46 protein-coding genes, 3 tRNA genes and 2 pseudogenes (2 of these 51 cut by a window edge) are annotated in these 57,671 nt (G+C 42.2%); 20 read left to right on the top strand and 31 right to left on the bottom strand.

Annotated elements, in window-relative coordinates; translation table 11 throughout:
- The 4 genes from ACT3QR_RS06585 to ACT3QR_RS06570 all read left to right on the top strand — a co-directional run.
- Nucleotides 1-28 carry the final stretch of an efflux RND transporter periplasmic adaptor subunit gene (locus ACT3QR_RS06585; RefSeq protein WP_444520583.1) on the top strand. It extends 1,070 nt beyond the left edge of the window, so only the last 28 of its 1,098 coding nucleotides appear in the window; its start codon lies off the left edge, out of view; the stop codon is at nucleotides 26-28.
- Entirely contained in the window at nucleotides 25-3,117 is a 3,093-nt protein-coding gene (locus ACT3QR_RS06580) for an efflux RND transporter permease subunit (RefSeq protein ID WP_444520582.1), read from the top strand. Before ACT3QR_RS06585 ends, ACT3QR_RS06580 begins: the two co-directional genes overlap by 4 nt.
- A gap of 137 nt (nucleotides 3,118-3,254) precedes the next feature.
- The gene (locus tag ACT3QR_RS06575) at nucleotides 3,255-4,028 is read left to right on the top strand and encodes an STAS/SEC14 domain-containing protein (RefSeq protein ID WP_444520581.1); all 774 of its coding nucleotides are present in this window, start codon (nucleotides 3,255-3,257) and stop codon (nucleotides 4,026-4,028) included.
- 381 nt (nucleotides 4,029-4,409) lie between these two features.
- Nucleotides 4,410-4,787 (top strand): MerR family transcriptional regulator, encoded by a 378-nt coding sequence (locus ACT3QR_RS06570; protein ID WP_444520580.1) that lies wholly within the window; start codon nucleotides 4,410-4,412, stop codon nucleotides 4,785-4,787.
- Nucleotides 4,788-4,902: 115 nt separating this feature from the next.
- Here the strand turns inward: ACT3QR_RS06570 and ACT3QR_RS06565 are convergent, their stop codons facing one another.
- From ACT3QR_RS06565 to ACT3QR_RS06555, 3 genes are all read right to left on the bottom strand, one after another.
- The gene (locus tag ACT3QR_RS06565; protein WP_444520579.1) at nucleotides 4,903-5,712 is read right to left on the bottom strand and encodes a hypothetical protein; all 810 of its coding nucleotides are present in this window, start codon (nucleotides 5,710-5,712) and stop codon (nucleotides 4,903-4,905) included.
- Nucleotides 5,713-5,812: 100 nt separating this feature from the next.
- The gene (locus ACT3QR_RS06560) at nucleotides 5,813-6,361 is read right to left on the bottom strand and encodes an IS630 family transposase (RefSeq protein WP_444520578.1); all 549 of its coding nucleotides are present in this window, start codon (nucleotides 6,359-6,361) and stop codon (nucleotides 5,813-5,815) included.
- A complete protein-coding gene (locus tag ACT3QR_RS06555) occupies nucleotides 6,312-6,608 on the bottom strand; it encodes an IS630 transposase-related protein (RefSeq protein ID WP_444520577.1) in 297 nt (98 codons plus the stop codon). The genes ACT3QR_RS06560 and ACT3QR_RS06555 overlap by 50 nt, the downstream gene beginning before the upstream one ends.
- Nucleotides 6,609-6,790: 182 nt before the next feature.
- Here ACT3QR_RS06555 and ACT3QR_RS06550 point away from each other — a divergent pair.
- Nucleotides 6,791-6,882: transfer RNA gene (locus ACT3QR_RS06550), tRNA-Ser, on the top strand.
- A gap of 668 nt (nucleotides 6,883-7,550) precedes the next feature.
- On the opposite strand, the gene ACT3QR_RS06545 is transcribed toward ACT3QR_RS06550, so the two are convergent.
- A complete protein-coding gene (locus ACT3QR_RS06545) occupies nucleotides 7,551-7,979 on the bottom strand; it encodes an Rrf2 family transcriptional regulator (RefSeq protein WP_444520576.1) in 429 nt (142 codons plus the stop codon).
- Nucleotides 7,980-8,237: 258 nt separating this feature from the next.
- Here ACT3QR_RS06545 and ACT3QR_RS06540 point away from each other — a divergent pair, with 258 nt between their 5' ends.
- Nucleotides 8,238-8,879: an NAD(P)-dependent oxidoreductase gene (locus ACT3QR_RS06540; protein ID WP_444520575.1), complete on the top strand. Its 642-nt coding sequence runs from the start codon at nucleotides 8,238-8,240 to the stop codon at nucleotides 8,877-8,879.
- 930 nt (nucleotides 8,880-9,809) lie between these two features.
- Nucleotides 9,810-11,201: a GntP family permease gene (locus ACT3QR_RS06535; protein ID WP_444520638.1), complete on the top strand. Its 1,392-nt coding sequence runs from the start codon at nucleotides 9,810-9,812 to the stop codon at nucleotides 11,199-11,201.
- A 218-nt stretch (nucleotides 11,202-11,419) separates the two neighbouring features.
- On the opposite strand, the pseudogene ACT3QR_RS06530 reads toward ACT3QR_RS06535, so the two are convergent.
- Nucleotides 11,420-11,691, bottom strand: a pseudogene (locus tag ACT3QR_RS06530) (transposase); the annotation flags it as partial.
- A 330-nt stretch (nucleotides 11,692-12,021) separates the two neighbouring features.
- On the opposite strand from ACT3QR_RS06530, the gene ACT3QR_RS06525 reads away from it, so the two are divergent.
- Nucleotides 12,022-12,450: an MgtC/SapB family protein gene (locus ACT3QR_RS06525; RefSeq protein WP_444520574.1), complete on the top strand. Its 429-nt coding sequence runs from the start codon at nucleotides 12,022-12,024 to the stop codon at nucleotides 12,448-12,450.
- 62 nt (nucleotides 12,451-12,512) lie between these two features.
- Here ACT3QR_RS06525 and ACT3QR_RS06520 read toward each other — a convergent pair whose 3' ends face one another.
- Nucleotides 12,513-14,705 carry a heavy metal translocating P-type ATPase gene (locus tag ACT3QR_RS06520; protein ID WP_444520573.1) on the bottom strand — a complete coding sequence of 731 codons (2,193 nt, stop codon included), beginning with the start codon at nucleotides 14,703-14,705 and terminating at the stop codon, nucleotides 12,513-12,515.
- 165 nt (nucleotides 14,706-14,870) lie between these two features.
- Between ACT3QR_RS06520 and cadR the strand changes: the two genes are divergently transcribed.
- The 5 genes from cadR (at nucleotide 14,871) to map (ending at nucleotide 21,048) form a co-directional block, all read left to right on the top strand.
- Nucleotides 14,871-15,299, top strand: a complete 429-nt coding sequence (cadR, locus tag ACT3QR_RS06515) for a Cd(II)/Pb(II)-responsive transcriptional regulator (RefSeq protein WP_444520572.1) — start codon at nucleotides 14,871-14,873, stop codon at nucleotides 15,297-15,299.
- 700 nt (nucleotides 15,300-15,999) lie between these two features.
- Nucleotides 16,000-18,375: a TonB-dependent receptor gene (locus ACT3QR_RS06510; protein ID WP_444520571.1), complete on the top strand. Its 2,376-nt coding sequence runs from the start codon at nucleotides 16,000-16,002 to the stop codon at nucleotides 18,373-18,375.
- Between the two features lie 66 nt (nucleotides 18,376-18,441).
- The gene (locus ACT3QR_RS06505) at nucleotides 18,442-19,824 is read left to right on the top strand and encodes a YncE family protein (protein WP_444520570.1); all 1,383 of its coding nucleotides are present in this window, start codon (nucleotides 18,442-18,444) and stop codon (nucleotides 19,822-19,824) included.
- A gap of 251 nt (nucleotides 19,825-20,075) precedes the next feature.
- A complete protein-coding gene (locus ACT3QR_RS06500; RefSeq protein WP_444520569.1) occupies nucleotides 20,076-20,282 on the top strand; it encodes a ParD-like family protein in 207 nt (68 codons plus the stop codon).
- Entirely contained in the window at nucleotides 20,275-21,048 is a 774-nt protein-coding gene (gene map / locus ACT3QR_RS06495; protein WP_444520568.1) for a type I methionyl aminopeptidase, read from the top strand. Before ACT3QR_RS06500 ends, map begins: the two co-directional genes overlap by 8 nt.
- Nucleotides 21,049-21,462: 414 nt before the next feature.
- Here the strand turns inward: map and ACT3QR_RS06490 are convergent, their stop codons facing one another.
- From ACT3QR_RS06490 to rutA, 9 genes and pseudogenes are all read right to left on the bottom strand, one after another.
- Nucleotides 21,463-22,059: a malonic semialdehyde reductase gene (locus ACT3QR_RS06490; protein WP_444520567.1), complete on the bottom strand. Its 597-nt coding sequence runs from the start codon at nucleotides 22,057-22,059 to the stop codon at nucleotides 21,463-21,465.
- An 18-nt stretch (nucleotides 22,060-22,077) separates the two neighbouring features.
- Nucleotides 22,078-22,854 (bottom strand): pyrimidine utilization protein D, encoded by a 777-nt coding sequence (gene rutD / locus ACT3QR_RS06485; protein WP_444520566.1) that lies wholly within the window; start codon nucleotides 22,852-22,854, stop codon nucleotides 22,078-22,080.
- A 186-nt stretch (nucleotides 22,855-23,040) separates the two neighbouring features.
- Nucleotides 23,041-23,634 (bottom strand): annotated as a pseudogene (ribB, locus tag ACT3QR_RS06480) (3,4-dihydroxy-2-butanone-4-phosphate synthase); the annotation flags it as partial.
- A 176-nt stretch (nucleotides 23,635-23,810) separates the two neighbouring features.
- Nucleotides 23,811-25,310 (bottom strand): CoA-acylating methylmalonate-semialdehyde dehydrogenase, encoded by a 1,500-nt coding sequence (locus tag ACT3QR_RS06475; RefSeq protein ID WP_444520565.1) that lies wholly within the window; start codon nucleotides 25,308-25,310, stop codon nucleotides 23,811-23,813.
- Nucleotides 25,311-25,350: 40 nt separating this feature from the next.
- Nucleotides 25,351-26,718 carry a solute carrier family 23 protein gene (locus ACT3QR_RS06470; RefSeq protein ID WP_444520637.1) on the bottom strand — a complete coding sequence of 456 codons (1,368 nt, stop codon included), beginning with the start codon at nucleotides 26,716-26,718 and terminating at the stop codon, nucleotides 25,351-25,353.
- A gap of 23 nt (nucleotides 26,719-26,741) precedes the next feature.
- Nucleotides 26,742-27,323 (bottom strand): NADH-dependent FMN reductase RutF, encoded by a 582-nt coding sequence (rutF, locus tag ACT3QR_RS06465; protein ID WP_444520564.1) that lies wholly within the window; start codon nucleotides 27,321-27,323, stop codon nucleotides 26,742-26,744.
- 119 nt (nucleotides 27,324-27,442) lie between these two features.
- A complete protein-coding gene (gene rutC / locus ACT3QR_RS06460) occupies nucleotides 27,443-27,826 on the bottom strand; it encodes a pyrimidine utilization protein C (protein WP_444520563.1) in 384 nt (127 codons plus the stop codon).
- 73 nt (nucleotides 27,827-27,899) lie between these two features.
- On the bottom strand, nucleotides 27,900-28,619 hold the full coding sequence (gene rutB / locus ACT3QR_RS06455; RefSeq protein WP_444520562.1) for a pyrimidine utilization protein B: 720 nt from the start codon (nucleotides 28,617-28,619) through the stop codon (nucleotides 27,900-27,902).
- 14 nt (nucleotides 28,620-28,633) lie between these two features.
- Entirely contained in the window at nucleotides 28,634-29,737 is a 1,104-nt protein-coding gene (gene rutA, locus ACT3QR_RS06450) for a pyrimidine utilization protein A (RefSeq protein ID WP_444520561.1), read from the bottom strand.
- A gap of 480 nt (nucleotides 29,738-30,217) precedes the next feature.
- Here rutA and ACT3QR_RS06445 point away from each other — a divergent pair, with 480 nt between their 5' ends.
- The 3 genes from ACT3QR_RS06445 (at nucleotide 30,218) to truC (ending at nucleotide 32,650) form a co-directional block, all read left to right on the top strand.
- Complete coding sequence (locus ACT3QR_RS06445; protein ID WP_444520560.1) at nucleotides 30,218-30,853, top strand: TetR family transcriptional regulator C-terminal domain-containing protein; 636 nt, start codon at nucleotides 30,218-30,220, stop codon at nucleotides 30,851-30,853.
- A gap of 161 nt (nucleotides 30,854-31,014) precedes the next feature.
- A complete protein-coding gene (locus ACT3QR_RS06440) occupies nucleotides 31,015-31,293 on the top strand; it encodes a peptidylprolyl isomerase (protein WP_102078430.1) in 279 nt (92 codons plus the stop codon).
- Nucleotides 31,294-31,876: 583 nt separating this feature from the next.
- On the top strand, nucleotides 31,877-32,650 hold the full coding sequence (gene truC / locus ACT3QR_RS06435) for a tRNA pseudouridine(65) synthase TruC (RefSeq protein WP_444520559.1): 774 nt from the start codon (nucleotides 31,877-31,879) through the stop codon (nucleotides 32,648-32,650).
- 248 nt (nucleotides 32,651-32,898) lie between these two features.
- On the opposite strand, the gene ACT3QR_RS06430 is transcribed toward truC, so the two are convergent.
- The 4 genes from ACT3QR_RS06430 to ACT3QR_RS06415 all read right to left on the bottom strand — a co-directional run bounded on the left by ACT3QR_RS06430 (nucleotide 32,899) and on the right by ACT3QR_RS06415 (nucleotide 42,744).
- A complete protein-coding gene (locus ACT3QR_RS06430; protein ID WP_444520558.1) occupies nucleotides 32,899-33,357 on the bottom strand; it encodes an outer membrane protein assembly factor BamE in 459 nt (152 codons plus the stop codon).
- An 87-nt stretch (nucleotides 33,358-33,444) separates the two neighbouring features.
- Complete coding sequence (locus ACT3QR_RS06425) at nucleotides 33,445-40,359, bottom strand: YadA-like family protein (RefSeq protein ID WP_444520557.1); 6,915 nt, start codon at nucleotides 40,357-40,359, stop codon at nucleotides 33,445-33,447.
- 713 nt (nucleotides 40,360-41,072) lie between these two features.
- Entirely contained in the window at nucleotides 41,073-41,945 is an 873-nt protein-coding gene (locus ACT3QR_RS06420) for an alpha/beta fold hydrolase (protein WP_444520556.1), read from the bottom strand.
- A 7-nt stretch (nucleotides 41,946-41,952) separates the two neighbouring features.
- Nucleotides 41,953-42,744: a class II aldolase/adducin family protein gene (locus ACT3QR_RS06415; RefSeq protein ID WP_227511153.1), complete on the bottom strand. Its 792-nt coding sequence runs from the start codon at nucleotides 42,742-42,744 to the stop codon at nucleotides 41,953-41,955.
- 85 nt (nucleotides 42,745-42,829) lie between these two features.
- Between ACT3QR_RS06415 and ACT3QR_RS06410 the strand changes: the two genes are divergently transcribed.
- On the top strand, nucleotides 42,830-43,519 hold the full coding sequence (locus ACT3QR_RS06410) for a Crp/Fnr family transcriptional regulator (RefSeq protein WP_444520555.1): 690 nt from the start codon (nucleotides 42,830-42,832) through the stop codon (nucleotides 43,517-43,519).
- Between the two features lie 199 nt (nucleotides 43,520-43,718).
- Here ACT3QR_RS06410 and ACT3QR_RS06405 read toward each other — a convergent pair whose 3' ends face one another.
- The 10 genes from ACT3QR_RS06405 to ACT3QR_RS06360 all read right to left on the bottom strand — a co-directional run bounded on the left by ACT3QR_RS06405 (nucleotide 43,719) and on the right by ACT3QR_RS06360 (nucleotide 54,448).
- Nucleotides 43,719-44,132, bottom strand: a complete 414-nt coding sequence (locus ACT3QR_RS06405) for a PaaI family thioesterase (RefSeq protein ID WP_444520554.1) — start codon at nucleotides 44,130-44,132, stop codon at nucleotides 43,719-43,721.
- 122 nt (nucleotides 44,133-44,254) lie between these two features.
- A complete protein-coding gene (locus tag ACT3QR_RS06400) occupies nucleotides 44,255-45,193 on the bottom strand; it encodes a DMT family transporter (RefSeq protein ID WP_444520553.1) in 939 nt (312 codons plus the stop codon).
- Nucleotides 45,194-45,275: 82 nt separating this feature from the next.
- On the bottom strand, nucleotides 45,276-46,418 hold the full coding sequence (locus ACT3QR_RS06395; RefSeq protein WP_444520552.1) for a flavin monoamine oxidase family protein: 1,143 nt from the start codon (nucleotides 46,416-46,418) through the stop codon (nucleotides 45,276-45,278).
- Nucleotides 46,419-46,459: 41 nt separating this feature from the next.
- Nucleotides 46,460-46,882 (bottom strand): tetratricopeptide repeat protein, encoded by a 423-nt coding sequence (locus ACT3QR_RS06390; protein WP_444520551.1) that lies wholly within the window; start codon nucleotides 46,880-46,882, stop codon nucleotides 46,460-46,462.
- Nucleotides 46,883-47,006: 124 nt separating this feature from the next.
- Nucleotides 47,007-47,495 carry a YgjP-like metallopeptidase domain-containing protein gene (locus ACT3QR_RS06385; protein ID WP_444520550.1) on the bottom strand — a complete coding sequence of 163 codons (489 nt, stop codon included), beginning with the start codon at nucleotides 47,493-47,495 and terminating at the stop codon, nucleotides 47,007-47,009.
- A 222-nt stretch (nucleotides 47,496-47,717) separates the two neighbouring features.
- The gene (gene betT, locus ACT3QR_RS06380; RefSeq protein WP_444520549.1) at nucleotides 47,718-49,763 is read right to left on the bottom strand and encodes a choline BCCT transporter BetT; all 2,046 of its coding nucleotides are present in this window, start codon (nucleotides 49,761-49,763) and stop codon (nucleotides 47,718-47,720) included.
- Nucleotides 49,764-50,064: 301 nt separating this feature from the next.
- On the bottom strand, nucleotides 50,065-51,765 hold the full coding sequence (gene betA, locus ACT3QR_RS06375) for a choline dehydrogenase (RefSeq protein WP_444520548.1): 1,701 nt from the start codon (nucleotides 51,763-51,765) through the stop codon (nucleotides 50,065-50,067).
- 131 nt (nucleotides 51,766-51,896) lie between these two features.
- Nucleotides 51,897-53,399, bottom strand: a complete 1,503-nt coding sequence (betB, locus tag ACT3QR_RS06370; protein WP_444520547.1) for a betaine-aldehyde dehydrogenase — start codon at nucleotides 53,397-53,399, stop codon at nucleotides 51,897-51,899.
- 133 nt (nucleotides 53,400-53,532) lie between these two features.
- Complete coding sequence (locus tag ACT3QR_RS06365) at nucleotides 53,533-54,102, bottom strand: TetR/AcrR family transcriptional regulator (RefSeq protein ID WP_444520546.1); 570 nt, start codon at nucleotides 54,100-54,102, stop codon at nucleotides 53,533-53,535.
- Between the two features lies 1 nt (nucleotide 54,103).
- Entirely contained in the window at nucleotides 54,104-54,448 is a 345-nt protein-coding gene (locus ACT3QR_RS06360) for a DMT family transporter (RefSeq protein WP_444520545.1), read from the bottom strand.
- A gap of 487 nt (nucleotides 54,449-54,935) precedes the next feature.
- Here ACT3QR_RS06360 and ACT3QR_RS06355 point away from each other — a divergent pair.
- From ACT3QR_RS06355 to ACT3QR_RS06345, 3 genes are all read left to right on the top strand, one after another.
- A tRNA-Asn gene (locus ACT3QR_RS06355) sits at nucleotides 54,936-55,011 on the top strand.
- 190 nt (nucleotides 55,012-55,201) lie between these two features.
- Nucleotides 55,202-55,531, top strand: a complete 330-nt coding sequence (locus ACT3QR_RS06350; RefSeq protein WP_444520544.1) for a CopG family transcriptional regulator — start codon at nucleotides 55,202-55,204, stop codon at nucleotides 55,529-55,531.
- Nucleotides 55,532-55,867: 336 nt separating this feature from the next.
- A complete protein-coding gene (locus ACT3QR_RS06345; RefSeq protein ID WP_444520543.1) occupies nucleotides 55,868-56,599 on the top strand; it encodes a hypothetical protein in 732 nt (243 codons plus the stop codon).
- Nucleotides 56,600-56,702: 103 nt separating this feature from the next.
- Here the strand turns inward: ACT3QR_RS06345 and ACT3QR_RS06340 are convergent.
- Together ACT3QR_RS06340 and ACT3QR_RS06335 are read right to left on the bottom strand one after the other, a co-directional pair.
- Nucleotides 56,703-56,793: transfer RNA gene (locus ACT3QR_RS06340), tRNA-Ser, on the bottom strand.
- 92 nt (nucleotides 56,794-56,885) lie between these two features.
- Nucleotides 56,886-57,671 carry the 3' portion of a type I glyceraldehyde-3-phosphate dehydrogenase gene (locus tag ACT3QR_RS06335; protein ID WP_444520636.1) on the bottom strand. Its footprint extends 363 nt past the window's final position, so 786 of the gene's 1,149 nt are visible here — the last part of the coding sequence; its start codon lies beyond the right edge, outside the window; it ends in the stop codon at nucleotides 56,886-56,888.

Genomic DNA, 57,671 nt, shown 5'->3' with positions numbered 1-57,671 from the left:
TGACTCAGACACAAAGGTGAATTCATGAACTTGCGCATTTCAGCATGGGCAATTCGTAACCCGATCCCAGTCGCCCTTTTGTTTATTGTACTCATCATTGCAGGGCTGAGTGGTTACCGTGCGCTACCTATTAAACTTTATCCAGACGTCTCATTTCCAATTGTGCAGGTAAACGTGACACTGTCAGGCGCAGCAGCAAGCGAAGTTGAAACTCAGATTACCCGAACCGTTGAAGCCGCAGTGTCTAATGTTTCTGGCGTCAAACATGTGCAGTCCGTTGTCACACAGGGTGTTTCATCAAGTACTATCGAGTTTGAAATTGGCGAAGATCCACAAGAAGCAACAGATGAAGTCCGTTCAGCCATTGATCGTATCAGAAGCAGCCTTCCTAACAGTATTGAAGAACCTATTGTACAACGCTTTGATGTTGACTCAGCACCTATCGTTACCTATGCCGTATCTACTGAAACCATGACCGATGTCGAGCTAAGCTGGTTTGTGGAAGATACAGTTGCACGCGATTTGATTACCCAAGAAGGGGTGGCACAAGTTGATCTGGTAGGTGGTGTTAACCGAGAGATTAACGTCACCCTCGATCCCAGTCGCCTTCAAGCATTAGGTTTGACAGCGCCCAATATCAACGATGCATTACGTACGTCAAGTACTGACGTACCTGGTGGACGCTCTGAAATCGGTGAACGAGAACAAACAGTACGCGTATTGGGTGCTGCTGAGTCTGTACAAGCATTAAACGACTTGGTTATTCCTAGTGTCAGTGGTAACACCATTCAGCTATCTGATGTTGCTACCGTTTCTAGTGGCGCAGCCGAAAGACGCGGTTTTGCCTCACTAAACGGTCAATCAGTTGTCGGTTTCCAAGTTAAAAAAACCAAAGCCGCTTCTGATGTGGCGGTTGCAGAAGCAATTGCTAATGCGACCAAACAATTAGCAGAAGACTATCCTGATGTGACGTTTGAACGCATTGTGTCGACGGCAACCAGTACTCAAAATAGCTTTACTGCTACTTTAAGTGCCTTAATAGAAGGCATGTTGCTTGCTGCTATCGTGGTGTTTTTGTTTTTACGCAATTGGCGTGCAACCTTAATTGCCGCTGCAGCAATGCCCATTTCTCTCATCCCTACTTTTGCAGTAATGAGCTGGATGGGTTTTAGCTTAAACATGATCACCCTACTTGCTTTGACATTGGTCATCGGTATTTTGGTTGATGATGCTATCGTTGAAGTCGAGAATATTCAAAAACGTATTGAAACAGGTCAAAGTCCATATGAAGCATCGTTAGTAGGTGCTGATGAAATTGGACTTGCGGTCGTGGCGACGACAGCAACGATTGTTGTCGTATTTTTGCCAGTATCCTTGATGGGTGGTTTCGCTGGGCAGTTTTTTAAAGAGTTTGGTTTTACCGTCGCTATTTCAGTATTGTTCTCGCTATTAGTGGCACGCCTATTGACTCCATTGATGGCGGCATATTTGTTAAAACCATCGACAAAGCCGCACAAACCAAAACCTTTTAAAGGTCTCTATCGTAGAGTTCTTGATCTTGCACTTGTATACCGCTGGACATCACTTGGACTAGCAGGACTATTACTTGGCGGCTCTGTCTTTTTAGCTACATTACTACCAACTGGCGTGACGCCACCACAAGACAACGGTATCGTGCAACTCTCAATAGAAGGCGCACCTGGTGCCACTTTAGAAGACATGCGCCGTAGTAATGACGTCCTAACAGACAAACTACTGGATCTAGGTGATGTCAAAGCAGTATTTACCTCTATCGGCTCAAGTTCGAGTAATGGGGATGTAGGCTCTGGACAAGCAACTGTACTGCTTAACGAAGATAGATCTCAATCGACCCAGTCTTTCCAGAGTTCATTAGATGCTTTATTACTAAGTGTCCCTGACGTACGTATTGGGTTTGGTCAGGCAGGTGGCGGTGGTAGTACGACGCTACAAATTGTCTTAGCCAGTGAGAATGCCTATGCACTGTCTGAGTCGGCTCTCAAGCTTGAACGCGAAATGCGAGGTCTTAATGAGCTTAGCAACGTGCACCAAGTCACACCAAGACCGAGCTCTGAGCTGATCATAACACCTAAGCCCTCTGAAGCAGCTCGTCTCGGTATAACTTCTAGTACGCTTGGTTCAATTATTCGTGTCGCCACTCTCGGCGATGTAGATTCTAATACTGCGAAATTCAATACTGGTGATCAGCGCCTACCTATTCGAGTGCGTTTGCCTGATAGTGCCCGTACAGACTTAACAACAATCGGAAATCTAGAGATACCAACATCCAATGGTACCTCGGTACCCTTGTCGGCAGTTGCTGATATCAGTTTTCAGCCTGGAGCGTCACGCATTGACCGCTATGATCGTAAACGCCGTGCAACGATTGAGGCACAGCTCAATGGTGTCACCTTAGGAGAGGCGACGGCTGCCGTTAACGAGTTAGAAGCTCTTAAGAATTTGCCATCTGACGTGACTCAACCAGCTTTTGGTGAGAGTGAGACCATGAATGAGCTTTTTGCTAGCTTTGGCTTTGCAATCCTTGCTGGTATTGGTTTGATTTACGGAGTAATGGTGTTGTTATTCAAAAGTTTCTTTAAGCCAATTACAATCTTGGCGGCATTACCTTTATCACTAGCAGGTGCATTTTTGGGTCTATTGATAGCGGGTAGTTCGCTTGATTTATCGGCCTTGATTGGCTTATTAATGCTTATGGGTCTAGCAGCCAAAAACTCTATCTTATTGGTCGAATTTACCATCGAAGCTGAAAACAAAGGCGCTTCACAAAGAGAAGCATTACTCTCGGCTTGCCGTGAACGTGCACGTCCAATTGTGATGACAACGATAGCAATGGCCGCAGGGATGGTTCCTACTGCCCTAGCACTGGGCGAAGGGTCAGAATTCCGTGCGCCTATGGCCATTGCGGTTATAGGCGGACTCATCAGCTCGACATTGCTATCGCTCGTATTAGTACCAGTGGTATATGAGTTGATTGAAGATTTTGAAATATGGATGAAGCCAAAATTGGCTAAATTGGTTGTGCTGCCAGAAAAGACTGACCTGGAAGCAGCCGCCGCAAAAAAAGCAAACAATGAGTAGGAGTAATATTCTACTTAGTAAAAGCATTCGCTCACCTGAGCGTTTATAGACAAAACCTTTAGCAGACAGCTATTGAGAAGCGTCCGCGAGGTTTTGCAAAACTTGAAAGTTGATAAATATAATATAAGGATGAAATTATGTTAAAACAAATAACTGCTCCAGACCATGTGATCGCGCTATCTCTTGATGGCACACTAACGGGTGAAGGTCTACAAGAGTATCGCAAGGTTCTTGAAAAGAAACTAGAAGCCTATGACCACATTGGCCTCTACGTCGATATTACAAACCTCACCGACATGACTGCAAATTCGATAGTAGAAGGCACTAAAGCGGATATGGAGCTTTTTAGTCATATCAAGCAGCTTAATAAATGTGCTTTTATATCTGACAAAGAATGGCCAGAAGCCGTCATTTCAGTAACAGATCGGTTTTTTCCTACCATAGAGATGAAAGTATTTCCTTCGAGTAAAAAAGAAGAAGCTTTGAGCTGGGCAGCAGAAAAGATTGAGCAGCCTGTAAGTAAAGAAGGGGCTATCCGCTTCTTGCCTACCAACAAAGATGACGTGCTTGCTTTTGAGATTGATGGCGTGTTGTCTGCAAATGAGATGCCGAGCATTACGAAAAAACTTGAGAAATTTCTTAGCGGTCATGACAAAGTAAGATTGATGGCTCGAATGAAAAATTTCGATGGTTTCGATCCCTCTATTCTTATACAAAGTAGCGGTTTACTGTCAATGAAAATTGATGCGATGAATAAAGTCGAGCGTTACGCTATCGTTGGCGCACCTAACTGGATAAACAAAATCGTTGAAACGGCAAATCCAGTATTTCCACAAGTGGACATCAAAACCTTTACTGCCGATCAGGAAAATGAGGCGCTTGCTTGGCTTGATGCTGAGCTGGTGAAATAGCCTTTATAGAACGATAACTGACATATTTGCTTTTACTGGACAGCTCTTCAAAAGAAGAGCTGCTCTATTTGTAAGTCGAACTAATAATATTGGCTCAACGAGACACTTACATACTTACGTTAAAAACGTTTTGATATGCTCTCATATGTTAAAAATTAATGCTCTTATATTCTATTGATATGACTTGGAACACGATTAAATGATGAGGAAACACGCTAAAACTACGTGTGCTTTTGTGATTATAACCAGTATTTTGACGGCGTTCATTATATTATGGGCTATAAGGATACTGTTTGGTATTGGTTGATTGTCTGCTTAATATAACCAACATTTTTACATCTAGTTTAAAGAGCATCACCTCTACTTTCTATAGGTAATTCCATGATAGCTGACACGTCATATTTACTAATAGGTCGTTTAGCCTTACAAGCCAATACTACCAAAGACACTGTGCGCCATTATCATGATATGGGCTTACTAAGATCCCAAAAGCGCCAAGCAGGTTCACGTCTATACACTGAGTTTCATCCGGAATGTGTCGAGCGTATCGACCTGATCAAAAATGCACAAGCTGTCGGTTTTAATCTTAACGAACTCAAAGTCTGGTTGAATGATTATTACGATGGCACTCTCGATATTGATAAGCAAATGGATGTAATTTCCAAAAAGATTGCTCAAGCAAAACAGCAACAAGCTAACTTGTTAAGCATTATCGATCAGCTCAGTGCTTATCAAAAGAGTTTCAAACAAATGAAATAAGACACTAGTAGACCTGCTCCGAAAAAGGCTACTAATAAAATAACCAGCTAACAATTTCCATTATTGTTTTATAGGGTGATGGAGCTTTGTCACACATAATAGCAGCAAAAAATTATTATGCTTTAGTAGGTGGAAAGATAGAATAGCTGTTTTTAACAAAGGTATAGCACGATAAAGCGATAAGTACCGCAATTCCAAAAAGTAAAACTAGCTGAATTATCCATGCCATCGAGGGCGCAATTAAACCGTTAGCGTAGGAGCTATGGATACCAAAATATGCCCAAGCCACTGCAATAGGAAAGACTGCATTGCGATAGCGCATTACGTATCTTACAACGACAGCGACTATAAATATCAATACTACAATCGTCCAAACTGAGCTGGAAATACCAAAGCCATCTACTCCTTGCTGAACTAAAAATATAGCATTGTTTAAAATAGTTGCTACAAACACCCAAGAAGCATAAAGGGTAAAAGCTGTTCCTGCTAAAGTAGATACCATACCAACTCGCGCGTTATAGGTTCTATGCACAATAGTCATTAGAGACACTAATATACCTACTATAAAAATAGTCGATAGCCCTACTCTCTCATAAGAAAAAGCGACGATCCATGCCATGTTAAATAAACTACTGATAACGAACAACCCAGATATTCGTGCAATAATCTTAGTGACTGCTGGATCTTTTCTCTTTAAAAAAAGAGTCACAAGTGTTGCAAATATAAGAGTATAAATGACGCCCCAAATTGAAAAAGCGAAACCATTCGGGGTAAGAAGCGTTTTATATTTCTCTGAGACAGCCGCGTGCCCCATGCCATTGAAAAATCCAGACGATCCTAGATAATTGACTGCTAAAGTGGCAAAAAGAACGAGTAAATTGACAACTGTCCACACGGTAACTTTTTTATAGTTTGACTCAATCATTATTTATGCGTCCCTTTATATTATGATACTGACAACAGTATCTAGAAAACCTGAAATATGACAATATTTTTTTAAATTATTATAATCATTACAAATATAGTCAGTTCAAAATAGAACTGTTATGGCCAGGACAAATATCATAAAATAATTTAGATAAGTCATTTTGCATCCAGCCTTGGCGTAGAAACTTCACCTGTGCCCATTTCTTTTCGATCGGATTCAGGTCAGGACTGTAAGGCGGCAGCCAAAGAATACGATGGCCATGCCTATTCAGGAGTTTTTGAATGCATTTGTTCTTATGAAATCTAGCATTGTCCATCACGATCATGCATTTTGTTTTAAGACTTGGGATCAATGTGTGTTTGCACCAATGATAAAATATGCTGCTATTAATGTTGGTCTCAAAGTAATCAAGCGCAAATAGCATTTTTTCATAAAGAGCACCAATGACATTAATGTGCTTTCTTGCCTGCCAGTTGTAACTATCAATACAAGGTTTGCCTATCAGTGCATATCCGTAAGGGCGAATGGTTTCCGCCTCAAAGCCACTTTCGTCCATATACACAATGGGATAGCCTTGCTGCAGAAAGCTATCAAGCTTACTCTGATATATCGCTCTTTTTATCGGACAGGCTTTTGGATGTTCCAAGATCTTTTTTTTGACTGATTCCAAGGCGCTTTAAGGCGTGATAAACTGCTGTTTTACTACATTTTAAGCGACGAGCTCGCTCATACTGGTAATCATCAGGATGTTCTTTGACATCATTAAGTAGCAGGTCATCAGGTATTTCATAGGGTTTGGTTTGCCTTGTCGTTTTGCTATGAACACGTTTCTTCCAGTTTTGTATGGTGGTTGGGCTGAGATTATAGAAAATAGCAGCTTCAGCAAAGGTCACTACAATAGTAGATGCAATAAGAATAGATTCTCAACGAACACACATATTTTTTGTTCTAAGAGAGGCTTGAGTAGAGGTAAAAATACTATAAAAATACAGTGACCAAATACGAGTTAAATTTTATCCTATTATAATTTACATCATGATTATTTAATCTTATAATTACTACAGGCTATATATATAAGTGTATGTAGGATAATGTCATAAAATATACTTTGGTCGACCTACCTTGACATGGTAGAGGTCGTTGGTTCGAATCCGATTACGCCTACCAGATTCGAAAAGCCCCAATCTTAAGATTGGGGCTTTTTTTTCCGTAAAATATGGGCTGTAGAGTGAAAATGCTTGCTTGCATCGAATCATAGTCATAATTATGCAATCAGCGCTACATCATCTAAAAAAGTGACGGTGACCAAATGGTGACAACCCCTTAAAAACTATTAAAATTAAAGGCCTTTTTTTGACCTCTACTTCAAATTCTAAGACAGCGCCTATTTCTTATTGTTTTTCTCTTTATCCTTTTTGAGCAGTAATCTGATGAATCCATAAATGCTATTCATATCGGTATTGCTAGTTAAGATCATAGAGATCAAACGAACAAGTCGCAGCACTCACCGCTACTATGTTTTTTTGTGCATATAATGCTGATTACAGATGAGAAACTTTCTATTACGAATTAAGTTTTCTGTCTCAAAACCCTTTACCACAACCACCGTTATGGGAACATATTCCAATGTAATGGTAAACGCTGACCTAACTAAATAAGTCTCCGACAATCCCGAGGCGGTTCATTATTATCGTATTAATGATTCCTGTTGTGATTTTAAGCTTAAAAAAATTCTATAAGTCCTAACCTATAGTTGCCTTTTATAAGATTTATTCAGCACAATTCTTCCTATAAATCTTTCTTATGAAAAATCATAAATCATGTCCCAAAAACCTTTATTCTTGACTGCGTATTTGCTCAATCACATCCGCAAGCGTTGAACCTTTTAGCTCTTCTCTTAAAGCATCTTCTACCCGATGCAAGATCGGATTAATTGCTGATTGAATATGCATTCCTACCAAACAGCGCTCACTGGTATCTTGATGCACATCAAACAACGCTTGCGATTTATTGTCTGCATATACCGCATCATATACCGCTAATAGTGGAATCTGCTCTGGTGATTTCGTTAAACGCGCACCAGCAACCCCAGCTTGTGTATGAATCAGTCCTGCTGCTTTTAATAGACTCATGATCTTACGAATCACCGCTGGATTGGTATTAACACTGGAGGCAATAAAGCTTGATGACGTTACCTCATCTTGATAGATATCTAATACCGCCAAGATATGAATCCCGACTGAAAAACGTGTCGTAATAGACATAGCCTCTCTTTCCTACTTGTTTGTTTAATAATCTACAGAGTAACATTTTGAGCAACTCACTAGTTTTAACATTTTACGGTCTAAACACATTTATAAAAAGACAATAATTGTCCAATGAAGATTACTAGTTGACTTTAATGAGTCTTCATTTTATCATACCTGTAACTTAAATGGTTACAGGTTAAGTTATTATTGAATATTGGTTTCAATACTAACCTCAACATTTCAATACTCATTACTAATAAATAGGAATATATTATGAAAATTGCAATTATCGGTGCTACAGGTCAGGCTGGACGTTTGGTTATGAAAGAAGCTTTAGATCGCGGCCACAGTGTTACCGCTATTGTTCGTAGTCCAGAAAAACTGGCACAAGAAAGACCGATCGCCGTGGTCGAAAAAGATATATTTGCATTGACCACTACAGATTTGACGCCATACGATGTGGTGGTTAATGCGTTTAATGCGACTTTTGGTACGGAAGAGCAACACGCAAGCGCAGGTCATGTATTGATTGAGGCGCTAAAAGGCCAACCCAATACTCGCCTTGTTGTTGTCGGTAGCGGTGGTAGCTTGTTCACTGATGAGAGTCGCAGCGAGCGTGTTCATGAATCGGCTGGCTTCCCTGCTCAGTTCTTAGATACGGCATTACAGATGCGCAAAAATTTGGAAGAGCTTCAAAGTACATCAGATTTGAATTGGGTCTATCTCAGCCCTTGCGGTCTATTCGATGCAGAAGGTAAGCGTACAGGCCGTTATGATACGGGTACCGATGTGGCCTTAGTAAATAGCAAAGGTGAGGCTTATACCAGCTATGCTGATTTTGCTATTGCTATGCTTGACGAGATTGAGCAGCCTGAACACCGTAACGAACGTTATGCTGTGGTTTCTGAGTCTTAAGTAGTCGATTACGCCTACCAGATTCGAAAAGCCCCAATCTTAAGATTGGGGTTTTTTTGTCCGTGAAATATGTGCTGTAGAGAAAAATACCTGCTTACATCGAATCATAGTCATGATTATGCAATCAGCTTTTAATTATTAGACTTTATTAAAGTGGTTTAATATTTATAATGTTATCTCTAATCATCAAGTAACGACTCTGAAAATACCAAGCTATTGCGTCGCTTGCCCCTACTCATGGCACACTTGTCATCGCATCATCTGTTTATCAAAATCGTCTCTACGATCGCTGCACTATAGTACGTCTTATTTTTAACAGTAAACCACTGAGACTATCTAATGACTGCTAAGGTTTAATAGTTGATATTTATTTATATCTCTGTTAGATTTTAAATCGATACATAATGTATCGTTTTATATGAAACTATATTCAAACAATGGCTAACCATTTAGTGTTTGCACATCACGTTGCTATAGCAGTTGCATTAGTCATATTTCGTTCATGCTAAGGATAGCTACTATGAACAATAATTCAGTTAATTATCTCTTACAAGTTAAAACTCTTCAAGTACCGCTCAAACAGTATTGACTTGCATGATAAAGCCCCAGTTATATATTTTTGATGCTATGAGTGCTCTTTTATATCGAGAATAAGTCGAGTCGTATATATCGCTGTAAACATTATAGGCACTAGCCCTAATGCTATGTCTGAGGAATAGTTAGCTATCAGAGAGCCTTTACGCTATGACATGAAGTACTTTCATTTTTTTCGTCATTCGCTACGATATTTTCCAATCTAAATAGCAACTTCTGAGAAAATTATAAAAAAATTTATCAAATAATAACTAGACTAAATTCTGTTTACCAGAAGCATTATCTTACTCACAGAGTTTAATTTTACAGCGTATTTTTCCATGGAAGGAAATTGAAATTATGAGCATTTTTGCTATTTTTTTGTCTTTGTCACTCTTAATATATTTTGCCTATAGAGGTGTCAGCGTATTAGTCTTGGCGCCCTTACTCGCTATTTTAGCTGTTGTTTTAAGTGGCGATAGTAGTCAAACTATGGGTATTTATACTGAAGTATTTATGCAGGGGCTTGGTGGCTTTGCTGTGAAATATTTCCCGCTATTTATCTTAGGTGCTATTTTTGGCAAGTTGATGGAAGATTCTGGTTACGCCTATAGCATCGCACGTAACATAGTGGATAAACTGGGAGACAAACATGCTTTGTTGGCCGTAGTCTTAGCCTGTTCAATCTTGACGTATGGAGGTGTATCAGCTTTTGTCGTTACTTTCGCAATATATCCCATTGCTGCCGCCCTATTTAAGCAAACAAACATACCTAAAAGACTGATACCCGGAGCGATCTGTATTGGCGCGCTAACCTTGACCATGACCGCATTGCCAGGTTCACCTGCCATTCATAATGTTATACCGATGCCTTATTTTGAGACCGATGCATTTGCAGCTCCTGGTTTAGGAATTATTGCCTCGATAGTTATGCTAGGCGGAGGTATGCTGTGGATGAATCGCCAAACACGTATTGCAAGTGCGAATAATGAAGGGTATGGAAATCATACGCTAAATGAAAAAGAACCTCACTCAGGTATCGATATACCCAATTTTTGGCTCGCATTATCTCCTATTCTCATTGTGATAGTAGGTAACTATGCTTTTTCAAAAATTATAATACCGTTATGGAACAATAGTTATTTAGCTGACGAAAAGTTTGGTGGTGTAACGTTAAGTTCAGTTATTGGTATTTGGGCCATTATTTTATCGTTATTCTTAGCTTGTGTGTTTGTTATTGCTTCGAGTTTCAAAAGAATAGATAGTGTGGCAGAAAGCCTAAACAAAGGCGCTACCGGATCTTTACTACCTATTTTTAATACAGCTTCAGAAGTAGGCTATGGTTCTGTGATTGCTACTCTTGCAGGTTTCGCTATTATCAAACAATCTCTTATGGGCATTTCACCTGGAAACCCTCTTATATCAGAAGCGATTATGGTTAACGTTTTAGCTGGTATTACTGGATCAGCTTCAGGTGGATTGGGGATAGCGCTAGAAATTATGGGTGCAAGCTATATGCAACTGGCGGAACAATATAATATTGACCCCGAATTAATGCATCGTATTGCTTCTTTGGCCTCTGGCGGTTTGGATTCATTACCACATAATGGGGCAATAATAACAATGCTAACTATCTGTGGTTTGACTCATAGAGAGTCCTACAAAGACATATTTGCTACTGCTGTGATCATTCCTTTAATTGCTCTCATTCTTGTTATCATACTCGGCACTATATTTGGGTCTTTTTAGAAAGACAGACCAGTATCTGAACTATGGAAGGGGTTGTTTAGCCTTGCAATCAATTCCGTAGAGTTAAACTTGGAAATTTTAGTTACGCAGCCCGACAATGAAAGTCAAACCGCATCTGCCTTGGCGATCTATAGCCTAAAATCTTTTGAATGTTCGTTTCACTGCGAGCATAGCTCTCATCTTGTGTCGGGGCGAAGCAGCACTTCGCCCTATCCCTATTCATTCAATATTCCTCGTTCTTCCTCGGTAACTTTTATCTGTCGTTTGAGGCGCTTGCTCTCTTCCATCACGGCCATAAACTATAGACCGTACTACTCAGTCCGTCCAAGCTTGTTTTGATTGGCTTTTTATGCCAGTTCGATAGTATTTACATAGCGATGCCAAGTTGCCTTGCAGTAGCTGAAATATCGCCATTATTATCTGCTATATTTTTGACAACTTCGGTTTCAGCTTTGAATTCTGCACTGTAGGTTTTGATTTCGTTGGTCATGATAAAATGCTGTGAATATGCTTAGCTTACCGAATTTACTTGTACAGTTTTTTCAGCACAGCTCAATAGAAGAAACTCTTGCTTACATCAACTTATACTCATAACTATTTAATCAACTCTAGATTGCTTAAAAAAGTTATGGTAACTAAGTCGCGATCGACCTCTATCAATATCTAACACAATTGTAGATTGCTATAGTGGAACGACTGATATTAGACTATTAAAATCTTGATACTTATTACAGGCTGTTCAAACACCTTCTACGTTGACGCTGTATTACCACATTTTTCTAAAGTAAGTCATGGCATCCATACTTTATGAGTTACCACTATGTTTAACTTCGATATTAGTCTAAATGTTCTGCTATATCATGCCTTCCAATTAGGTATTGCTTTTATATTGTCACTACCAATCGCTCTCAACCGTGAACTTGCAGATAATGGTGCAGGTTTAAGGACTTTTCCTTTGGTGACCATAGCCTCGTGTGCTTTTATGCTAGTTGGCATGGATATTTATCAAGAGGCCGATGCTGAGGCTAGAATTATGTACGGCATAATCACTGGAATGGGTTTTATTGGTGGTGGCGCCATCTTCAAGAATGAAGATGGCGCGAAAGGTACTGCTACTGCGGCTGGATTGTGGAATACAGCTGCCATTGGAATATCAGTGGCTTATGGTCGCTATGAGATTGCTATTATATTGTCAGTTGTTGGTTTTTTAATCCTTCAATTCTCAAAACCTTTTAAACCAAAACCTTAACGGCGAAACGCTTAGTTATAACAACAGAGAATCAAACAGCCTTTTGAACAAGAACTTCATACTTACTTTGTTTTGGACAGAGCGTTTAGTGGTTGAGCTCCTTTGAACCTTAGCAGGCGCAAAGCATTGAGAGTCACTAGCACCGTTGCACCAGTGTCCGCTATCACAGCGATCCAAAGTCCGGTAATACCTAGTAAAGTAGTGATTAGAAATACTGCCTTTAGCCCTAGAGCGAAAACCACATTCTGATGTATGTTGGCCATGGTTGCACGCGATAGTGCAATGAGATGAGCAACGTCTGTGACACGATTTTTTAACAATGCTATGTCAGCTGTTTCGATAGCCACATCCGTACCACCACCCATGGCGATGCCCACGTCTGCTGTTGCTAATGCTGGCGCATCGTTAATACCATCACCAATCATCGCTATCTTACTATTATCTTTCATCTCATTGAGCGAACGTAGTTTGTCTTCAGGTAAAAGTTCAGCTTCCCATTCTATATTTAAGTGATGTGCAAGCGCTTGTGCGGTCAGATGGTTATCACCTGTCAGCATAACCGAACGCACACCCATCGCTTTGAGCTGAGCCACCCCTTCCTTAGCATCATCTCGCAACTCATCTCGTAACGCTATCAACCCAAGCACTTCATCGCTTTGCTCGTCAAACAAAACTGAGACAGTCTTGCCTGCCTTTTGCAATACCTCAATGTCTGCCTGTTGGTCCATTGACAGCAAGCTTTTCTCAGTTGCATAGACTGGTGATCCAATGGCTAAAGGACGCTCGTCTACCGTTGCATGTACTGCTTTTCCCGCAGTAGCATAAGCCTTGGAAGCCACTGGTATAGATATCTGAGCAGCTTTAGCATGATCAATAATAGCTTTGGCAAGCGGATGGCTAGAGGCGGATTCAACACTAGCAAAAATTGCCAGCAGCTTACTCTGATTTTCATATCCTATATATTCTTGGTCTGGGCGCTTCTGTGTAAAAGCAATAACGTCGGTAACTCGAGGCTTACCTTCAGTTAATGTGCCCGTTTTATCAAAAGCGACGACATTCACACGACCCATAGTCTCTAAAGCGCTGCCACCTTTGATCAGTAAACCGCGGCGTGTACCGACAGCCAACCCTGACGCGATGGCTGCTGGAGTGGATAGTACAAGCGCGCAAGGACACGCGATTAGCAATAGTGCAAAACCACGATATAACCACGTCGACCATTCACCTCCCATCGCTAGCGTCGGAACAAGGATAACCAGTGCAGCGATAGCCATCACCGCTGGTGTGTAATAACGACTAAAATTTTCGATGAAACGCGCCGTAGGGGCTTTAGAGGCTTGCGCCTGCTCTACCAGATTGATAATGCGTGCAATGGTGTTGTCAGCAGCTGTCTTTTGTACACGGACTTGCAGCGCTCCATCCACATTGATGGACCCTGCAAATACCGTATTACCTATCGCCTTGGCAACGGGTATTGATTCACCCGTTACTGGAGAATCATCTAGACTAGAGTTACCTTGAACAATAACACCATCAGCAGATACTTTATCGCCAGGACGTATCAATACCAAGTCATCGACCTGCAACGAGCCTACAGGAACGGTATGCTGCCTGCCTTGTGCATCAAGTAGAATCGCAGTTTTGGGAACCAATGATGCCAGTGCTCTGATGCCAGCACGGGCACGATCAGCCGCCACACTTTCTAACAATTCACCGACAGAGAACAAAAAGACAACCGCCGCCGCCTCCTCAGCTTCACCAATGATAAGCGCGCCAATTGCCGCGATAGACATCAACATTTCAATCGAAAAAGGACTACCAGTCATCGCTAGAACTACAGACTTTCGAGCGAAGGGGAAAACACCCACAATGACGGCAATAGCAAATACCCACGTGCCGTAATCAGGAAAGATTAGTGCTAGCGTGTAGGCAACGCTCATCAATACGCCGAGACCAATTACCTGCTTACCTTTTTTAGTTTGCCACCAACGCTGTTGCTGCGTATTCAATTGATTGTCACTATCGTTATCTGCTGCATTTGCTTGATCAGTAGTGGCAGATATACCAAATCCCAGACGCTTGATGGTCTTTTCGATATCGCGGTACTGAGTATCTGAATCAGGGGCAAGCGATAGCTCTAACTTTTCAGTAGCAAAATTAAGCTGTATGTCAGAAACACCCGGCATACGTGCTAGTGCAGTTTCAATCTTTCTGACACAACTGGCACAGTCCATACCCTCAATATGATATTGCATAAACAACTGCCTCACTATAAGAATTCATTTGATAACGCTATTGTGAACCCTCTAGTGGCTTCAGAGTCAAGGCCACTTGTATATGGCTGTATAAACTTGATTTTCGTAATACCAAACCTTATAGTTACTTTAATGTTTTAATTTTAAGATAACGTTGAGAAAGCTATGCTAATAAAAATCGGAGAGCTCGCTAAACGTACAGGTGCGACAGTCGAGACCATTCGCTATTATGAAAAAGAAAGGCTATTACCAGAGCCCTTCCGTAGTGAGGGAAATTATCGCTTATATCGTAAAAGTCATATTGAGCGCCTACAGTTTATTTTGCACTGTCGCACACTCGATATGACATTGGATGAAGTACGAACGTTACTTAAATACTGGGAAGAACCTAACAGAGACTGCGGTGATGTAGATGATCTGTTAGATGAACATATTCAGGCTGTAGAAACACGTATAAAAGAGCTGAAACAGTTAAAAAAACATCTGAGCGTTTTACGGAAAAAATGCGATAGTGAAACTCCAGCGAAGTCATGTGGCATATTAAATGCCCTTGCTGACAATTCCTGTCATGAAAATCTGCATGAAACACATTAAATATTGTCTGTATAAATACAAATAATTAGTGCTTCTTCATCACTATATCTAACGTCTCCACTACCTATTAGCTGTTTTGCTACTATTTAATAGCATATGATTATTCGTGTGTTCAGGGATACTGTATGTGGTTAGTTATATCAATATCACAAACAGATTTCGAGCTACCTCCTATTTCATTTCTATTCAGTTGTGCCAGACGTATAGAGTCACATTCGCAAATAAAAACAAACCGACTCTAAAACCTACCCTTCCATATAACGTTTGCTCTTCGCCACTCTGGCGAGAGCGAGACTCGCTATTTTTTATTCAAACTATCACTCAAAGTTGATTTTAAACTTCCAGAATCTGATCCCTTCAGCTATATGACATATTAAACAGTCATGTCAGATTCTTTCAAATTGTCATTAAACTAGACGTTCCACTGTTAGTTAACTGCCTGTCGTTGTCTGTTCCTAATACATCCATTTTCTAAATCTCGACATGCTCATTAGTACTCCAGCACCAGATCCTTCATAGAATCATTGTCACATTTATCACTCACAAAAAATCAATATTGAGGTTACCTCGTGTAGACGTAGCTAACATGTGAAGCCTTCTGAAATATAATTTTTGTATATTTTTATGTTATAGTATAACATAACAATATAGATCGCTTATGTTCCTACTTATTTTCATATAACTTTCATTTGGTAATCTCATGTCTCCAGTTTTTTATGTCAACAAGTTAAAAGAACCTGATTACAACTCTGTATCTTCAGTCAACTTCAGGCTTCGTCGCGCAACAACTGTATTTTCAGTCACAACAGCTTTAGGTATAGCAAGTTTTTCAGTCAATGCAGAAGATACGACGGTCAATACAGACCCCGCTATATCTTCACCTTCCTACTCAGACTCCTCTGACGTTCGTGACCCATCGGTGACGCTAGATACGATATTTGTCACATCTAACCCTTTATTGCCTCAGACAAACGAAATGGCAACTGCGACTAGCATCGTTACTGGCGATGCGCTCACTACTCAGGTAAACAGCACGCTTGGCGATGCGTTGGCAGGTGAGGTTGGGGTGTCTGCTGATAGTTTTGGACAAGGTGCAAGTCGTCCAATTATTAGAGGGCAAAGCGCACCGCGTGTCCAAGTGATGCAAAATGGTTTAAACGTACAAGACGCTTCACAAATTTCACCAGATCATCAAGTGGCCGTACCTGTACTAGGTGCCAAACAAGTTGAAGTCATCAAAGGTACATCAGCTTTGATGTATGGCGGCGGTGCTATAGGCGGTGTGGTCAATATTGTCAATGACTCCATTCCTCAGGAGAAAGGGCAAAAGAGTATCAGCGGAAAGGTAGCATTGACTGGTCAACAAGCCACAGATGGTTATCTAGGATATGCGGGACTCAATGGCAGTATCGGTGAAAACTGGCTATGGAGTGGGTACTACCAAAAGACAGATAAAGGAAATATCCAAGCACCACACTTAGATACTGATGAAATTACCAACAGCTGGTACATACAAGACAATGGCAGTATTGGTTTGTCTTATGTGACCGATATGGGCTATATCGGAGCATCTTACCAACGTCTATCCTCAGAATATGGACTGCCCTTCCATGTTCATAATTCATGCTCACCTGATAGCACGTCAACTAACCAACTAAGCTGTGAGTCAGGGCACGACCACGACCACGACCACGACCACGACCACGACCACGACCACGAACATGGTGCCGCACCTTATGTCGATATGACTTCAAACATCTATCAGCTCTATGCAGAGCAAAAATTACCCATGATAGGTGTTGATAGCATTAATACTAAAATCAGCTATACCGACTATCGTCACGATGAAATAGATGAAGGCGCTGTTGGCACGACTTTTGAGAACAAAGCCATTAGCGCTAAAACTCAAGCCACACATAGCACATATAAAACAGGTAATTTGGGCTTTATGAAAGGGGTGGTCGGTCTAGACTACACAAACAGTAGGTTTTCTGCTATCGGGCTAGAAGGGTATTTGCCGCAGACCGACCGCACGCAAGTCGGACTGTACTTCATTGAACGACTCACACCAGATTATTTCGGCGCAAAAATACAGAATTCTGATAAGTTTGCAGGTCAGCCGCTATCTAAAAGCGATGAACATGCTGGTCATAATCATGGTGAGGCAGCGGTGACTACCAACACGCCCCTCGATACATCTAGTATTTTAAGAAAACAAGGCAAAAGCCCTTGGTATATTGAGTTTGGTGGCCGACAGGATTTTCAAAACTTGACAGATAATGATAATGACATTGAAAAAACACATGCCGGAACGTCTGTCAGCTTAGAAGGTGGCAAATATCTGACGCCTAATACGCAATTGTCTGCCAGAATCAGTCACTCTGAAAGACTGCCCTCTCCACAAGAGTTGTTTTCTAACGGCGCTCATCTTGCAACCAACACTTGGGAGCGTGGCAACGGGCAATTGGAAAAAGAATCCACTGATGGTGTAGAGCTTACTTTGCGCTACGACGATGGCGATCGTTTTGATAGTAGTATTTCTGTCTTTTATAACGACAGTGCGAATTATATTTACGCCAAGACCCAAGATGTTGTCACTGAAGGAGAATCTGCAGGTTTTCGCTTAGTGGATTATGTTCAAAGCGATGCCAAGCATTATGGTGGTGAAATTCAATCACGCTATTATCTTAATAACAATATCAGTATTGGTGGCTTTGCCGATATCGCACTTATAACACTAGATGATTCAAGTCTTACACGAAAGTACGCGCCAAGACTGGTATCGCCTAGAATTGGTGGTGATATCACCTCTCAATTTGGTCAGTTTGATTTAATTTTCTCTGGATACCATCGTTTTGAGCAAGATAACATTGCTGATTTTGAAACCAATACGCCAAGCTACAACATGGTTGATGCCAAACTTGTCTACCATAGTTCAAGCGCTCATGATTACACCGCTTTTTTCCAAGTCGAAAATATTTTGAACGAGCTTGCCTACAACCATGCGTCTTATTTGGCTGAACAAGTACCCATGCCAGAACGCTCATTAAACGCAGGTATCACATACAATTTTTAGTAGCTAACTCTCTTTTAATTAACCATCAGTGATCATGAGCCAAACAACTCATGACTGGAGTCTTTTATGAATCAAATAACTACGTTGAGCCGTGCAATCGCAATCGCCTTCTCTTCTCTAATCGCTATATCAGCCCTTAGCGGATGCGGGTCATCGGATGATAGAAAAACGTCTGCCACAGAAACAGATGATGGGCACGACCATGACGACCATGGCTCAACAGCTGTTACAGATGAAATAGATCAAGGTCGTTTATTCATGACGGCAAAGGATGATAGTCAGGCTTATGTTTATAGCCTTGCTCAAAATAAAGTGATTCAAACCCTACCCCTAACAGGACCGATCGATGCTATAAAAACCAGTCCAAATGCTAATTACGCAGTCGTCATGGATCGTACCAATAACACAGTCAACTTTTACCATAGTGGGCTTGATATCGAAAACCATGGCGATCATGATCACCCGTATGCTCGTGATGTCACAAAAATGCCATTACAGCTAAACTATACCCGTCCAGTACATTTTCAAACCTTTGGAGAGCAAGCAGGATTATTTTTTGATGGCCTAGGTGCGGAAGGTAACCCCATAGAAAACCCTGTACAAGAAGCTGGATTCGCACTCGTCACAGATACCGATATTGCTGATGGCAAACTGCCTTATCAAAAGCTTAATACCAACATACATGGTACAGCAGAACCTAGAGGAGACTATGTAATTGCCTCACAACGTTATCAGACAACTGGTAGCTCACTAGCCGACACACTCTCTGTCTTTAAACAGCATGGTGATCACTATCATATAAGCCAGACTTTCGATACAAAGTGCATGGGACTACATGGCAGTGGCAGTGTCACAGATTATAGTGTCTTTGCTTGTAGCGATGGTGTTTTAAGTGTTAAGCAGACTGAAGATACATTCAGTGCTGAAAAAATTACCTATCCTATTAGCTTAACCAATATGCAATGTGATGGGGCAAGTAGTCCTGCTCGAATTGGCTCATTTATCACCAACCATCATCATGACTACGTCATTGGTACTGCTTGTGGTCAGCCTTACCATGTTGATCCCATTAGTAAAAATATAACGCCTATTGTCTGGACAACAGATAGCAGTCGCCGTGTCGTCAGCTATGATTTTGATGCACATGGAGAACACCTCATGCTACTTGACGATACTGGCAAGCTATACATACTGGATACTGAACAAAACTATAAGCAAACGGCTGTATTGGATATTTTCCCAAATGGTCTTGCAGAAGATGGCGTACCAGAGTTTATTGCCAATCCAAATACTGAAGTGGTGTATATGATGGACAGCTCAAATAAACAGATTATCGAAATTGATCCTGATGATGGTGAAATTGAGTCAAAAATAACTCTAAACTTCACTCCTTCTCAGTTAGCATGGTTCGGTATAAAAGCGGAACATGATGATGAACATAGCCATTAATCATAAATATTCAAATAGCCTTTAGACTTACAAACAGTCTTTAACGAGACGCTTCTTAAATTAGGAAGCGTTTTTTTTAGCTGATTAAATTGTTCTCATACGTTAAGGAACCAGCTATAAAAAAAAGTCGCTTTTTATATGTAGATTAGTAATCAATAAAAAATTATTTTCCTGCTTTCTCTCGCTACCACTTGCAACCATATAAAAATCAATATACGATTCATATATGTTTCGTATATTAAGGTGTTTTTATGGGTATTGTTAAAATTGACGATGAGCTGCATGAGGATATTCGCAAAGCAAGCTCAGTCATGGTGCGCTCCATTAATGCACAAGCTGAATACTGGATGAAGGTAGGCATGCTTGCTGAAGCCAATCCTAATATGTCTTACAACCAAATTATCAATGAACAAATGAGACAAGCTGATATCAATGTAAGGAACCTTATAGATGGATAAGGTAATACTTAAAAATGCAGCAGAATTGGAGATTATGCGCGAATCTGGACGACTTTTGGCTTCTGTCTTTGACTATCTCGATGAACAAATCACAGTCGGTACTTCCACAATGGACATCAATAACCTAGCTGAACATTATATTGTCAATCAGTTAGGTGCACGTCCAGCCAGTAAAGGTCAGTATGGTTACAAGTATGCATTGAATACATCAGTGAATAACGTGGTGTGTCATGGCGTTCCTTCAGAGCATCAAATACTTAAATCAGGTGATATTGTAAATGTGGATATCACCCTAGAACAAGGTGGCTTTATTGCTGATTCTAGCAAAATGTATTTGATAGGTGAGGTGTTGCCCCTAGCAAAACGCTTGGTTGATCAAACCTACGAGGCCATGTGGAAAGGAATACAAGTGGTAAAACCTGGAGCAACGCTAGGTGATATTGGTCATGCCATTCAAAATCATGCCGAGAAACAGGGCTACTCTGTAGTAAAAGAGTATTGCGGTCATGGTATTGGACGCGAAATGCATGAGGGGCCACAAGTTCTTCATTACGGACATCAAGGGAAAGGTTTAGTTTTACGAGAAGGTATGACATTCACCATTGAACCGATGGTCAACCAAGGTAAGGCAAAAGTTAAAGTCAAAAAAGATGGCTGGACCGTAATTACCAGTGATAAAAAGCTATCTGCTCAGTGGGAGCATACAATTGCTGTTACTTCTAATGGCTATGAGGTTCTTACTCTTCGAAAAGACGAAGTCATTTAAGCCTTCTAAGCTATTTACTATCTGAGCGACTACAAAACCGTTTCGAAATTTCTAATACCATTTTTTGTTAAATATAGCGCAAGAGAAGACTCTCCTTGTTTATTATTTAAAAGATAATACCCAAAGACGTCCAAAGCTTTATTCTATGACAACTCATAACGTAGTCATTCAATTCTGCTTACGCCTACTAGATTAAAAAAGCCCCAGCTAAATAACTGAGGCTTTTTTCATGTTTATACAATATAGGCTTTAGAGACAAATATTTGATTTTAAAGCTATACAAGCAACAATATCTACTGCAAGTTCTCAGGATTTACTTAATAACTTAGCTAAAGACAGCTATCGCCGTATGTGTCATCAATTCACTCTACTATTCATATAATGAGACAGTTGAGTAGATAAATAACTGTGTCCTTACAAGATCTGACAAGCCTCATCAAAATCTAATCTTGGTAGACGGCTATACAATTTATCCTCTTGGCCATAACCTATATTAATCAGTAGGTTTGAGGTCCAATTACTATCTTTAAGAAAGGTGTTATCCACTAACTCATTATTAAAGCCCGACATAGGGCCTGTATCTAAACCCAACCCTCTACAAGCTAAGACGAGATAAGCTGCCTGCATAGAACTGTTTCTAAAAGCTGTTTCCTTTATCAGCTCAGGGCTAGAGTTAAACCATGATCTAGCATCAGTATGTGGAAATAGCTTAGGCAGTTTTTCATAAAACTCATTATCATAAGCGACAATAACCGTAATAGGTGCTGTCATTGTTTTTTCAACATTTCCTGATGATAGTGCTGGCTCTAAGCGCGCTTTCGCTTCATCAGATTTGAGAAATACAAATCTAGCAGGTGAACAGTTGGCCGAGGTAGGCGCCATTTTAACTAAATGATAAATCTCTTCAAGTAGTGCATCTGGCACCTCTTTTTGCTGCCAAGCATTAAAGGATCTAGCCTTGCCAAATAGCTGATCAAAATCTTCGGTAGATAACGATGATGAATTATTCATAACACTTCCTAATTGATATTAAACTTTAGATAAAAATTGAAGAATTTTACTATTGGTTAAGCAGGTTTCTGAGATTGTGCTGGCATGCCCACCCGTTACCATCAACTCAAATTGGGCGTTTTGCATATTTTCAGCCAAGGCCAGACCGCGTTGCCATGGCACCAAAACATCATCAAGGTTGCTTAACACTAACGTTTTGTTTTTGATATGCTTAGCATTTATGAGGGGCTGATAAGCCTGCAAAGCTTTTAATCTCGTTGAGACGTTCTCAACTGGTGCAAAGTTAGCAATGGCTTTATCTTCTTTTTGCGTGAGTGCTTCTATGTTGTCTGAGATCCAGATCGGTGGATATAAGAATATCGCTTGCGCGCGTACAAATGCCTCTATCCCTGTATCTTGTAGCAAACTGGTTCGCATACTAAAACACTTGATAGTATGGGGATCTAAGCTTTCCCAACCATTTAAAACCACGATCTTATCTAATAATTCTGGCGCTTTGTGAGCAACCTCAATACCGATAAAGCCACCAAGTGCGTGACCAACAAAATGACAGTTAGACAGTCCTTCTTCCTTTAAAATGTTGATTAATTGATCTGCTAAATCTTCCATAGAATAGTTATCGGGTAAAAGCTCACTATCAGGTAATACACCCTCTTGTTCATAGCAAACTACATTATAATGCTCTGTAAAACACTCAATTTGAGGCAACCAAAAATCAGCATGCCCACCTAAGCCCGAACTAAAGATAATTGTTTTTGAAGTATCGTTTTTACAAGGATATTTTTTAATTAACATATGTACCTGCCCAATTTCAGTAAAATTTAAATTGCGGTAAAAGCATCTAATGGTTTGTAACGTTCTAACATTAAGTCCAATTTACTAGATCAATTCAACGGTACGCTCATCACTGTCATAGTAGTCATACGTTAGCGCTTCTTCAAAATTGTTAGCAGTATTTCTATAGCTCTCCTGACACTCAATATATTTAATCAGCTCATCGATAGTACCTATCTTTAAATTATGAGTATCGGCAAATTTAACTAAATCGTTTCTACGAGCCATTTCACCATCTTTATTAATGATTTCGACAATAGCCGCCGCGGGCTCCAAACCAGCCAATCTGGCTAAATCGCAACCAGCCTCAGTATGTCCTGCCCGCTCTAAGACACCGCCCTCTTTCGCCATCAGCGGGAAAATATGTCCTGGGGTCACTACGTCCTCAGAGGTAACGTCTTGAGACACAGCGGTTCTAATAGTCTGAGCTCTGTCTGCCGTTGATATTCCAGTACTGACGCCTTTTGCTGCATCAATCGAAACGGTAAAATTCGTACTATAGGGTGCTTGGTTATCTTCACACATCAAAGGTAAGTTCAATTTTTTGCAACGTTCGGAAGTTAGTGTTAAGCAGACCAGACCCCTAGCGTGTGTAATCATGAAGTTGATATCTTCAGGTTTGGCTAAAGAAGCTGCCATCACCAAGTCACCTTCATTCTCCCTATCCTCATCATCCATGAGTATGACCATTTTGCCCGCTTTAATATCTGCAATGATTTCCGGTATTGTATTAAGATTCATAAAACCCACCATGTATTGTTATAAAAACAACGACTAATTTTTATATATTTTATTCAGAACATATTACTAACTACTAAAATGACATCTACAGGCTAAGAATATCTACTCTTTTTAGCCTCGTAGCTTAATTAATAATATGCTCTATTATGATTTCCTGATTTCAATATGCCGTATACCTACTTCATAGAAATAGTAGTATTCACACCTTCACTGGCATCCTCATCAAACCAACGTGATATCACGGTTTTGGTCTGAGTATAAAACTGCACCGCTTGCTTGCCATAAGGACCTAGGTCACCCAGCTTACTGGCTCTAGATCCTGAGAAAGAAAACATAGGTAGCGGTACTGGAATTGGTAAATTAATACCGACTTGTCCGACGTCTATATGTTGCTGGAAGTTATGCGCATGGGCGCCAGACTGGGTGAAGATGGCAGTGCCGTTTCCGTTTGGATTGGTATTAATAATTTCAATGGCTTCTTCAAGCGTGTCGGCATACATAATGCACAGGACAGGACCAAAAATCTCTTCGGTATAACAGCTCATATCTGCTGTCACATTGTCTAAGATAGTTGGACCTACAAAGTTACCGTCTTCGTAACCTGCTACCTGACAACCACGACCATCTAGTCTGAGGGTTGCTCCTTCATCAACACCTGCTTGGATTAAGCGCTCTACACGTGCTTTGGCTTGCTTAGATATCAATGGACCCAAATCTTTGTCATCCTTGCCAGCGGATACCACTAGCTGGGCTGATTTTTCTACAATGTCATCCACCCATTGCTTAGATTCACCAACCAACACGACGACAGACAGAGCCATGCAGCGCTGTCCTGCTGCACCAAATGCTGCCCCTGCTAACTGGTTCAGAGACTGCTCTCTATTCGCATCAGGCATAATGACGGCATGGTTTTTCGCGCCCATCATACATTGCACACGTTTACCAGCCTGACCTGCACGGTCATATACATGCTTGCCCACTGCGGTTGATCCAACAAAAGACATCGCTTTTATATCTGGGTGATCACACAGCGCATCTACTGTATCTTTACCACCATGGACGACATTTAGCACCCCTTTCGGTATACCTGCCTCAAGGGCCAACTCGACCAATCTCATGGTAACGATTGGGTTTTGTTCAGAGGGTTTTAAGATGAATGTGTTACCTGTGGCAATGGCCATTGGAAACATCCATAGCGGTATCATGGCAGGAAAGTTAAAAGGAGTAATACCTGCACAGACACCCAATGGTTGTTGAACGGTATACATATCAACGCTACTAGCGACATTTTCAATGTATCCACCTTGCTGCAAGTTGCCGATACCTGATGCATGTTCTACCACTTCAAGTCCTCTAAACACATCACCTCTAGCATCTGCCAGCGTTTTACCTTGCTCTTCGGTCAATAACGCCGCCAGCTCATCCATATGCTCACGTATCAGCTCTTGATACTTCAAAAAGACACGAGCTCTCTTGCTGATAGGTGTGGTACGCCAGCTTTGAAACGCTTCAGATGCGACCTTAACGGCTTGCTCAATTTCTTCAGGTGTTGATTGCGGCACCTTGGCGATCACTTCTTGAGTGGCGGGATTGGTAATATCAATCCATTCGGTAGTCGTTGATTCCGTAAATTCACCATTGATCAGTTGTTGTACGCTACGTGGTTCTGTATTCATGACTTGATTCCTTAAATAGATATAAAACAGGCGTTTAAATTTATGTATTGAGTTTCATGAGCGGCTCTGGTGTAACGACCTCTTTCTCAGGGGTCACGCTCACCTCTTTTTGTTTGTTTTTAGAATTAAAAACGAGGTTCATCAGAATGGCTAAAAAAGTCGCTGTACCGATACCACCCAAATCAAAACCCGCAATGTTTAGCGAATAGTTACCAGTGCCTAGGATGACTGGAACAGCAGCGACCAACATATTGCCATTCTTACTAAAATCGATGTTTGCATTCATCCAAATACGTGCGCCAGCAATCGTGATTAAACCAAAGACGACGATTGAAGCACCTGTCAAGATAGCCACAGGAATGGTGCTAACCAAGGTGCCGAACTTGGGGGATAAACCCAATAGAATGGCGAAAACACCTGCTATAACAAAGACGACTGTAGAGTAAATTTTGGTCGCAGCCATCACGCCAATGTTTTCTGCATAGGTCGTCATACCAGTACCACCTACCGAGGCCGAGAGTGTGGTACAAAGACCATCAGCGAAGAAGGCTCTGCCCATATAAGGTGAGATGCTTTTGCCAGTCATGGCTTCTACTGCTTTGAAATGTCCAAGGTTTTCGGCGATTAGGATGATAAATACAGGTGCAATAACTAATATGGCACTGGTTTCAAATACAGGAGAATATAGAGTTGGCATACCGAACCAAGCAGCATTTGCAACTGGTGCAAAATCAATCGGTGTACCCATACCCATGACATTGGTTAAGAGGAAGTAAACAAAATATGCAGCTACCAGTCCTATCAACAGTAACAAGCGTCTTACCATACCTCTAGTAAATACGGCGACTGCACAGATACACAACACAGTGACCAACGCCATCCAAGAATCAAAGCTATTACCAATGACACTTTGTATCGTGACAGGCGCTAAGTGCAACCCGATAATCATGACGATGGACCCAGTAACAACAGGGGGCATCAGGTTTTCAATCCACTCTGCACCTGTCTTCATCACCAGCAGACCCATCAGTGCATATAAAACCCCGCAGACCAACGTACCGCCAAGGGCAATGCCAATATTTGGATTGATACCAGTGCCGCTATATCCTGTTACTGCGACGACCGCGCCTATAAATGCAAAGCTCGATCCTAAATAACTGGGGACATGACCGCCAGTAATAAGAAAGAAAAGTATCGTGCCTATACCTGTAATGAGCATAGTTAGGCTGGGATCAAACCCCATCAGCAAAGGGGCTAAGATAGTTGCACCAAACATTGCGAATGAATGCTGCGCACCTAAAACCACACTTTTACCCATTGGCAAATATTCGTTGATACCTACCGGTGTCGTTTCTAGGTCTCCAGTGTATGGACGCCATTTCACAAACCATTTATCCATTTTAAATATCCTTAAAAAGTAAAGTGTGATACTTATTTTTTGCACTTACTCAATTGATGATAGCCTCTATTAAAATATATGAGACTTTCACAATCAGGCTTGTGTTTGATATCCAATACTTCACAAATAAGAATATCGTGAGTTCCTACCGAATTAATGAGTTTGATTTTGCAATCAAAAGAAATACTGGCGTCTTCTAATACAGGTGACCCCGTTGATAGAGTCGACCAACTGCCTTGATCAAACCTTTCTTCTAGAGATTTTTTACCACCGAACACACCGCTTAAATCTTGGTGCTCAAGAGCAAGGGTATTAACGCATAGCACCATGTTTTCTTTAAAAAAGTGATAGACAGAAGCGCTTCTGTTTAAACATACCAATAGGGTTGGCGGTTCGTCAGTGACACTACACACCGCTGAAGCTGTAAATCCTGCACGCCCTGCTGGACCTTCAGTTGTGATGATGTTGACTGCAGCAGCCAACTTGCTCATAGCATCTCTAAAAGTTTGCTGCATGTCGGTTAAGTGATCTGCCGTAGAGGTTAATGATGCTTTAGATTTATGTTTCATTAATGAGGATTGCGTTACTTGGCTTTCTTTCATTGCTGTATTCATCTGTCATTTCCTTTTAAACAATATCCCACCACATATGTAGTCAACTAAAGCGCCCTACTACGATTGAATGTTAGGTAACCTTGAATTCACTAACTGCAGTTATTTTTAAATAATACTTCTTATCCAATGTGTGCTACCGACGCGATTTCGACTAGGGCTTCTGGTTTGACTAACCCACATTGAATACAAAATCTGGCTGGCTTTTCATTGGGGAAAAACTCTGCATAGACCTGATTGACAGCGTCATAATCTGACCAGTCTTTTACAAAAATTGAATTAAACGTCACATCATCCATATCTCCGCCAGCCGTTTGAATCACGTTTTTGATCGTCGTTAAAACATGGCGGGTTTGGGCGGCTGCATCACCCACATGTACGACGTCATTGTTTTCATCAAAAGGCAACGTGCCAGAGACATAAACAATATTGTCGGCTTTGGTAGCAGGTACATAAGGCGCTAATGGTTTGCTGGTACCTTCAGGTATAACGACTTGTTTAGACATATCTATATTCCTATACTGGTTAAATTAAATATTAAGCGTTTGGTTTTGATTGCTTAGCTGACTGTTTAAAACATTAGCTATCTGAAAAACACTGCTGCATACTCGCAACATCAGAGACCCAACCAAAAAAGTTTTTTACGTTGTATAGCGTGGCCTCATGAGCCTCTATAGGTCCTGCCTGATAGCAAGCGTCATCTAATAGAACCCCAAAATACTCAAGAAAAAACCCATCTCGAAGCGTAGATTCAACACAGACGTTGGTCGCGATACCAGTAAGTAATAAATTACGAATACCTCGTGATCGCAGTACACTATCGAAGTTGGTGTTGGCAAAGCCGCTATATCGAGGTTTGTCTATGACAATGTCTTGAGGTGCAGGGCTAAGCTCGTCGACTAACTCGTAATCCCAACCACCTTTTGCCAATAATGTTCCTTCAATTTCAGGGTTTTTGCGCATGGTTTTTAAAGCATTTGATTTGTGGTAATTGGGCGATCCACTACCACCAGCCTCTACGTATTTATTGTCCCAACCATTTCGAAAATAGATGACCTGTATGCCAGCTTGATGGGCAATATCCACAGCTTGCTTTATCTTATCTATGACAGGTTTGGTCTTGGTGACATCAAACCCAGCCAAATCTAGATAACCACCTTGACTGGCATAAGCATTCTGCATATCTACTACGATCAGTGCCGTCTGCGATGGATCTAACTTAATAGACTCAGGTACTGATTCCAAAATAGGAGAGGATTCTTTGGTAAAATCTGCACAAATTGTGTTAACCGAGTTCATATTTGCTCCTTTGATTAGGCTGGACTGACAGCTTGGCTGGCCACTGGAGTATCGACGTTGATACGACTCGTCATAAGGGGTTGAATATGATTACCAAAATCTTCAACGCCTTGTACAAAATCGTCAAAAGTAAGTAGCACACCGTCAGTGCCTTCTACTTCGGCAATTTCATCTAACATGCTGGCCACATTTTCAAAAGAGCCAACCAGCGTACCCATATTGATATTAACTGGTGACACACTTGAAGCCATATGGCGAATATTGGTATCTTTACCCGATGTTTTGTCTTTACCGCCTTGTGACTGTAACCAGTCAATGGCTTCAAAATCTGCACCTTCATTGTATGAGAGCCATTTTGCTTGGGCTTTTTCATCGGTCTCATCTGCAATAACCATAAAGAGAACATAAGTCGGAACATTGCGGCCCGTCTTATCTGTTTGTACTTTTAACCGATCATTAATACCCGCATAGGCAGTTGGTGTGTTTAGACCTTTACCAAAGACAAAGTTGTAATCAGCATATTTTGCAGAAAACGCTAAACCTGTATCTGACTGACCTGCACAGATAATTTTCATGTCCCCTTTTGGAATAGGCTTCACTTGGCAGTCATCCATCTGGAAGAACTCGCCTTTCAAATCAGATTGTCCTGTCGCCCAAAGGTCTCTTAAGATTTGTACATATTCAGATAGGTAGTCATAGCGTTTACCAAAATAATCGTCACCCGGCCACATCCCCATCTGTCCATATTCTGCTTGCTGCCAACCGGTTACTACATTCAATCCAAACCGGCCGTTTGAGATGCTATCAAGCGTCGACGCCATTCTTGCGACAATTGCAGGTGGCATGACTAAGGTCGCCGATGTGGCATAGATTTTTATCTTGGAGGTGACTGCAGCTAACCCCGCCATCAAGGTAAAGCTTTCGAGGTTATAATCCCAAAATTCTGTCTCTCCGCCAAAACCGCGTAGCTTAATCATCGAAAGCGCAAAGTCAAAACCATAGTGTTCAGCACTTTGTACAATTTGCTTATTAAGCTCAAATGTTGGCTTGTATTGCGGCGCATTTTTTGAAATTAACCAGCCATTGTTACCAATCGGACAAAAAATACCTATTTCCATAATTTCACCTATAAGTTTGACGAGAAAAGAAAAAGCTATAAAAGAAATAAAAATCTTTTACGTTTTTTATAAAGCAAAACCTATGCCATATTTTTTTAATGTTAATTATCAAATATTTATCGTTTTTATAGTTGTAATTTTTTAAACCATATGGTCCAAAAAAATGCAGGAAAATAGTGCGAGGTGTTATAAAATGGTGCGAAATGTTATAAAATAGTGCAAAAGTGCACAAAAGCCTAAAAGTCATTTTTAATGATTATTTGAATAGTTTTTGGGCTGAATAAGTAACAAATATGCTACTAGTTGACGGTCAGTTATATACCCAATGAACTTATAAACCCATACGGCATTAACCGCTATTGATACACTTACTTTGGTCATTCAATGAAGTTGATACTTGGTTGTTTTGACCTTTTTTTAAATTGAATCAACTATCATTTAAAGTTAGGTTTATAGAACTTTGTGATGAGGAACCCTACAGTGAGAGAATACGCGCTAAGAGAAGAGACAGAAGTGAGTGCCAAAGTATTGAAGAAGAAAGAACATATCATCAATGCTGCATTGATCGTATTTTCCCAAAAAGGCCTAAACGGGGCTCGAATGGAAGAAATTGCTGAAGAAGCTCATATATCCAAATCCAATATATTTTACTACTTCAAAAGTAAAGAGGTTCTTTATGTTGCTGTTTTAGAAAGGGTGCTTAGCAATTGGTTGTCACCTTTAGACAGGATGAATATCAATCAAGATCCAAGAAATGCTCTTAAAACCTATATTGAAGAAAAGTATAAAATTTCAAAAAAATCGCCTGCTGCCTCAAGGTTATATGCGTTAGAGATTATGCAAGGCGCACCTCACTTGATGCCTATATTAAAAGGACCGTTGAAGTCTTTAGTTAAAGAGAAAGTAGCAGTGATTGATGGGTGGATCGCAGAGAATAAGATTAAACCTGTTTCTGCTATCCATTTAATTTTCCATATTTGGGCAGTCACTCAGCACTATTCTGATTTTTTTACACAAACTGAAGCCGTTTCTAACCATAGTTTGAGAAATAAAAAGTTTGCTAATGATGCATTAAATACCAGTATTCAACTGCTTGTAGACAGTCTGGTTATATGATTTGATATTGAAATTGAATGAGCACGGCTACGACCGAAACCGCAATAGTAGCGATTATATAAAGGACCTATAAGAAAGCAGTGCCTACAAGTTAAGTGAGCAGTCAAGGTAAGTAGTGATATAATGCCCGGATAATCAATATTCTATGAAAGGGTTACATTATGGCTCGTACCGCTAGCGCATTACACATTTTGGTAAAACATAAAGAACAAGCTGAGGACATTATTGCCAAGCTTAAAAAAGGTGCTAAGTTTGATGTACTGGCCAAACGATACTCAACCTGTCCATCAGGCAAAAAAGGTGGCAGCTTAGGAGAGTTTGGAAAAGGCGATATGGTAGGGCCTTTTGATAAAGTTTGCTTTACCGGCGAACTATTTACCCCGCATTTAGTAAAAACCAAATTTGGCTGGCATGTCGTAAAAGTACTTTATAGAACTTAAGAGTCGGCCCTCTGATTGTAAGCCAACTGAGGTATATCTCAAGTATCGTCCTGATCCACACATGATTAACCTCATGACAATCAGGGTTTTACTTTAGCTCACCTAACCCTTACATCAAATTATTCTTGTTTTATTTTACTCAAGCAGCTTTCTATGCGTTGATGTTAACTGTTTGGGTAGCACTTGGTTATTAGCGGCATCGTTCTCATAAAAGCGAAACCACTAGTCTTGCTGAAAGACATTACCTTCAAACTATCTCTCCCATTCTGAAACTAAAACACTGTACTCAACTCTTTCCTCTACATTCAATCTCGCTGCGCTATTAAGCGTAAAAAAGCATTAAGCAATCATTAGTACCTCAATGATTAAGATGCGATCATCTGGTTATTTCACGCCTTGCTATCTACATCGATGCTTCTACTAATGGCAAAGATATAAACGCTCTTACAGAGATTTTTTGGCTGATATAGTCAATTTCATCACCATTCATCTGTACACCGCATATTTGCTCTGCAGCACTATCTAAATTTATTATGCCACTACAGGTACGATAAAAAGGATATATAATTGACGTATCTAAAATATGAGCACTGAAAGCATGGATATAGAAGGCAATACCACTGATCAAATAGAAATCATCTATGAAGATGAGTATATAGTGGCGATCAATAAAGAAGCTGGGCTGTTGGTGCATCGCAGTTGGCTGGATAAAGGTGAAACACGCTTTGCCATGCAGCTTACCCGTGATGCAGTAGGCTGTCATGTGTTTCCCGTACATAGGTTAGACAAGCCTACATCAGGCGTGTTGTTATTTGCCAAGAGCTCAGCCGTAGCACGCAGCCTTACCGAAGCGTTTACTGAGCGTAGAGTGACCAAGCAATATTTAGCAGTAGTGCGCGGATTTATGTCTGAGCAAGGTACTATTGATTATGCTTTGAGCTTTAAGCCTGATGCCATTGCCGATAAATTTGCTAACTTAGATAAACCTGCTCAAGAAGCGGTCACTCACTGGCAAAGCCTGGCACAAATTGAGCTGCCATTTGCAGTATCAAAGAAGCATGCCACTAGCCGCTATAGTTTGGTTCGCTTAACACCTGAAACTGGGCGCAAACACCAGCTGCGTCGACATATGAGACATGTATTCCATCATATCGTGGGTGATACCAGTCACGGTGATATACGTCACACACGATTTTTTCGTACTCAATACGATTGCACGCGTATGCTGCTGCATGCTCAGACTTTGACACTCAGTCACCCGGTCACTGGTGAGCCTTTAGTATTAACAGCAGGATTAGACGATCAATGGAAGCGTATCCTAGAAGCGTTCTCTTGGGTAGATAGGGTTGAGGTTTAAGCTCCTAGTGGGACTTTGAAGCTTTAGCGGTAGTCAAATTATATCTAGACGTATAGGATTTTAGACTGAATCAGTGTATATCTAAATGTAATTAATGATTGAATTGACCAATTAGAATGTGTTTCAGTGCTGGCAGTACAATATTTATTAGACTCAATGCTTTGACTACAAAAATTATGGCACACAATAAAAAAGAGCAAGACATCAAGTGTCTTGCTCTTTTTTATGACTATTAATTAAAGCTGATACTAGAACTGTGAATATTTAGCACAAGACGCTGGCTGCCAATAAAACTCAGTGGCGAAAAACTCATCATCGCGCAGTCTACCTTCATAACTATCATCAAAGATAATTTTATACTGACACGTCTCTACATTGTTATTGGCATCATAAAACCTAAGAATATAATCCCACTCACGAGCGTTAAACCCTTCACTAAAATGAGGCGTACCAATTACTTTGTAAATTTGATCTTTTGTGGTACCCACTTGGATCTTGGCAATCTCATCAGGAGTAACGATAGTACCTCCTTTTTGCCATGCTTTTTCTGGATTTGGAAATACTAAATCATTAGCATCAACAGATCCATGCTGAGCGCCGGGTGTTAAATGCCAAGATGGCATAATATTTTTCTGAGCACAACCAGTGACTGTGAATAGTAAAGCAGACGTAGCCAACAAGCCGTAACGATAAAAAGATTTTTTCATTATTTATCCCTTAATATATTTTATGAGTAATTTGACAGCGCTTGTATACAAGCAAACGCTGTCAAACAGTTTAGAGATGTGGCTATATTAGAAATGGAAGCCTGCACCAATGGCGCCGCCTGCATTCCCTTGGGTATCTGCTGTACCATTGATCTTCATTACCCAACGTCCATTGTCCGAGACTTTAGATACACCAATGGCAACTGCACTTTCACCATTGTAGGTTGCGACACCGCCACCAACCATTGACTTACCAGGAATGTAAGCTTGGGGCAGTGAAGACATTGCCATGGCAGCAGAGATACCAGCGTTAGCATCGTCTTCTACTTCGTTGATTTTGTAGCCTAACTCATTAACACTGTTGCTTAACTTGCCATCTAGAGCACTCAACTGCCCAAAGTTAACAGCATCAGTGGGATTTAGACCATCAGCAACACCTGTGATAGTCTTACCACCTGCGTTAATGCCTTCAGTTGTCATGCTTGGACCGTTAGCTATCGTTACGCCATTTGTATTGACTGTGGTATTGCCAGTCGTGACCGTATCTGCCGTAACACTGTCTACACTAATGTTGCCACTCAAATCAAACTGAATACCACTTTCAGTCGTTGTGGTCGTGATGTTATCACTACCTTCAAACTGAAGTGCGGTGCTATCACCTACCGACTTGTTGACATTATCACCATTGTCAGCACCGAAGCTTAGGCCTGTATCTAGTCTATCAGTGTTGGCCTGAATATCCTCATTGGCCTGTGCATTAGCGTTGTTTACAGTAGCAATAGCATCATTAATGTTATTTGCTCCTGTACCGCCGATATCACTGGCTGTCAGGTTACCGTCAGCATCGATTGCTGCGTTTCCACCAATAATGCCAGCAACATCGTTCCCTAGGTCATATAGCTGGCTACCGTTGATGGCATCCGTACTATCTGCATTGATAGCACCGCCACTGACGTTGGTTATAGTAGTGCCCGCGTCACCACCCAATGTAATGCTGTCTTTGTTGACAGTACCATCTGGATTAGTATCGTATTGAACGGCACCTGCTGTTAAATCTGCCAAACCATCAGATACGGCATCTACTTGACCTTTAGTTGCAGCATCTGTTGCTGCTACACCATCAGCCACATTGGTAATGACAGTTCCACCAGCATTGAAACCAGCTGCAGTAACACTTGGTCCGACTGGAGCGCCGCCGGCACCTAAAAAGGTAACGCCTGCTTGGTTAAAGACGGTACTGGTAGTGCCGTCAGTTGCCGTAAAGCCGTTAGCGCCATAGTTACTGGTGTTAGTGCCATCAGTGACGCTAGTGCCTGCACCTGTGATGCTGGTAACGTTGCCATTGCCATCATCGATAGTATTGCCAGTAGCAGTACTCACGTTGGTGTTGTCGTTACCGTCAGCTAACGTTGAGCCGATAGCTGTGTAGTCAGCGCTGTTGCCAGATGAGTCTACAACGTTAGTGCCGCCTGTGGTGATGGTCGTTGCGTTTCCTGCGCCGTCATCAACCGCAACCCCTGCGTTGTTGACCACGGTGTCACCTGTGGTAACGCTACCAGTAGCTCCTAGGTCAATATTTTCAGCAAGGTCGTAGTTGATACCGTTGTCAGCATCGTTAGTTACGACAAGGTTGCCATCAGTATTAGTGAAGTCAACCGTCTGACCCAATTGAACGTTGTCATCAGCACCACCTGCTGCACTGATGTTAAAGCCCTGATTAGCTTGAGCTTGAATCATTGCAATGTTGCTTGTATTGGTAGTGGTACGACCATCTAGGTTGCCTAATGCATCACCAACATTGTTGAAATTCGCAGTAGTGCCTGCGTTGTTGCCATCATCTAAGGTGTAAGTCGGGGCACTAACACTACCATCAGCTGCGTTGTAAACAGCGCCACCGCCTAGGTTAGTTGCGGTGTTATCACCTAACATATCTACCTTGTCATCAACCGCTTCAACTTGCCCAAAGGTCGCCGCATCGTTTGATACAACACCATCAGCTACATTCGTGATTCTATTACCACCATTGTTAAGCCCTGCTCTACCAAGAGTAACGGTGTCGACTGGACCATTCAAGATAGTTATTCCCGCATTGTTTACGTTAGTATTTCCTACTCTAACGCTACCATCAGCGCCAAGATCAATAGCTTCAGCAAGTTGTACGCTTAGGCCGTCTGCACCATTAGCAACTACGCCGATATTACCTGTAGTTAGATTGCCAGTTGCACCACCTGTAATGTTCAAGGTTTGACCAAGGTTACGCTGAACGTCGTTACCGCTATCACCAGCAAACGTTAAGCCTAACTCTGTGACGCCAGTTATAGCAGCATTCACGTCTCCTGCGTTGGCAGCATTATTAGCATTTGCAATATTGGTGATATCACCAGCACTTGCAACACCGGTAATTTGAGTCATACCTGCATCAATACCTGCTGCAGTCACACTTGGACCTGTCTGTACATCATTTGTGTCAGTGAAGCTAACACCTGCTTGGTTCACAATAGTACTGTTACCAAGACCATCCGTGGCAAACAAGCCTTCTGCGCCGTAGTTGCTGTTGTTACCAGCATCGTCTGTCACGTCTGTGCCAGTTGCTGAAGTTATGGTGGTGTTACCCGAGTTGTCATAAATGGTTGAACCATCTGCGTCATAAATACCAGTCTCACCGTTACCGTTCGTGGCAAATAAGCCTTCTGCGCCGTAGTCTGCGGTATTAGTACCGTCAGTAACGTTAGTACCTGCAGTGGTGATGGTGGTTTTAATAGCTGTATTAGTGCTATCAGTAATGGTTACGCCAGTGTTATTAGTCACGGTGTTACCAGTCGTGACGCTACCATTGACTCCTAGGTCGATGTTTTCAGCCAAGTCATAGTTGATGCCATTGTCTGACACAGTTGCAACTAAGTTGCCATCAGTGTTAGTGAAGTCAACCGTTTCACCCAATTGAACATTGTCTTCAGTTTCATTATTAGCCAGATCACTGTTGTCAGCAGTGATGTTGAATCCTAGCTCCGTGACACCCGTTACTGCTGCATCCACTTGACCTATGTTCGCAGCGTCACTTGCTAAGACGCCATCTGCCACATTACTGACCACTAAATCACCTGCATCAATGCCAGTTGCGGTGATACTTGGACCTGTTGCAATGCCTTGATCATCTAAGAAGCTAACGCCGCTTTGATTAAAGATGGTGCTGGTATTGGTGGTAATGTTTGTTGCTGTAAATCCATCAGCACCATAGTCACTGGTATTGATGCCATCAGTGACGTTGGTACCAGTGGCTGAGGTAGTCGTGATATTGTCTGAATCATCGAATATTACATTGCCTTCTGCACCACTCAAGTTGACGTTACCTGAATCGTCAAATATCGCATTACCGATAGCGGCACTTAAGTTAGCGTTTCCTGAGTCGTCGAGTATCGCATTACCGAAGGCAGCGCTCGCATTGGTATTTCCTGAGTCATCCGTCAAAACTGTGGTAGCAGCACCATAGTTACCAGTGTTGCCATTGTCGTCTGTGACATTAGTGCCTGCAGTGGTGATGGTGGTTTTAATAGCTGTATTAGTGCTATCAGTAATGGTTACGCCAGTGTTATTAGTCACGGTGTTACCAGTCGTGACGCTACCATTAACTCCAAGATCAATGTTCTCAGCCAATTGGACACTTAGGCCCTCTGTGCCATCTGCAACCACGCCAATGTTGCCATCAGTTAGGTTACCAGTCGCATTGCCTGTAACGCTTAAGGTTTGACCTAAGTTACGGTCAATGACAGTGTTATCGTCGCCAACAAAGTTGAGACCGGCTGCGGTGACACCTTCGATTGCTGTATTTACGTCACCTGCAGTCGCAGCATTGTTAGCATTAGAAGCGAGAGTAATATTACCCGCACTGGTAACACCAGTAATTTGACGATTACCATCTATACCTGTAAAGCTTACACTTGTACCATTAGTCTGAGCACCAACAGTAATAGCACCGGTTCCAGTATCTTGACGTACAATGCCTGTTACACCTGTAGTCAGATTATTGAGATTGGTATCGACGCCTTTTAGCTGTGAGACATTGACAGCATCGGTATCAGCACCGCCTGCGGCAACGTTGGTTAATCGGCGCTCATTACCTGCAGTACCAACACTGACAACATTACTACCCGTTGTTGTGCCTACAACAGTTGCACCTGTAGGAGCAAAGCTTGCCACACTAGAGCCAGTGACGGTAGTACCGTTACCGATACCGACTGCACCATCTAGACCTGTTGAAATAGCAATATTATTACCGATGGCGACGGCATTTCTAGCTGCTACTGTATTGCTGCTACCGATTGCTATCGACTCGTTACCATCGACTACACTACGATCGCCTAGAGCAACAGAGCTAACGCCATTTGCTTCTGAGCTAAAGCCTACAGCCGCAGCCCATTGTTTAGTTGCCTTAGAACCAACACCAACTGCGGTACTTTGTACTGCACTAGCGAGCGTACGCGAACCAATAGCAGTACCTGTCAGAGTCGTCGCTTTCGCACCTTCACCTAAAGCTACTGAACGCGCACCTAAAGCCTGAGCATTGACGCCCAGCGCTGTCGCGCTTTGGTTAGTAGCAGAAGCACCATCACCCATAGCTACGGCACTGCTAGCTAAAGCTGAAGTTGAAGCATCTTTGCCTATAGCTACAGAACGATCTCCTACGGCACTAGCCTGTTGTCCAAAAGCAGAACTATATTGCCCTTGAGCGCGAGAGCTCACACCTAGTGCTGTTGCACCATACTGATCTGCTCGTGCGCCAAAACCAACCGCAGTTGCTGAGTCAGCAAATGCCTGTGATGCTGAGCCAAGCGCTGTGGATTCAGAACCTGTCGCAGATGCCGTTTCCCCAATAGCGGTAGAATTACTGTTGATCGCACTAGCATTTGCGCCAACAGCAAGGGCTCCTGTACCTGTCGCTGTTGTAGTAAAAGGTTGAGTGCTACTTGAACGTATCGGGAAATCGATACCAGAAACTGTAGTAGTTAAGTTAGTAATACTTGTATTCGTCGCATTAAGTTGATCACCGTTCACAGCGTCAGTTGAGCCCACTGAGATGTCACCATCAGCAACACCTGACACATTACGAGCATCATCAGTTGAATTAGCAAAGCTTACGCTAGTGCCGGGGGTTTGCGCACCAACAGTAATAGCACCAGTACCTGTATCTTGACGTACGATACCTGTTACACCGGTAGTCAGATTGTTGAGATTGGTAGTATTAGTTATGACATTAGCATTGACGCCTTTTAGCTGTGAGACATTGACAGCGTCTGTATCAGTAGCACCTGCTGCTAGACCTGTTAGACGTCTATTACCTATATTTACTTCAGCAGCGGCTGTAGGCAATGCAACGGAAATAGGACTACCACCTACGTCTAATGGCTGATAAGCAGCTGTGGATAATGTAGTACCATTCGCTTCGCTACCTTGCCCAATTGAAACAGAGTTAGTAGCACGTACTGTTACCGTACCACCAAGCGCAATAGCATTTTCAGCTAAGGCTTGTCCACCAACCGCAATGGCGCTGTCAGCCAATGCTTGTCCACCAACCGCAATAGCGCTGTCAGCCAAGGCTCGTCCGCGGATGGCTGTTGCAAACTCTCCTTCTGCTCTTGCTGCATCTCCTAAAGCTGTAGCACCAGTACCAATTGCGTCTGAGTTGAAACCTAGCGCAGTAGTTCGACTGCCTATAGTTGCTGCATTTGAGCCTAGCGCTGTTGCACGATTTCCACCTGTCGAGCTTGAGTTATCTCCAATAGCAATATTACCATTTCCTAATGCTCTGGAATCTGCACCTAATGCAACCGCTCCAATGTTATCTCTACCGCCTCCCGTTGCAATAGAATTTATCCCTATAGCAACGTCTCCAACTGTGTTAGCAGTACTATTATCACCCACAGCAACCGTACTAAATCCGTCGGCGTTCGCATCTCTACCGACTGCAGTTGCTCCCTCTAAACTAGACTGTGCATTTTTACCAATAGCAATCGCATCTACACCAGTCGCGCCATCGTTATTTTCATTAGTACCACCAGTTGAGTTAATGCTGACATATTTAGGTTTCTGTGCAGTAACTGTGGTAGTTAAATTGGCAATATTATTAGTATTAGTGGTGACATTAGCATCGACGCCTTTTAGTTGTGAGACGTTGACAGCATCGGTATCAGCACCGCCTGCGGCAACATTGGTTAACCGGCGCTCATTCCCTGTACTACCAATACTGACAACATTACTACCTACCGTCTCCCCTGCGACAGTTGCATCTGTAGGCGCGAAGCTTGGGACACTGGAGGCAGTTACAGTAGTATTATTACCGATACCTACTGCGCCATTGAGTCCTGCGGCAATACTAACGTTATTACCGATAGCAACTGCATCGCTAGCTGCTACCGTATTACTGCTACCGATAGCGACGGCATTAGTCGCATTAGTAATAATGTTGCTATTGCCCAATGCGGTTGAGCCGTTTGCATTAGTAACCTTATTTTCTCTACCTATCGCCACTGTATCAGCGGAATCAGTAATCGCTGTACCACACCCAATTGCCGTACTATTTGTAGAGGTTGCGCCATCTATCCTTGCCTCACCTATGTCACATCCAGGAAGCACTACTATCTCCGCCCCTAATATATCTAAACCTAATACAGTTGTTTGAGGAGAAATAACAGTACTAGAGCTTGGAGGTACAGGTAACAAGCCTATTAAAGGGGGGACTGCTACTACAAAATCTCCAGACCCACTACCCCCAAGTATACCCTGCGCTGCGTATACCTGCGTCGATAGCGTTAGCCCAGTCGCTGCTAGCGCTACTGTCATACCGCTTAATCGTAGTAATCGTGCCCCTGCTGATATCGCTGCTGATGCTGTAGCCGTAGAGCTCACAGCGTTGTTTGATGATTTGCCTCGACTCTTTGCATACTCTGCTACAGCCGTGAAGCACCCTAATGATCTATTCCAGATAACTTTATAATTACGGTTCATAATAAATATTCCTTTATTAATTTAGTGAACTGCTATAAAAACGGAAAATATAAACATCTACTGTATATATATAAACATTAGTTCGTAAAAATAATATTTTTTGTTTTCGTCCTAGAAACAATTAAGTAGGTTATTAACAAATTAAATACTTTCATATATTAATATATAATAAATAAAAAAATAATCAACTATTAAAGACACTATATATTTATATTATGTAATAAATAAGTAAAAACTTATAAAACCATCCAAACACCGAATGCAATTAATAATCACTAACACTAAATACCATAAATAACAGATAGTTAAAAATAATTTTCTAAATACGAATATTTATATTAAATTAATTGAATTTATGCTATATTAGTATTTTGGTACAGGAAAAAACCAATGGTTTATAGATTGTAGCAACTTGAAAAAATATTTTTTATCAGATATTTTTTTGATATTTTTACAAAAAAGCAACATTCACATATATTTGTTGCTTGAGATATTGCGGACTAAAGTTTGCTAAAATGTGCTGGGCTGACTACTGATTGACACGCAACTAAAAATTGATCGAACAGCCATATGTAGATAACGTACTATCACGGTAAGAGATTGATGGAATATAACTATTAGATTGCAAATCAAAACAAAGCGACTTACTCAACGCGTATAAAAAAACGCAGAACACCAAATAGTGTTCTGCGTTTTTTTAAATTTAACTGTGTTTAAATAATATCGGCTCTGAATTGTAAATAAGCTGTGATAACGGCCGCTGCATTTTCTACCTGCGGGTAATGGCCTAACATAGGCATAGTGGTTATATCCGCATTAGGTATCAATTGCCGATAACGATCAATCATATGCTGGCCTGAGATAGGATCTTTGGCACCTGCGATCAATTTCACCGGTACAGTACTGTTGATAATCGCATTTACCCATCGCTCGCGATACTGCTGGCGTTGAGGTATATAGTTGATTAGCTTATGCATCGCACCCAACCCATCATTATGATTTAACAGTTGCCATAGCGTATCTATGACCTCAGGCGTGGGCTGCGTATCCGGTCCAAATATCCGTTGTAAACTGCCCGCAAATTTCTGCTTATTAATTAGCTTCGATACCAAAGGGCCTAATGACGATAGTAGTAGCTTCTGCACCAAAATAGGTTTGTGCGTTTCAGGGAACAGACCACCATTTAAGAAGCATACGCTAGCAATGTGTCGCTTAACATTCCCTTCGACTTGTCTTGCCAGCAGCTCCTGAGCCACCGTATCACCATAGTCATGCGCCAAAATATGATAATCACTGACGCCCAGCTTTCGTAGAACAGCTTGATAAATATCGGCCTGCTCACTGATTAGATAGCGCGCATTTTTGGGTTTATCTGATAATCCAAACCCCAGCATATCGAGAGTGATGACATAATAATGCTCGGTTAGCGCATCCCACATGCCCTCCCAGTCCCAACTGGCACTAGGATAACCATGAATCAATAGTAGTATAGGCGCACTCTTATCTCCTGCATACCGAGTAAAGATTTGGTGCCCATGAATAGTTTCATATTGCCCCTGCTGTTGCCACTCATCAAGAGTTATCATTAGAGATTTACTCCTCAAATGATGGGTCAGTGCGGCGCAATTTTCTTAACAGTGCAGGCCATGCAATATCACCATTTGCACCTCTGGTCACTTGCTCTGATGCAGCTTGGATACCTGCCAATATTTGTGCTGGTATTGGCGTCAATGCACCGCCCCCACTCTGTGCTTTGATCTGAATCTCGCAGGCTCTTTGCATGATATACATGTATAAGAACGCATTGGCAACCGTATCGGCACAGGTGAGCAGACCATGGTTACGCAAAATCATAAAGTGAGCATCGCCTAAATCAGCAACCAAGCGTACTTTTTCTTCAGGGTTTAATGCGACACCTTCGTAGTCGTGGTATGCCAAGTTGGATAGCGGAAATAATGATTGTTGCGAGATGGGCAGTAGACCTTTTTCTTGTGCTGAGACGGCCACGCCATCATTTGTGTGCAGATGGATAACGCAATGCGCATCATCACGAGCCTCGTGCACAGCACTATGAATGATGAATCCAGCTGGATTAACCTCAAACTCTGACGGCGCTACTTTTTCGCCCGCTTTATTGACCTTGACCAGGCTAGAGGCGGTAATCTCTTCGAATAACATCCCGTACGGATTGATTAAAAACTCATCCTCAGTACCTGGTACGCGCGCAGAGATATGAGTGAATACCAAATCATCCCAGCCATAAGAGGCAATCATTCGATAACAGGCGGCAAGATTTACGCGCATCTGCCACTCTTGTTCGCTCATATTATGGTGTACACTCGATGTTGAATCCGTCGATGTCGCGGTTTGCATAGTTGTTTGCATGGTGTATTCCTTTACTGTTTTAGATATCCCGAGTTATCACTCTACACCATTTTTTAAACTCAAATCTGTCAAAAACATTACACTTATGAATATCAATCATTATTTAAATAACGACCCATGGTTCAGTCAATTACCAGTCATTGTGCAACCACTACTGGCAGGCGATGCAGTACTCAAGGTATACCCAAAAGGTCAAATGATTCATGCCATCGGTGACAACGATGATGCAGCGCTACACTTTGTCGTGTCGGGTACGATTAGAGTCTGTAATGTGAGCGCTAGTGGCCATGCTATGACGCTGGCACATCTATCTAGTGGCGAGTGGTTCGGTGAGATATCTATCATAGATGATAACCCTCGCACCCATGATGCGTGGACGACTAACAAAGTAACGCTAATCTCAATCCCTAGACATCTAGTCATTCAGACGGCGCAATCGCATCCGATTTTATACAAGCACCTCGCGCTTATTACCTGTGAGCGAATCCGCCGAGCATTTGATTGGATTGATGATGCTACCTCACTCAATACCTCAGCACGACTGGCTAGCATGTTAATTGGACTGATTGACACTTATGGTAAGCAAATAGGAGACAATATCAAGATAGATTTGCGCTTATCACAAGAGGAGCTTGGCTTTATGCTTGGCACTACCAGACAAACCATCAATAAAATCATTCAGTCGTGGCAAAAGAAAAACCTTATCGATATGCACTATGGTTTTATCACCATAAAAAACAAACCTCAGTTAATGGCAATGATGCACCCCGCCTAACCTAAAAACGTGGCTAGTGTTAAACCTACACTGGTTACGCTACTGATTAATAGCTTGCCAAGTTTGTACGCAGTATAAAAAGTGCAGGCTATTATTCACCGCTAGCCAATAAAAGTAAGATGAAATCGAAGTATGTATCATCAGTATCTTAATTAATAAGCTGGCCACCTTGCAAAATACTGAAATTTTAAGCCTAGCTCTAAATTTGTTTAGGCGGAACCGAATACGTGCCAACCACATGAGCCACCATATCATCAGACCCTTCGGAATAAAGAGACACCTCACCTACTATCAACGTGCGTCCTACTTTCAATAAAATACATTCAGCGATAATACGAGCATCCGCTGATGGCTTACGTAAAAAGTTGATGGTCAAACTCGTCGTCACTGTCAGTGGGACGATACCTATCTTTCCAAGTATCGCAACATAAATGGCGACATCAGCGACGGCCATCATGACAGGTCCTGATACCGTACCCCCAGGCCGTAGCTCATCGATACCAATAGCATGCGATAATGTCGCACCACTTTCATTGACTGCCTCAATGACACATTTGGTTTGGGGAAACTCTGATGCCATAAAGGCACTGATCTCTTCTTTAGTTGCAGACATAACTCTTCCTTGAATTTAACGGTCCATGTTGATTGTAACCAATTAGCAAGATAGAAAATACTAAAAGGGGCGTAGCCACTTTAATAATTCTATAGTTTAGTGCTATCGCCTATATACACTTATTAAACCTCTGCTTTTACTTTTGCTATTTTTACGCCGCCCCACGTCACCAGTGCCACGCCAATAGCTATCAACGTAGCGCCTAAGAACAAACCTTCTGGAGGACGCTCCCCTTGTAAAAAAATAGCAACAGGCACGCCTACGATGGCCCCTACCGCACCTAACAAACTTAGCAACACAGGCCCACCTGTCTTTTGCAATAGGAATAACAGTAAAAACTGTCCAGCAAATACGCATGCTTGTATAACTATCAAGCTTAGCGGTAGCCAATTTTCTAAAGGTATAGCAATAGAGAAATCTGACATCATACTAAATAAACCTAGCAGTAGCGCTGCCGCAATCAACATACCTGGAGCAAGTGCACCAGACGATGCATTGTCAGGCCAGCGTAACGTCCGATATATATTGCCAATAGCGAGTAGTACTGGGCCGCAAAGCGCGATTAAAATCCAAAATATATTAGAATCTGGCGCAGAGAATTTGTGTACAGCCAATACTCCTGCTCCAATGAGTGCCGCGATGACCCCAAGCGCACGGACAGTATAAAATTGCTCTATACGCAGTATCAGCGCGCCAAGATAAGTTAGCAGTGGCGGTAATGACAGAATTAAAGCGACAAAACCTGCACCCACATGAGAAATAGCAGAAAACAACAGCAAGTTGGCAGCCGCGACACTGACAAACGCCGCAACGAAGTAATACTCTAAGCTACGCGCACTAAAAGGAGGAAGCTCTTTTCTGATAAGCGCTACCAATAGTAAAATAACCGCAGCACCAGTGATAGACCAAAACAAAAATCCTAATGGGGTGAGACCTACATCGATGGCGTACTTTGCCACATTGGTCGAGATACCAGTAAGTGCACCACCTGCCAGTAGACAAACAAAAGGCACCAGCCAATTGGTTTTGTGAGAGGTTTTTTGCTTGAGCGAGTCATCCATCGACTATCCTATTGGATGATGAACTTTCTGAGTCATGTTGGATGACCTTTATAATAGCTTGTAACAGCCAGCACACTAATAGCTACTGGCGCAAAATGTTGGCAGGTAAGCTTTGTACAGCGACGGTTGCTGCATCAATGGCTCCAGCGATATAGCCAGGGAACTGCGCTGACCACTCACTGCCACAACCTGTTAGACAGTCTTGCCACACACCCGTCGTTGGTTTGGACGGCGGTGCTACTGCATGCTGACCGTTACCACTGGCATCAGCATGCGTCGCTGTCAATGGGTCCTGTGCCCAGTCTTTGAGATATTCAGCTTTTGGGTTATTTGCCTGCTCACCAAATAGTCGCACCAACTGCGCACGGCAATGTTCTTTTAGCACCGTATCAAAGACGCTCTGTCGTACTTGAACAGGAACCCCAAAGAAACCAAACAATGCACCATCACCCTCTAGTGTGGAGGCATCATGTATCTCAGTAAGTGGCCCTATCGAACTGCGTGCGGCACCTGAGAGACCAGCATCTCGCCAAAATGGTGATTCGTAAACAGCGACATATTTGGCATGGGGTGCCATCCAAGTGGCTGTCTCGCGCCATTTTCTACTTAAGTTTTGAGGTAGCTTTGGCTGAAATGCTATCTGACTTTCTACCAATCGAGGCGGTAACGCAAGTAGCACATGCTGTGCTCGGAACGTCGTCACATGCCCAGCGCTATCTTGACTCTGTACCTCAATATGTTGAGACGTCTTGTTCAATTGCTGCACAGTCTGATTAGTCATGACACAACTAGCATCTAAGCAAGTATATAGTGCATCAGTCAACGCAGCCATACCACCGACTAGCCGCACAGAAGGTGGTGCGCTTTTGTAACCTTGCATACGCACAGGTGGCCGATTGGCAGCGCGCTCAACCATCATATCGCCGTCTTCGAACTGCACAAAACGTGGTAAATCCAACGATTCAATAAGCGTACTCAACTGCGTTTGATAATCAGGCCAAAACCAAGATGGCCCCAAATCGAACGCGGCACTTGATTCTGCTTGATCGACATCAGTACTGTCATTAGTAGCATGCGCATCTGAAAATTTAGCAACTGCAATGCGACCACCCAAAGTATCACGCGCCTCTAGCAGTCTATACGCTATGCCTTTTTGCTCTAATAAAAAGGCAGCATATAATCCACTTAATCCACCACCAACGATTATCACAGGTATGTCTTGCATATCGGATTACTCTATTTATAGAGGATTGACTATAGTCAAAACTACTCAGCTAACAACTTAGTAAGCATCTCATCAATCTCAACCTTAAACTCTTTGTCTTCTATTTTATTGGCTGAGATTTTGGCATTTTGCAGACTTTGGATAGCGGCTTCTTTTTCGCCCGTCTCAAGCTGTAGCACTGCCATTGAAAAAGCAATTGATGATAGATGGTCTTTTGAATTTATTTCAGTGGCTTTTACTAGTGCTTTGTCATAAATTATCAATGCTGCGTCTAAGTCTTCTGTGAAATCAGCCAACGTTTCCCATTGTTCTGGGTGGTCTTTGTCAGTATCTTCATTGTCAGTACAAATAGCTTTTAATTCAGCATATAGCGAATCAAACTTTTCTTGATTGCCTCTGCGATCCGCTTCTAATAACTCTTCAGCTAAGGTGTAAATGGCTTTATATATTTTGGTATTGATCATTGTTTACAACCTTTTATAGACTATCTCGTGTGTGGTTAAGAGTATAACGTAATTCTAGCGACTCAGATGACTTCTTAGAAGAAGGCACGATGCTTATAATAGGTTAGTTATATAGTGATTAGAGTCATAAATCGCGCCAATGCAACCATAAGCGCATATCCAGCTCCAGTTGATGATATTCAGGCTCCATATGACAGCACAATTGATAAAAAGCTTTGTTATGTTCGTGCTCTTTAAAATGAGCAAGCTCGTGTACCACTATCATGCGTAAAAACTCTGGCGGCGCGTCTTTAAATAGGCTGGCAACCGTGATGCTATTGTGCGATTTGAGCTTACTTCCTTGTACGCGCGATTGCGTCGTATGGATACCCATTGCATGCTTTAACACTTTCAATTTACTGCTATAGCTGACATTTGAGAGCTGACCAATCTTACGCATGTATTGGTTTTTTATCTCATTTATATATTGATAGAGCGCTTTGTCACTTTGGATTTGATGCTGATTCGGGTACGTTTTTTCCAGATACTCGCCCAACCTTCCGTCACTAACAAGCTGAGCAGCTTGAGTTTGAATCTGCTCTGAATAATGGGCAATGTACTTTAATTTGGTCACAAATTTATCCTTTGCTAATACGTTGCAGCGTATCAGTCGATCAATTTAATCTTTATAGATTTTACCTTATATTTGCGGTGCTTGTTTCCTACTTGTTTGGGATATACCCTCAATTCAAACGATAGTTGTTTATAAGTAGTTATCCATAAAAAGAAACCCCATAAGCTGCATTCAACTTACGGGGACATTTTTGCTGTTAGTTTTACTTAAAAATCTGACTGACTAACGCTCTAAATGTAGATACTGCAAATGACGTTCATACTGATTTAAGATATCAACCAATACTTGCTCTTTTGAGTAGCCAACCAAGTCATACTCTTGTGAGCCTTCACTTAAGAACACTTCCGCACGATAATAGTACTCTGCGTGCTTAGTTGATGTGCTCAAGGTAAAGTTTGGACGCTCAGCTTTAATCAGATTGACTTCATAAATAAAGTCATCTTCGTCACCATGCCCAACACGCAGTTTCAAACCATCTACCTGACCACTATCTTGATCCATGACTGCATCGATACCTTCACCAATACTAGCAAGATTTTTGGTATCTAAAGAGGTTTTAAGCCCCCCTGCTTTGAACTCTTTTTCGACTTCGGACATCGCTGGCATCACAACACTATGCAAGAATTTTTCCACCTGTGCATGTCCTGGGAAGCTCACAATACGTTGCAAGCGCGCTTTCCAGCTCTTACCACTGTCCAGCACATTAGCCGTACCAATGGTGCTGGCTTTGCGTTTGTTACCTTCTTCCTTTAACGACTTCCACATAGACATCATGTAGAGCACAAGAATAATGGAGAATGGCAAGCCTGCAATGACAGAGACAGACTGCAATGAGGCAAAACCACCTGCAAACAACAATCCTAACGTGATAAGACCAGTCGCTGCCGCCCAAAACAGACGTAACCAAACAGGAGCATCAGTGTCATTGGTCATACCTCTTGAGCTCAAGTTCGCTAATACTAACGCGCCTGAGTCAGCAGACGTCACAAAGAATATCAAACCAATGATCACACCTGCAAAAGACAGTACTTCACTGTAAGGAAAGTATTCAAACAGTGCAAACATACCCATTGCAGCATCGTTGACCGCGATCTCACCTAACTCCGTCGCACCATTAGCAACCAAGTCTATCGCCGAATTACCAAAGATAGAGAACCATGCGAAGATAAAACCGAGTGGAATAAACATCACGCCAAATACAAACTCACGTAAAGTACGACCACGGCTAATACGTGCAATAAATAGACCTACAAATGGCGCCCAAGCGACCCACCATGCCCAGAAAAATATCGTCCACCAAGATTTCCACTCGGCACCAGCAGCACCATCATAAGCATAAACATCAAAAGTCTTATAAATAATGGTCTGGAAATATTGCCCGATATTCTGGGTAAAGGTATTCAATAAATATACGGTATTGCCCATCACCAATATGGCAAGCAATAGCAGAATTGACGACAGCATGTTGAATTCAGACAGACGACGGACGCCTTTTTCAACACCTGTCATCGCAGAAATAGCGGCTGCGGCAACAACCCCGACAATGATGAGCGCTTGAACCATTTTACTAGATTCGATACCAAATACATGGGTCAAACCTGCATTGGCTTGTAGCACTCCAATACCCAAACTGGTCGCAATACCCATCAACGTACAGACGACACCAAAGGTATCAATACCATCACCTAGCCAGCCTTTGATTAAACGTTCACCAAATATTGGTGTCAACGGCGAGCGTAGCGCGAGTGGCATATTTTTACGATAAGCAAAGTAAGCTAAAGCCATACCGATTAGGGCGTAAATACCCCAGCCGTGCAAACCCCAATGCAAAAAAGTCTGAGCAAGCGCTTCACGCATCGCTTCAGCACTAGCAGGCTCTAGACCAGTATGCGGGGTCAAATAATGCATCAAAGGTTCAGAGGCACCAAAGAACAACAGATCAATACCAATACCCGCTGAGAACAGCATGGCCGCCCACGCTAAAAACGGAAATTGCGCTTTTTCGTGGTCTTGACCAAGCTTTATATCGCCGTACTTAGAAAAGCCAACAAATAAAGCAAAAATACTATAAGCGGCAACTACCAGCATGTAGTACCAGCCAAACTTATCTGACACCCACGCCATGCTCGCGCTCAGTAAGGTCTCACTATAATCTGGAAAAGCAATGGTCCAGATTATTAATAAAATAGAAATAATAGCAGAGCCCAAAAACACCGTTTTGTTCAGGCTCAAAGGTTTCGTCACATCTTGTGATGGCGAACTGTACATAAAAGACCTCAATAGGTAAATTAAACAGGGTCCGATATTGCTTTGTCCGGCATCGTCTGATGGTAGACTGATAACCTATAACCGTATGACGTGGAACCAACCGCATGACGGACAAAGCAGTACCAATAAATAAAAAATCAATAAAATTATAAACAACTTCAACCATAACGATATTTATTGTACCAATACGTTAGCGCTGATAGAAAAGGCCTTTACTTAGAAAGGCCTTATTGTTGAAATTGTTGAAATTTTCTCATATCGTTATTTATTCAATAACTTGACTGTAAGCTTGTATCGCAGCCTACACCGTCGAGAGGTAATCACGCATTGGCTCAGAGCGCAGTGGTGCCCCATTGGCCACATAATAATCTGCCGTAGAACGTGGCAGCTTCACGCCTCTCATCTTATCGACAATTTTTTCTGCCAACATAATAGTCGTGGCATTGAGATTACCACTAATGATGTTGGGCATGATAGACGCATCGACGACTCGCAAGCCATCAATACCGTGAACCAGACCTTCGCCGTTCACTACCGAATCATTGTCTTCACCCATCGCACAGGTACAAGATGGATGATAAGCCGTCTCACTATGATTACGTACGTATTCATCTAACTGGGCATCGGTGACCAAATCATCAGTCGGTGCAATCGCACGACCACGATAAGGGTCGAGCGCTGGCTGATGCATGATTTCACGCGTGATACGCATCGCCGCACGGAATTCTTGCCAGTCTTGATCATGCGACATATAGTTAAACAAAATACTTGGATGCGCTTTGGGATCACGCGACTTTAGCTTGACACGACCACGGCTTGGCGAGCGCAATGAGCCGACGTGTGCTTGAAAGCTGTGCGATTTAACTGCACTACGGCCATCGTAGCGTACAGCTAATGGCAAGAAGTGATACTGAATGTTTGGATGGGTGAACTTTTCATCGGTACGGATGAAGCCGCCACCTTCAAATTGGTTAGAAGCACCCAGACCTGTGCCATTGAACAACCACTCTGCACCAATCGCAGGCTTATTCCACCATTTGTTGGCAGGCGCGATTGAAACTGGCAGTTTGCATTCATACTGCATATACAGCTCTAAATGGTCTTGTAAATTATTACCGACACCTGGCAGTTCCAATATTTCAGTCACACCGGCGTCTTTTAGCCACTGACCAGGACCGATACCTGAACGTTGTAGCAGTTGCGGTGAAGCAATCGCACCAGAAGAGACAATTACTTCGCGAGCGGCATGGAAATTTTTGGTCTGGCCTTCGTGCTCGACTTTGACACCGACAGCGCGCTTGCCGTCGAATAAAATTACATCAGTCAACGCACCTGTCAAAATCGTGATATTGCTACGTGGTTTGGCACGATCGAGATAGCCGCGAGCCGTTGATGCACGGCGACCGTTGGGTGTCACGAATCGATCCATCGGACCAAAACCTTCTTGTTGATAGCCGTTTAGATCTTCGGTACGTGGATAGCCCGCTTGCACGCCTGCTTCAATCATAGCTTGGAACAGTGGATTAACCCCTGGCTTTGAGGTAGTCATTTCAACAGGACCACCCACGCCGTGATAGTCATTCTCGCCAGCGTCACGATTTTCTAGCTTTTTGAAGTACGGTAAGCAATCAGAATATGTCCAATCTGATAGGCCTTTTATCTTAGACCAATCATCAAAATCTAACGCATTACCACGGATGTAGCACATACCGTTAATCAGTGATGAGCCACCTAGCCCTTTGCCGCGACCGCAGTCCATGACACGGTTGTTCATATAGGGTTCAGGATCTGTCTTATAACCCCAGTTATAAGTCGTCCCTTGTAGTGGCATTGCAAGCGCAGCTGGCATTTGGGTACGAAAGTCAAAACGATAATCTGGACGACCTGCTTCTAACAGCAGTACCTTAATATTGGCATCTTCGGTCAGACGTGTGGCCAGCACATTTCCTGCTGAGCCTGCACCGACGATAATGTAGTCGTACTCAGGTGTGGTTGATGGCATAACATACTCCATAATATTGAAAAACATAAAGCGTCTAGTGTCAGTAAGGTCTACTAAAAAGGCCAAATAGACCTGATAAAAAAACCTTACTGACTTAGTTTTTCTAATACAAACTATTAAACTATGAACAATTAAAAGACCGATTCGAACGCGCCCAACTCTACTTGGATAGATTTGGTCTGAGTATAATGCTCAAGCGCTTCGATACCATTTTCGCGGCCGATACCAGAATGCTTGTAGCCACCTACTGGCATTTGCGCAGCCGACTCACCCCATGTATTTAACCAGCAGATGCCAGCTTCGATTTGAGCAATGACGCGATGCGCGCGTTTTAGATCTGCAGTCACAACCCCAGCTGCCAATCCGTAATCGGTATCATTGGCACGGCGAATCACCTCTTCTTCGGTCTCATAAGTCAATATCGACATTACTGGGCCAAATATCTCCTCACGTACAATGGTCATATCATCCGTGCAATCAGTGAATACCGTCGGTTCGACAAACGCCCCACTTGCAAACTCGTCTGTCGTAACACGTGCGCCGCCTACTAGTAGACGTGCGCCACTTTGTTTACCTTGCTCGATATAGCCAAGCACTCTTTCCATATGCGGGAAGCTAACCAATGGACCCATATTGATATTTTCATCTATAGGGTCGCCTAGCTTAATACGCTCAACACGAGTTAAGATAGCTTGCTCGAACTTAGCTTGTAGCGCTTTTGGAACAAATACACGCGTACCATTGGTACACACCTGACCAGTACTATAGAAGTTGGCCATCATAGCGATGTCAGCAGCAGTATCGATATCTGCATCATCAAATATAATCAAAGGTGATTTACCACCAAGCTCTAAAGTTACATCTTTTAAAGATGAACTTGCCGCGCTCGACATAACTTTTTTCCCAGTCGGCACACCACCTGTGAACGATACTTTTGCGATATCTGGATGCTCAGTCAATGCCTGACCTACTTCGTAGTTACCTTGAACCACGTTAAACACACCATCTGGCAATCCAGCTTCTGTCAATATCTCTGCCAGTTTCAATGCCGTTAGCGGCGTCACTTCTGATGGTTTAAAAATCATCGCATTACCAGCAGCCAGTGCAGGTGCCGCTTTCCACATAGCGATTTGAATAGGATAGTTCCACGCGCCAATACCAGCGACCACACCAAGTGGCTCACGGCGAGTGTAGACAAAGCTAGTATCACGCAATGGAATCTGACGACCCTCAATCATTGGCGCAAGCCCTGCATAGTATTCAACGACGTCAGCACCAGTGACGATATCGACGTACTTAGTCTCAGAGTAGGCTTTACCCGTGTCTTTGGTCTCAAGTAGTGCCAAAACATCATTGCGTGCGCGCAATATTTCAACAGCTTTTGATAAGACTCGGCCACGCTCAACTGCTGTCATCGCTGCCCAGACTTTTTGACCTTTATGAGCAGCTTTTACTGCCTCGTCAATCTGCTCATTGCTGGTTTGCTGGATCGTTGCCAATACTTCACCCGTGGCTGGATTGATATCTTCAAAAGTCGTCAGCGATTCATCAACTGCTAGATAGCGACCGTTGATATAGGCTGTTTGTACTTGGTCTAAATCGATAAGATCTGTCAAATTATTAAGATCAGTCATAAATTCCCCTTAGGACGGTTGGCAGAAGTAACTATATAAAAGTACTCAGGCCGAATAGTATCGTCGTTAGTTAAGTTTCAAGATTCAGTCTTTAAATAGTGAAATAAAAATTACTTTATAAGTCAGTGTCGTTTTATACATCGAAATCGTGTTGCGTCATTTTTATTAATCGCTTGCGCAATGACTTTTTGTCTGCGATATCAATGCCTGAAAAATCTGAGAGCCAAATACCGTCGGCGACGAGACGCACCATACATAATGTCTCGGTATTATCTGTTTCAGCATGTTTTTTAATTTGTTCATTTGCCCATTTAGCCCACAACTCACGCAGTTCACTATCGCCAAGCATTAGCACATATAAGGTTGCTTGATTATCGTACTCTTCCTGCCCTTTTTCGCCGAGGCTGATGGTGGCGTCTATATAAGCGCGAGTAAATGAACCGTATTTAATAGGATCTTCAGCCATTGCTGCGTTCACTTCTGCCTCAAATTTAGCCATTGCATCATTGAATGCTTCTAGCACGAGTGCGTTTTTGGTAGAAAAATGATGCATCACACCACCTTTAGTGACACCAACTGCATCAGCGACTGCCTGAAACGTTACCTTAGATAAGCCTTGCTCCAATGTGATACGTGCTGCCTGATCTAACAACGCACGACGAATGACTTCTGGCTGTTTTTTACGCTTATAAGCATTTACCATATCAATGCACCACAGAATTAGACAATAAGTTCATCACAACAACACCACCGACAATCATCGCGATACCGACCACTGCTGCTGTATCGAGATTTTGCTTGAATAGCACTACACCAGCGAGTGATGTCAGCACAATCCCAAGCCCGCCCCACAGTGCATACGCAATGCCTAGCGGTATGGTTTTGAGCGTCTGAGCCAACAAGTAAAATGAAATAGCATAGAGCACGCCCATCATCAAAGTTGGCACCAAACGGGTGAACTGTTCTGACTTTACTAAAAAAGTCGTACCCACCACTTCGCATATAATGGCAATAGTCAGATAACCGTAAGCAATCGTAGTAGGACTCATCTTTAGAACACCCGCTTTTTTTCAACGCATGCTATGAAAAAACATAGCAAAGAAACCACATGGTCGGTATTTTATAGAACTCTACTGCCAATGTGAAGGGTTATCTTGCAACTTTATTGTGTCAAACGATGTCGCCTTACCTTTATACTTAAAAATACAAAGCATCAAATCCAGTTTGACTTTATTCAATTCACATCTATTTCTATACTTTTATCATTTTTCTTATACATCAGATGAGGGTATCTGAAAATAATCTTTATTCTTGCAGCCTATTTATAGTCATTTTCTATAAAATTGAGCCTTGAAATAGCTTATCGGACAAGGGATTGGCGTTAATTTTCAATAATTGCGATAATATTTATAATTAAACGCATAATAAGGTTGACAGCCTGTAATGACTTGGCTAAAATGTGCCCCACATAACGCAAACAAGATAATCAATTGCTTTAATACAAAGCGTCAATAGCTTGTTGTTGTGACCATCTATTCTCCAATAGCTCAGTTGGTAGAGCAACGGACTGTTAATCCGTGTGTCCCTGGTTCGAGCCCAGGTTGGAGAGCCATATACTAAAAACCTTCATCATAATTTGATGGAGGTTTTTTTATTGTTGTACCTTTTATATTTACCTCTAATAATATTAGCACGGCTGCGGTGTTCTTTTAGACATTTTTGTTGTATGGTAAGGTTAGATTTGATTGGGTTCGTTTTTGTTTGAGTGCTCTGCTCATACTCACTAAAAGTAATGGTTTATTATGATACCTGTACGTGTAAAAAATAAATTCTCTGCGCATCCGCAGAAGATCATGCGTCCGATTAGTATTCGTTTGTCTGAAGAGATGATTGCCCTATTAGAAACGACGTCTTCAGACTTGGGCTTTAAGCGCATTCAAGGGCTTATTCGTCTTTACATTCGTCAGGGCTTGGATCGTGACCATCAGGATTATACGCTTGCCCATGATGAAGTATTCATCGAAACGCTACGTAAGCGCGGCGTTAGCCAGCACATTATTGATGAAGCGATTGTCGTGACGCATAACAACAACATCACTCATCCGCTATCTGAATTACAAGATGACGACTAGACGATTGATAGTAGCGCTATAAAAATATTAACGCTGTAAAAATAGCATTATTCAGTGCTATCAGAATAAAAAAGACCAAGCTTGCTTTAGCAAGTTTGGTCTTTTTTTGTGGCTGCTATAAAAGTTAAAACATTGCTGATATTTCTCCAACTCTCTTCTTGTTACGTCCTTCTACTATCTTATCTACCGTATATATATTTTTAGACACTCCAGGCTATTTGCAACTGTAGTTAGCCATAACTAAACACAACAGATGTTTAAAAAAGGTATATTAAGAGTAGAGTCGTGACTATTTATGAGGTTTCAACATAACACAGGTTTACAAGGAGGTGTACGATGACGAGCTTACATCAGCGTTTCAACAAGGCTTTGTTTTCAACCATAACAGTAGCCATGATAGCGATTGTGGCTGGCTGCTCATCGCCGCAGACTGATCCAAGTAAGATAACCATACCAACAGATTCTGACCAATGGCAAAAAAAGTTAGGGCAAACTTTTGAGCAATTGTCTGAGGCTGACCAACAAGTGCTTAGCCGCTATATGCTGCGCATGAAGCTGAGCGATGCTTATGAGTCAGGTGCCATGCCGCGCACTACTATTAAGCAAGCACTGATACAACAGCGTGAATACGAGCGTCTGCATCCAAACAATCCAACGGGTAAGAAAAGCCCTATCGTCACTGATCAGGCAGCTAACGCTACCGCGCAGATGTACCCTGTCGCCCTACTACCTGTGAAAACCAGTGATAGCGATAGCTTAAATCAAGTCAAAATGCAGTTTATGCTATCCAATCATGGGACAGGTGCGATAAAAAGCTTTAAAGGTACGCTAACCATGAAGGATGCCAACCTGAAAAAGGGCAAAAACTTCAATGTGCCTTTGACAACGTTTGATCCACCTATCGCACCAGAACAATCTGGAAAAATAATTATCGAAAGCAGTATTGAGGATATCAATGTCATGCGTGCTATCAAAAACGCTAACGGCATGACTATCGAGATTAATAAAGGCACGCTTATCTTAGTAGACGATCAGACAATCGAATTTGAAGACTCACTGGTGAAGTAGCCGTCCCGCACTATATTGAGAACTTTATAGAAGGTAGTATTGGCTACTTTTATCAATACCATAAAAAAGCCCCAATCAGCAATGATTGGGGCTTTTTCGAATTTGGCGGAGACGGAGAGATTCGAACTCTCGAAGGGCTATTAACCCTTGTCGGTTTTCAAGACCGGTGCATTCAACCGCTCTGCCACGTCTCCATTGGTGCATCATTATATAGATATCATTTTATAATGCAAGCCCCTAATCTAAAAAAATTCAATTAATTTTAAAATACTTTTAAATTGGTGCATTATCGCTGGCTTGAGGCCAAATGTAAGCACATATCGAGCAGCCTATTGGCATAGCCCCATTCATTGTCATACCACGCAAAAACCTTATACTGACCGCCTACTTGCATAAGCTGCTGACCATCAATAATGAGTGACTCAGTCTGATGGATAAAATCACTAGATACCAACGGTTCATCGGTATAAGCCATGATGTCATGCAGATGTGCTTGGCTGGCAGATTTGAGCACCTCTCGCACTGTCTCAACATCGACATCTAGTGTATCAAATACAAAGGTGACATCAATCGCAGCCACGTCGATAGTGGGCACCCGTATCGAATGTCCATTTATCTTGCCGGCCATAGCTGGTAGCACTCGCTCTGTCGCAGCGATACTACTGGACGTCGTTGGGATAATATTATAGCCAGAAGCGCGCGCCCGTCTTGGGTCTCGATGTGCTTGATCTAGCACCGTTTGATCAGCAGTAACTGCATGAATCTCTGTCATCATGGCAGACTGTACACCAAACGCCTTATCTAGCGTATCAATCAACGGTACCAATGCCTGCGTGGTACAAGAGACACTAGAGATAATCGGTAGCTCAAGCGTGAGCGCATCGGTATTCACGCCCATAACGATGCAAGCATCCACATCGTCAAATGGTGCGGCGCCGATAATAACTTGCTGCGCACCAGCATCAATATGTAACGTCGCTTGCTCATACGAGCGAAAATGCCCAGTACACTCTAAAACCACATCGACACCCAGTGCCTGCCAAGGTAAGTTTTTAGGATCAGGCTCAGATAG

Origin of the sequence: Psychrobacter sp. AOP7-B1-25 (genome assembly GCF_052376195.1) — a bacterium.
Taxonomy (GTDB): Bacteria; Pseudomonadota; Gammaproteobacteria; order Pseudomonadales; family Moraxellaceae; genus Psychrobacter.
The sequence above is the reverse complement of the archived record's forward strand: the minus strand, read 5'-3'. Positions and strand labels throughout refer to the sequence as shown.

Bases quoted from the DNA above. Each gene is read 5' to 3' on its own strand.
- ACT3QR_RS06580 (WP_444520582.1), top strand. From the start codon at position 25: ATGAACTTGCGCATTTCAGCATGGGCAATTCGTAACCCGATCCCAGTC.
- ACT3QR_RS06575 (WP_444520581.1), top strand. From the start codon at position 3,255: ATGTTAAAACAAATAACTGCTCCAGACCATGTGATCGCGCTATCTCTT.
- ACT3QR_RS06570 (WP_444520580.1), top strand. From the start codon at position 4,410: ATGATAGCTGACACGTCATATTTACTAATAGGTCGTTTAGCCTTACAA.
- ACT3QR_RS06565 (WP_444520579.1), bottom strand. From the start codon at position 5,712: ATGATTGAGTCAAACTATAAAAAAGTTACCGTGTGGACAGTTGTCAAT.
- ACT3QR_RS06545 (WP_444520576.1), bottom strand. From the start codon at position 7,979: ATGTCTATTACGACACGTTTTTCAGTCGGGATTCATATCTTGGCGGTA.
- ACT3QR_RS06540 (WP_444520575.1), top strand. From the start codon at position 8,238: ATGAAAATTGCAATTATCGGTGCTACAGGTCAGGCTGGACGTTTGGTT.
- ACT3QR_RS06525 (WP_444520574.1), top strand. From the start codon at position 12,022: ATGTTTAACTTCGATATTAGTCTAAATGTTCTGCTATATCATGCCTTC.
- ACT3QR_RS06520 (WP_444520573.1), bottom strand. From the start codon at position 14,705: ATGCAATATCATATTGAGGGTATGGACTGTGCCAGTTGTGTCAGAAAG.
- cadR (WP_444520572.1), top strand. From the start codon at position 14,871: ATGCTAATAAAAATCGGAGAGCTCGCTAAACGTACAGGTGCGACAGTC.
- ACT3QR_RS06510 (WP_444520571.1), top strand. From the start codon at position 16,000: ATGTCTCCAGTTTTTTATGTCAACAAGTTAAAAGAACCTGATTACAAC.
- ACT3QR_RS06505 (WP_444520570.1), top strand. From the start codon at position 18,442: ATGAATCAAATAACTACGTTGAGCCGTGCAATCGCAATCGCCTTCTCT.
- ACT3QR_RS06500 (WP_444520569.1), top strand. From the start codon at position 20,076: ATGGGTATTGTTAAAATTGACGATGAGCTGCATGAGGATATTCGCAAA.
- map (WP_444520568.1), top strand. From the start codon at position 20,275: ATGGATAAGGTAATACTTAAAAATGCAGCAGAATTGGAGATTATGCGC.
- ACT3QR_RS06490 (WP_444520567.1), bottom strand. From the start codon at position 22,059: ATGAATAATTCATCATCGTTATCTACCGAAGATTTTGATCAGCTATTT.
- rutD (WP_444520566.1), bottom strand. From the start codon at position 22,854: ATGTTAATTAAAAAATATCCTTGTAAAAACGATACTTCAAAAACAATT.
- ACT3QR_RS06475 (WP_444520565.1), bottom strand. From the start codon at position 25,310: ATGAATACAGAACCACGTAGCGTACAACAACTGATCAATGGTGAATTT.
- rutF (WP_444520564.1), bottom strand. From the start codon at position 27,323: ATGAATACAGCAATGAAAGAAAGCCAAGTAACGCAATCCTCATTAATG.
- rutC (WP_444520563.1), bottom strand. From the start codon at position 27,826: ATGTCTAAACAAGTCGTTATACCTGAAGGTACCAGCAAACCATTAGCG.
- rutB (WP_444520562.1), bottom strand. From the start codon at position 28,619: ATGAACTCGGTTAACACAATTTGTGCAGATTTTACCAAAGAATCCTCT.
- rutA (WP_444520561.1), bottom strand. From the start codon at position 29,737: ATGGAAATAGGTATTTTTTGTCCGATTGGTAACAATGGCTGGTTAATT.
- ACT3QR_RS06440 (WP_102078430.1), top strand. From the start codon at position 31,015: ATGGCTCGTACCGCTAGCGCATTACACATTTTGGTAAAACATAAAGAA.
- truC (WP_444520559.1), top strand. From the start codon at position 31,877: ATGAGCACTGAAAGCATGGATATAGAAGGCAATACCACTGATCAAATA.
- ACT3QR_RS06430 (WP_444520558.1), bottom strand. From the start codon at position 33,357: ATGAAAAAATCTTTTTATCGTTACGGCTTGTTGGCTACGTCTGCTTTA.
- ACT3QR_RS06425 (WP_444520557.1), bottom strand. From the start codon at position 40,359: ATGAACCGTAATTATAAAGTTATCTGGAATAGATCATTAGGGTGCTTC.
- ACT3QR_RS06420 (WP_444520556.1), bottom strand. From the start codon at position 41,945: ATGATAACTCTTGATGAGTGGCAACAGCAGGGGCAATATGAAACTATT.
- ACT3QR_RS06415 (WP_227511153.1), bottom strand. From the start codon at position 42,744: ATGCAAACAACTATGCAAACCGCGACATCGACGGATTCAACATCGAGT.
- ACT3QR_RS06410 (WP_444520555.1), top strand. From the start codon at position 42,830: ATGAATATCAATCATTATTTAAATAACGACCCATGGTTCAGTCAATTA.
- ACT3QR_RS06405 (WP_444520554.1), bottom strand. From the start codon at position 44,132: ATGTCTGCAACTAAAGAAGAGATCAGTGCCTTTATGGCATCAGAGTTT.
- ACT3QR_RS06400 (WP_444520553.1), bottom strand. From the start codon at position 45,193: ATGGATGACTCGCTCAAGCAAAAAACCTCTCACAAAACCAATTGGCTG.
- ACT3QR_RS06395 (WP_444520552.1), bottom strand. From the start codon at position 46,418: ATGCAAGACATACCTGTGATAATCGTTGGTGGTGGATTAAGTGGATTA.
- ACT3QR_RS06390 (WP_444520551.1), bottom strand. From the start codon at position 46,882: ATGATCAATACCAAAATATATAAAGCCATTTACACCTTAGCTGAAGAG.
- betT (WP_444520549.1), bottom strand. From the start codon at position 49,763: ATGTACAGTTCGCCATCACAAGATGTGACGAAACCTTTGAGCCTGAAC.
- betA (WP_444520548.1), bottom strand. From the start codon at position 51,765: ATGCCATCAACCACACCTGAGTACGACTACATTATCGTCGGTGCAGGC.
- betB (WP_444520547.1), bottom strand. From the start codon at position 53,399: ATGACTGATCTTAATAATTTGACAGATCTTATCGATTTAGACCAAGTA.
- ACT3QR_RS06365 (WP_444520546.1), bottom strand. From the start codon at position 54,102: ATGGTAAATGCTTATAAGCGTAAAAAACAGCCAGAAGTCATTCGTCGT.
- ACT3QR_RS06360 (WP_444520545.1), bottom strand. From the start codon at position 54,448: ATGAGTCCTACTACGATTGCTTACGGTTATCTGACTATTGCCATTATA.
- ACT3QR_RS06350 (WP_444520544.1), top strand. From the start codon at position 55,202: ATGATACCTGTACGTGTAAAAAATAAATTCTCTGCGCATCCGCAGAAG.
- ACT3QR_RS06345 (WP_444520543.1), top strand. From the start codon at position 55,868: ATGACGAGCTTACATCAGCGTTTCAACAAGGCTTTGTTTTCAACCATA.